Source organism: Hymenobacter cavernae, from assembly GCF_014641455.1.
Classification (GTDB): domain Bacteria; phylum Bacteroidota; class Bacteroidia; order Cytophagales; family Hymenobacteraceae; genus Hymenobacter; species Hymenobacter cavernae.
This window is the reverse complement of the sequence record NZ_BMHT01000002.1, coordinates 798,303-855,973: the sequence shown is the minus strand read 5'-3', so window position 1 is coordinate 855,973 and position 57,671 is coordinate 798,303. Positions and strand designations below refer to the sequence as shown.

The window sequence follows — 57,671 nt, the reverse complement described above, 5'->3', positions numbered from 1 at the left end:
TGTTATCGCCGTAACCAGCTACCAGCACACGACCATCTGGTAGTAAGGCGGCATCTTGTGCAGCGACATTATTACCTGGGTTATTATTGGCATCAAATCCATTATCGAGTGAGCCATCCGCATTCAGACGCACCACAATTCTATTTCTTACGCTACCAAATCCCAACTGCCGCCCTACTACCAAAATTTTGCCATCGGGTTGCACAAGTAGCTTACTGATACTTACATCTGGCACAGCGTTAGGCTGAAAAGAAGCATCACGGCTACCATTGGGCAGCAATCGCAGCAGTCCGATATTGCTTCCTGAGTTAGGACCTCCTACCAGGATGCGACCATCAGGCTGCACCGCCGCTGCGGTAGCCGAAAAGAAATTGGGAAGCGAAGTAATTAGAAAACCAGTGTAGCGGGTACCATCTAGGTTTAACTGCAACAACGTAGAGCCAAGTGAGGATTCTCCCGCTAGTTGCGCACCAACCAGCAAAATTCGCCCTGACGGCAGCATTTGCAGATTTGCAACACGTCTTAGCCCAGTCGCATTAGCTGCAAACGTCTGGTCGAGCGTACCATCTGTATTCAGGCGAGCAAGAGCCTGTACATCAGTTCCTCCATTAACACGCGTGAAGCTACCTGCCACTAACCACTTTCCATCCGGCTGCTGTAATGCGTCATTAATTACGGCAGTTTGGTAATAAGAACTAAGCTGAAAAGATGGGTCTAGCTGTTGTGCCTGCAACCTTGAAAATACCAGCAGTAAGGCTGATGTGAGATAGAATACATGAACCCTTAGTAAGCTTGTCATACTTCTACTGGAAATTGTTAGAGATGAAACCATAAAAAAATAGTAGAGCCCATAAATATTCCTATCTCAGGGTTCTATATGGCAGATTGCCCAACTAACCATAGGGTTGCTTTGCCTCGTATTATTTTCTCTGCGCTCTTTTACCACACCATAGCCTATGCGTGCTGCGCGCTCATCTTCCGTACCTTCGTTCCCCTATGACCGATACTGCCCAACCCGCCAAAAAGCTCTTCCTCCTCGACGCCTTTGCCCTGATTTACCGCGCCCACTTTGCCTTCAGCAAGAACCCGCGCATCAACTCAAAGGGCATGAACACGGGCGCTGTGATGGGCTTCACCAACACGCTCGTGGAGGTGCTCCAGAAAGAAAAGCCCACCCACCTAGGTGTCGCTTTCGATGCCCAAAAAAAGACCTTCCGTCACGAATCCTTCGCCGAATACAAGGCCCAGCGCCAGGCCATGCCCGAGGATATCGGCACGGCTATACCTTATATTAAGCGCATTATTGAAGCGTTTCATATCCCGATTTTGCTCGTGGATGGCTTCGAGGCCGACGACGTGATTGGCACCCTGGCCCAGCGCGCCGAAGCCGAGGGCTTCGACGTGTTCATGATGACGCCCGACAAGGACTACTGTCAGCTCGTCACGGACAAGATCAAGATCTACCGGCCGGCTTTTATGGGCAACGCGGCTGAAGTACTTGATAAAGAGCACGTATTGCAGCGCTTTGAGATTGAGCGCGTGGAGCAGGTCATCGATATCCTAGGTCTGCAAGGCGACGCGGTGGATAACATTCCCGGCATTCCCGGCATCGGCGAGAAGACGGCTAAGACGCTGATTCAGAAGTACGGCTCGGTTGAAAACCTCATTGCCAACGTGGACGAGCTGAAAGGCAAGCAGCAGGAAAACGTGCGCAACTTCGCCGAGCAAGGCTTGCTGAGCAAGGAGCTGGCAACCATCCACGTCAACGTGCCCATCGAGTTTCACGAGGAAAATCTCACCGTGAGCAAGCCCGACGAGGAAACGCTGCGCAGCTTGTTCGACGAGCTGGAATTCCGGCAGCTCGCCGCCCGCGTGCTCAGCGGCGGTGCTCCTGCCGCACCCGCCACACCAGTTGGGCGCGGTGCCCGGCGCCCGAACGTACCCGCGCAAGGCTCCTTGTTCGACGCGCCCGATGCGGTGGCTATTGCTTCCGAGAATGGCGAAGAGCTAGGTCACGAAGGTGCGCCGGCCGGACCGCGCCGCACGCTGGCCGATGTGCCGCATCACTATCATTTGATCGATACGCCGGCACTGCGTAAGTCGTTGCTACAGCATTTGTTACAGCAAAAGGAAGTCAGCTTCGATACGGAAACGACCGGCCTAGACACCATGACCGCGCGACTAGTCGGCCTGAGTTTCTGCTGGCTGCCCGGCGAGGCCTACTACGTGCCCGTGCCGCACGACGACCCAGAAGCGGCGCAGGCGCTGGTAGATGAGTTCCGTCCTTTCCTGGAGAAGGAAGGCATCACGAAAGTCGGCCAGAACATCAAATACGACCTCACCATCCTAAAGCACTACAACGTGCGCGTGGCCGGGCCGCTGTTTGATACCATGCTCGCCCACTATCTCATCGAGCCCGACATGCGCCACAACATGGACGTGCTGGCCGAAACCTACCTGCACTACACGCCCGTTTCCATTCTGGAGCTGATTGGTCCGAAAGGCAAGAACCAGAAGACGATGGCCGACATTCCGCCGGCGGAAGTGTCGGACTATGCCTGCGAGGATGCCGACGTGACCTTGCAGCTCAAGCACGTTTTCGAACCTAGGTTGCAGGAGCTAGGTTTGCTGAAGCTGCTGAACGAAGTGGAAAACCCGCTGGTGCCGGTGCTGGCTGACGTGGAATACGAAGGTGTGCGCATCGACAGCACGGCCATGGGCGAGTACTCGGCGGAGCTGCAAGGCTACATCACGGAGCTGGAGCAGCAGATTTTCACGGCCGCCGGGCAGGAGTTCAACATTGGCTCGCCCAAGCAGCTCGGCGAGGTGCTGTTCGATAAGATGGGCCTAGGGGGCGGCAAAATCAAGAAAACCAAAACCGGCCAATACGCTACCGGTGAAGAAGTCCTGAGCGTGCTGGCCGCTGATAACCCGATTGCCGGGCTCATCCTGGAACACCGCCAGCTTACGAAGTTGCGCAGCACCTACGTGGAGGCCCTGCCCCAGCTGGTGTGCGTCGCCGATGGTCGGGTGCACACGTCGTTCAACCAGGCCGTGACGGCCACGGGCCGCCTGAGCAGCACTAACCCCAACCTCCAGAACATCCCGATCCGGACCGAGAAAGGCCGCGAGATCCGCAAAGCCTTCGTGCCGCGCGACGCCGACCACCTGCTCATCGCCGCCGACTACTCCCAGATTGAGCTGCGCATCATGGCCGACTTCTCCAAGGATGCCACGATGATCGAAGCCTTCCGCCAAGGCATCGACATTCACAGCAGCACCGCCAGCAAGGTCTTCCATGTACCTTTAGACCAAGTAGATAGCGAGATGCGCCGCAAAGCCAAAACCGTAAACTTCGGTATCATCTACGGTATTTCGGCGTTCGGACTGGCCCAGCGCCTGGGCATTTCGCGCAAAGAGGCGACTGACGTTATTGACGCTTATTTCCAGGAATTCTCGGCGGTGAAGAAGTTCATGGACGAGAGCATCAACAAAGCCCGCGAACTGGAATACGCCGAAACGCTGCTAGGTCGGCGCCGCTACCTGCGCGACATCAACTCGCGCAACGCCACGTTGCGCGGCTTCACGGAGCGCAACGCCATCAACGCGCCCATCCAGGGCACGGCCGCCGACATCATCAAGATTGCCATGATCCGCATCCATGATTGGCTGGAGCAGGAAAAGCTAGGTACCAAGATGATCCTGCAAGTGCACGACGAATTGGTGTTTGACGCGCCCAAAGAAGAAGTCGAGTACGTCATTCCGCGCATTCGCGAGCTGATGATCAACGCCTTACCGCTGAGCGTACCGATGGAAGTGGAAGCCGGCACCGGCACCAACTGGCTACAGGCGCACTAAGTGGCAGCTGGAGTGTAGCGCAAAAACCCGTTCTGCAACGCACAATGCTAGTTCCAACGTTTGGATACTCGCATTGTGCGTTGCAGAACGGGTTTTTGCGCTATTGCTTCAGGCATCCTCCCCACGCAAGGCTCGTATAGCATGGCTTAACCTACCTTCCAAAGGCCATGCTTCCTGAAAACCCGACCACGCCGTTACAAAATGCAGCCCGCGGGCTGCTGAGCACCTTTATGATTGTGGCCGGCGTCGGGCATCTTACGTTTGCCCGTCAGGAGTTTCAGGCGCAGGTGCCCGATTGGGTGCCGCTGGATAAGGATATGGTCGTGCTGCAATCGGGAGTGGTTGAAGTGGGTTTGGGACTAGCTTTGCTCCTGTGGAAGTCGCGCCGCGCTGAGATGGGCCTAGGTTTGGCCGCCTTCTACGCGCTGGTATTTCCCGGCAACCTCCACCAATACACCCACCACATTTCCGCATTTGGCCTCGACACCGATGCCAAACGGCTCGGCCGACTGTTCTTTCAGCCTGCGCTGATGGGCTGGGCACTGTGGTCGACGGGGGCGCTACAACGCCTCAAGCAAAATCAGGTGTGAATAGGAGCGCCCATTGATGGCGTAATCCGATTGCAGCTTTAGCTCGGTGTCGGTGAGCTTCAGAATCTCGTATGGCACCAAGCCAGGGGCTATGTACGGGTTCGTCACTAGCAGACGGTGCCGGTCGTCGCTGAAATACCATTTGCCCGTTTCTAGTTCTGCCTCAGTAGTTTGGCACTTCATAATACCCCGGTTCACAGCGAACTGGTCGGCGTCGAGGAACATCCAGTAGTCATCCTGCTGGCATTCCTGGTACTGCACAAAGTTGTCGGTAATGGTGTGGTTGCCGTCAGGCTGCGTTTCCATCAACTGGTCGGCTACTACGTGCCAGCGGCCGGAGGTCAGCAGGCGCGTGTACTCGGGCATCGGCTCAGAAACAGGATCTTTGTAGCAGGCGCTGAGCAGCGTGGTAAGGAGCAAAGCAAAACCTAGGTGTAAAGGTCGAAAGTTCATCCGTTCTTAGTTATTGATCTGGCAGTAGTTAGCCGTCACAAACATAGAATTGAGGAACCCTTCGGCGAATCACATGTAGATGTGAGCCCGCGCAAAAAGCCGCTTCCGAACCGGAAATGGCTTTGGAAGAAACAGCCTGGTGGTTACTAGGCTCCGAAGTAGCTATTTCCACAAACTTGTTGGAAGTTTCCGCAGTTAAGAGGGTAGTTCCTGTAAATGCTTTGCTGTCGTAATGAATCCTGATTCTTTTGATGTTGTTGTGGTCGGCGCCGGACCAGTTGGGCTGGCCTGCGCCCTAGAAGTGCAGCGGCGGGGCCTCACGGCCGTAGTCGTGGACAAAGGCGCACTGGTGAATTCTATCCTAGGCTATCCGACTAATATGGAGTTCTTCTCCACGCCGGAGCTGCTCGAAATCGGCGACCATCCGTTCCCGACGGCGCACTACAAGCCCCTGCGCGAAGACGGCATCGACTACTATCACCGCGTCGCCCGCGCCGAAAAGCTAAACCTGCGCCTTTACGAGCGGGTAACGGGCTTGGAGGGTGACCTAGGTCATTACGAAGTGATAACCGAGAAGGCGCGGATTGCCTGTCGCTACGTTGTTGTGGCTACGGGTTTTTACGACGTACCCAACTACCTGCACGTGCCCGGCGAGGAGCTACCCCACGTAAGTCATTACTACAAAGAGCCGTACGCCCACTCCCACCAGGATGTGGTGGTGGTCGGCGCCAAGAATTCCTCGGCCAAAGCGGCGTTGCAGCTCCTGCGTACCGGAGCCAGGGTCACGATGATCATTCGTGGGGAAGAAATCAGCCAGTCGGTGAAGTACTGGATTCGGCCCGACCTGCTCAACCGCATCAAGGAAGGCCGCATCAAAGCGTACTTTCACACTACTATTCAGCGCATTACGCCCGAAGCGGTGGAAGTCACGACACCGGAAGGGCCGCTTTCCATTCCGGCTTCCTACGTCTACGCTCTCACCGGCTACCATCCTGATTTTCAGTTCCTGGCCGACCTAGGTATCACCTGCCAGACGGACCTGGCCCAAACGCCCACCCACGACGCCAAAACCCTGGAAACCAACCGCGCCGGCGTGTATTTGGCCGGCACCGTATGCGGCGGCCTGAACACCAGCCGCTGGTTCATCGAAAATGGGCGTTACCACGCCCAGGTTATTGCCGCGCACCTGGCCGGTCAGCCCGCGCCGGAGCTGCCGGAAGTGTTGCAGCCCGTGCAGCTGACGGTAGAAACGCCCGCCGCGCACTCCTAACTAGTTGATTGATTAACGCAAAAAGCCCCCGCTGAACCTCAGCGGGGGCTTTTTTCATGAATGAAACCTAGGTCTGCTACGGGAACAGCACCGCCTGGTACTCGTCCGGATTCGCGAACGGAATCGACGACTTGTAGTTCTCGTTGATCACCCGGATGTACTCGTTGGCAATCACGGCGTAGCCGCGCGAGGTGAGATGTATCCCATCCAGCGAGAACAGGTTGCCGGAAATAAAGCTCGTGCTGTTTGCCGTGGCGTTGATGGCAATACCGTTCTTGGAAATGGTGGTGAAGAACGTATTCACATCAAACAGCGGCACGTTGTACTGGCGAGCCGTTTTGGCAATGATCTTATTCAGCTCCGTGGTACGGGTACGTACGGCAGCTAGCTCGTCGGCGTCGAGCACGTACTGGCTCGGCAGTGGGTTCGACTGCGTGGCAGAATAGCCCACGCCCACCGGTAGCGGCACCCCCGTGGTAGTGGTGCCAATAACGGAAGAGGCGGTCAGCGTCAGCAGGTCGTTGGACGTTGCCTCGCGCACCGTACCAGCACCCGTGCGAATGTAGAGGCTAGCCTGCGCCGCGTTAGGCAGCGCCGTATTGCCCTTGATGCCGGCAATAGCCGTCGCGACGGGCACGGCCGTGAAATACGGCACATCCGCCACGTTCGGGATGTTGGCAATAACGCCTTTCACGGTACCGTTTTTCGTGATGGTACGCACGATGGCGCGGTAGCCTTGGCCAAAGCGTGTAGTATCGGTGAGGCCGCTGAACGGATTGGTGGGCGACGCCACGCCTCCGGCAGTAGCGTACGTCAGTACGTCGTTGCTGCCCAGCCAGCACGTGAAAAAGCTAGGTGTGGCCCGCCCGATGTAGGTGAGGTAGTCGACGGTGGGTCGTTCGGCGGTGGTCAGTAAGCGGTTCAGGTAAGGATTCAGCAAGCCGTAAGGAGCCAGGCCACCCGTCAGCGCCGACACGCTCGACAGCACCGAAATACCCGGAATACCTAGGTTGTTTGGCTGCGCGCCGGTGTAGGCCACCAGCTGCCTTTCGCCGCTCAACAGGGATTGTCCGGTGTAAGCCAGCTGATACGTGCGAGTGTTGCCCGCCTGCCCCGGCGACAGCAAAATGGGCGAGCCGGTAGCCGTGAAGCCCTGAAAATTCAGGTAGCCCGAACCATCCTTCTGATTGTCAGCAAACAGCGGCTGCGCGAAAGTACCGCCACCAGCTTTTGCAAATTGCTTGGCCAGAATGCTGGGATACGAGTTCTGGATTCCTTCGTTGAAAAGGCCACCACTCTGATAACCAGCGGTAAGGGAGTTGCCAATGGCAACATAGTTGGAAAAATCCGCTGTGCCTTTGTCGGCCTGCGGGGCATCAAGATCGGGTTGGCAGCCGGTTAGTGCAAGCCCGAGCAGTCCGAGCGCCGCCGAGCTTCTTTTGAGTAACGTATTCATGAGGTGGGAAGAAGGCGGGTGGTTAGAAATTGTAGTTCAGGCCGATACCAGGAATAACAATCTTGGTTTTGAAGGTACCCGCGATGCGGTCGGTGGTGCCATTGGCGATCAACTCGTCCTGGGTCTGGCTGCGCTTTTGCAGGTCTTGGTACTGGGCCGAAATATCGACGCCGAAATGTTCCCCAAACTTATAGGAAGCACCTAGGGTCAGGCCGAGGCGGTTGGCGTCAGGCGTTTCGGGCGTCACAAAGCCATCTTTCACCGGCGAGAAGTCGTACGCACCGCCGGCGCGCACCGTCAGGCCGCTGGTGAGCTGGTACTGGCCGCCCAGGCGCAGCGTCACGGCATCTTTGTACTCACGGCGCGAGTTGCTCGTGGTAGCGCCACCTACCTGTCCGTCGAAGGTAAAGTTCAGCGCCTTGTATTTGCTCCAGAACACGTAGTTGGCATCCAACCCGATGGTTAGCTTCTCGGTGGGCATCACGCCGATACCTAGGCTTGCCGTGGCCGGCAGCGGCAGGGTGACATCGAAATGCTTGGCCGTGAAGCGCGTGCTGAGCGAAGCCGGAATATTGGAGAACGATACATCACCGTTGCTGCTCTTCACGTGCGCATCGATCTGCGAGCGGTAGCTGGCCCCGATGCTGAGCTTATCGGAAGGCTTGTAGTAGATGCCCGCGTTGTAGCCGATCTTGTTATCGGCCTTGCCATCCAACTCCACGTGACCCGTGTTACCCTGCTGATCCTGCACCGGCACGTCGCGCTGCAAGTTCACCGCGCCGTACGCCAGAATCACCAGCCCCGCCCCAATGCTGAGCTTATCCGTAATGGCGTAGCTGGCCGTGGGCTGGATGAAGATGGACTCCAACGTAATATCCGTCAGCGAGTAGCGCCCCTCCCAGCCATCCGCGTATTGCAGCTTGCTGCCGAAGGGCGTGTACACCGCAATGCCAGCCCGGAACTTGCCTTCCGCCGGCCCGAAGCCAGCGTAGAGGTTGAACGGCGTGACGGTGCTGTTGCGCAGTTCGCGCTGGGTGCCACCATATTCGGCGCGGAAGGCGGAGCGCGCCATCGTTGCATTGATGCCCACCTGCACGCCCCGCTCGCGCACCATTGCCAGGGCGCCAGGGTTGTAGAACATGGCTGCTTGGTCGAGGGAGAGACCAACACCCACGCCGCCCATACCATTGTTTTTCTGGCCGGCAAGCGTTACCTGGAAGCCACCCGCGGAAGCCGCCGTGCCCGTGAGCAGCGCGCTACCCGCCAGGAGTAGATATTTTAGATTCATAAAAAGAGTGAAAAGGGTGGATTTTTTCGCTGAGGTCTGTGAGCGAAATGTAAGAATAAAACCCAACTAATAGTAGGCGTGCCTACTACTTTTACACGATTATAAGGCACTGATAATGAAGACACTTCCTTTTAAAAAGCGCCTTTCTTCAACGTACTCGCATTTTTATTCTTTGTTCCGCACCTGGCGGCTGCGCAAATCCAGGTGCTGCCCGCTCACCAGCAAGTGTACGCGCAGGTCCTGCCCCGACACCGGCTCACCCCGGCCAATGCGACCTAGGTTGCTGTCTTTCAGATAACTGGCATCAACCACCATCACTACGCCGTCGCCGAACACTTCAGCCTCGTGCCCGTGCCGGATGATGATGCCCGTTTCCTGCCCCAAACCTAGCCCTAGTCGGGCCGGATGCTGCAACACGGCGTGCGCCAGGCGCCCAAAACGGCCGCGCTCGGCAAAGTGCTGATCGATATATAGATCCGAAATCAAACCCAGGCCGCTGGTGGTGCGCAGCCCGCCTTTGGTGAGCGAACGAGCACCGTGGCCTTCCACAATCATGCAGCCGGGCATCACGGCGGCCCCGGCACTGGTACCCGCTACAATAAAGTGCTCGTCCTGGCGGTAACGGTCGAGCAGAATGGCTTGGGCTTCGGTTTTATCCCAGAACTCGGTGATGCGCTCCTGGTCGCCGCCCGTAAAGAACACGAGCCCAGCACGTTTCAATCGTTCCAGGTGCGCCGGCGTGTCGGCAGGGTGGCGCTCATCGATGCGCAGGTGATGCACCTGCTCGCAACCTAGCTCTCCGAACGCATTGACGTAGGCCTTGCCCGACCTCCCTGGCTCAGGGGCGGCCGTCGTCACGATTTCGATGCGGGTGGTGGCTTGGTCGGGCACCATATCGGCCAGCAGGGCCAGCAATTCTTCATCATCGCCACCCCCAAGGGCAACAAGCGTTCCGCGCGCAGGAGTAGACGAGTGTGGCATAAGGAGCTAGTAGGGCTAGGTCAAAAGTACGGGGCGGCCTTTTGAATGATGCGTTTGGGAGAAGGAATTCCGGCTTATGAAGTCAACAGGCCGGTGCTCAGCACCTGTTTGGCTAACCAAACATCCGCTGAGCCAGGCACTTACCGCAGAACCGAGCTGCCGTTAAAAATGGCGCCAGCCCATATTCCTGGCCGGTTTTTGGCAAGAAGGCAACTAGATTTTCCGGTTGAGCTGTGCGCCGCCGAGTTTATTCAGAATTAATACTTCGGAATACCTGTTTCCCCACAGGGATGCCCTACTTTTGCGGGCCTTTTGTCCACTAATCTTCCTGCCTAGCGAGAAAAAATCTTTGCTTTTTCATGAATCAGCAACCGACTACCGAACACATTACGTCCCTGATTCAGGAGGGCGAGTTTTTTAAGCTCAAAGAGGTTCTGAAGGAGTTTGAACCTGCCGAGCTGGTAGCGCTGATCGAGGAAGAAGCTGAGCGTGAACAGCTCATTATTTTTCGCTTATTGCCGCTGCGGCTAGCTACTGAAGTATTTGAATACCTGAACCTGGATATTCAGAAACACTTCATTGCCAACCTTTCACAGGATAAAATCACCGACATCCTGAACGAGATGTCGCCCGACGACCGCACGGCACTGCTGGAGTTCCTGCCCGAGGACTTCGTAAAAGAAATTATTCAGACGCTCTCCGAACCGGAGCGCAAAGTAACGCTGGAGCTGCTGGGCTACCCCGAGTACAGCGTGGGCCGCCTGATGACGCCCGACTACATTGCCATTCGCGAAAACTGGACGGTGCAGCAGGTACTCGACTACATTCGGCGGCACGGCGGGCAGTCGGAAACGCTCAACGTGCTGTACGTGACCGATATGCGTGGCGTGCTGGTTGACGACCTAGGTATCCGCGACATTCTGCTGGCCGACCCGCAGACGCGCGTGAGTGAGCTGATGGACCGCCGCTATGTGTACCTGCAAACCATGCAGGACCAGGAAGAAGCCATTGAGGTATTCCGGCGCAACAACCGCGTGGCCCTGCCCGTGGTGGGCAGCGAAGGCGTACTTTTCGGCATCGTCACGATTGATGACATCCTGGATATTCGGGAAGAGGAAGACACCGAGGACATCCAAAAGCTAGGTGGCTCGGAAGCGCTGGACGAGCCTTACCTGACGATTTCCCTGCCCAAGATGATTCAGAAGCGGGCCGGCTGGCTCGTCGTTCTGTTTCTGGGCGAGATGCTGACGGCCACGGCCATGGGCTTTTTTGAGGGCGAAATCGAGAAGGCCGTGGTGCTGGCGTTGTTTGTGCCGCTTATTATTTCCAGCGGCGGTAATGCCGGCTCACAAGCTACCTCACTCATTATCAGAGCCATGTCGTTGGGCGAGTTGACGGTGGCCGAATGGTGGAAAGTGATGCGCCGTGAGCTGCTTTCGGGCCTGTCGTTGGGTGGCATCCTAGGTCTGGTCGGTTTTCTGCGCATTCTGGCTTGGCAACAAACCGGCTTTTACGACTACGGGCCGCACTGGCTGCTGGTGGGTTTCACAGTTGGTTTTTCGCTGGTCGGCATCGTGCTGTGGGGCTCCCTATCGGGCTCAATGCTGCCGCTATTTCTGAAAAAGCTAGGTTTCGACCCGGCTACTTCCTCCGCGCCGTTCGTAGCCACCCTGGTTGACGTGACCGGGTTGATTATCTACTTCTCGGTTGCTACTCTCTTCCTGAAAGGCACGCTGTTGTAGTAATATGTCATTCCGAGCAGCGCGAGGAATCTGAGGAATGCACCTAGGTAGATAAACTTAGATTCCTCGCGTTGCTCGGAATGACAAACGTAAGGGCACAAAAAAGCCGCTACCTCCCTGGGAAGTAGCGGCTTTTTTGTGCCCTTACACAATGGCAATTAGCTACCTAACATGCTGGATAGCTGTTGGGTAATTGCCAGGTGCTCTTTGATGCTGGTTGAGGCTAGCATTGCAATATGGCGGCCGTGTTTTTCCATCATGTTGCTGGCGCTGGGTGCTGCACTCGCCAGGTAGCCCGTAGTTAAAGCGTTGAGCTGCTGATGGGTTTGTACCTGTGCGGCAATGTAGGCTTTGTCGAAAGCGGCGCCTTTGGCAGCCTTGAGCTGGTCCATCATGGCTTGCGCCTTGGCATCCGGGGCGGGCGGCGTGGTACCTAGGTCCTTCAGAATACCCATCATGGCCGTTGTCTCGGCCAGCTCGAAGCCGGCAAACTGCTTGGCGTACTTATTCGTGGCCTGCGTGGTAGCCAGTTGGCTGCTCGTCATCGACATTTGGGCCAGCGGTGCAATAGCCGCCCGAAACTGTGCTTCGGTGGTGATGCTGCCTGCTCCCTGCACGAGCAAACCGTTCTCCTCCTCTTTGAAGGTAAACGACTGGAGCAGCGAGGCAAGCGCCGACATTCCGACGCCGAGCGCCAAGGTCCCTTTCACAGAGTTTGTCAGGAAATTCCGACGCGGAGTAGATTCATTCAAGTGATTCATATGCATGTTTTTTACAAAGGTTAGCTTCCGCCGCTTTCCGGCGAAAGTGGAATATTTCTAAACGATATGCTTATAACGACAACATTATGAGAAGGTTGATCAACAAATGTGTAATGTATTGTCCTAACTCAACAGTAAACCTAGGTTCCGGAGCAGTGATTTATAATGCGTTTGTCCACCAAATCAGCAGGTGAACAGTACTTTGGTGCTTTCAACGAATTGTATGCGTATCAGCCTCTGGGTAAATAGAATAGCGCTCTTGCTGGGCAGCAGTTGGGGACTCACGAGTTGCGCGGTGCTGGGCAATGTCACGCAGCTGAACGACGGCTGGTACGAGGTGATGCACCTAGGTGGCAACGACACGCTGGCCACTCGCCTGGAAAATCAGCGCGTGTACGTGCAGCAGCAAGCCGATTCGCTTGTGTTCACGCCTTATTCGACGCAGCCGAAGCCCGACCTGATTCGCTACGCGCTGCAACCCAACCACCATGTGCTGCTGCTCGACCATCGCCTCGACCTCGACGTGTTTACGATTCCGGTGAAGGTGCGCGCGGCGCGGGCCGGCGTGCCGGTGCAGCTCAACAGCAACTTCAACGCGGCGCTGTACCTGGGTCGGCGCCTCAACTTCTATTACCTGAGCCGGCAAAGCATCACGCCCTGGCAGCAAGCCCCGCGCATTCGGGCGACGGGCCTGGGCTACGGCGCTTTCTTCGGGCTAGGCTCCACGACCATCACTGGGGACGTAACTCGGCAACAGCCTGGCCCTGAGTACGAAGGTCTGGTACTGCACGCCGGCGTTGCCACGCTCTACGATGCGCGCATCTTCAACGTGGGTCTGGCCGCCGGCCTCGACCATCTCATCGGCCCCGACCGCCCCTACTGGATTTATCAGCACCGGCCGTGGCTAGGCCTGCTGTTCAGCCTGGATCTGAACTAGTGTAGCTGTAGCGCGAAGCCTGCGTTTTGCGTCTCGTTGAACGACTGGCACCTAGGTTGTCGTGCGAGCTTCATCGTTCTGTAATACGCGAGGCGCAGGCTTCGCGCTACACCCTAGAAATCCAGTCGCCGATTGGCTTTCTTCTCACTATGCTTTTTCTTGGCTTGCAGCCGCTCGCGCACGGCGCCGGCGCTGGGGCGGGTAGCCCGGCGGGCTTTGGGTTTGTGCAACGCCCGCTTTAGCAAGTCGTGCAGCTTGCGAATGGCCGTTTCCTTGTTGCGTAGTTGGCTACGGTCTTCCTGTGCCGTTACAATTAGATAGCCATCGGTGGTGAGCTGCTTACCTAGCTTACTCAGAATGAGGCCTTTCTGCTCATCCGTCAGCAGCTGAGACGACGCGACGTGAAACCGCACCTCCACCTTGGACTCAACCTTATTTACGTTCTGCCCGCCCGGCCCGCTGCTGCGCGCCGTCTGAAACTGAAGCTCAGGCGTAAGATCGTTTATCATTTAACAATTAACAATTAACAGTTACCAACTGCAATACTTGCTTATTTCACCTAGGTTGGTATTACCAAGGTAAATGTTACGGCATCGGTCGAAGCGTTGGGTAGTAGAAACGCGCCACGGCGCGTTCTCGTCCCAGCGACGTGCCCACAGGAGGTACTAAGCGGATCGAGCGTCAACGGTCACACGACGAACGCGCCGTAGCGCGTTCCTACCCCGCTTCGACCGCCGCCAATGATAACTGTTAACTAATAACTGACAACAGCAGGAGCATGCGTGCGGTCCAGGCTAGGGTGCGAAACCAGTTGGTACGGGTCAGGCCGTCGATGGTGATGTAGTTGAAGCCACTCGCTTTCAAGCGGTTGTGAAAAGGCACCGAGATAAAGAACGTGACGGCCCAGATGAGCACTACCAACGCTAGGCTCCACCATACCACGCTGCCCAGCGTGCGCCCCACCAACACCAACGCCCCGGCCAGCAGAAGCTCCGCCACCATGGGCACCATCACGACCCAGCCCATGCGCGCCATGTGTGCTTTGTGATACGCATCAAAGGCTTGCGGTGGCACCAAGGCAAAAGCAGGGTAGTGCACCAGTTGCACCGTCCAGATGACGCCCGTGAGATATGTAGCAAAGGCAAAATTCAGGAGGAGCAGTAGTTGAAGCGACATAAAGCACACTAATCTTTCATCTGACTACGATTAAAGCAGCTAAATGATAATTGTTAGCTGATAAATGACAACCCAGGCAACGGTTGCAACCTAGGCTGCATCTTAGGGGCAATGTCGTACATCTAACTGTTTACTTCCTGATTATGAAAACACTAAGACTTCTCCTTTTAGCCGTATTGCCAGCCCTGCTGATCCTGCCCTCTTTCCGGTCTGCTCGGTTGGCTTCGCGCGAAGTTCGGCAGGTAGCCACTTTCACCCAGGTTAATCTGGCGGGTTCCCCTAAGGTAGTGTTGCGTCAAGGAAGCCCGCAGAAAGTGGAGCTAGAAGGCGAGCCGGCCGACCTAGTCCGCCTTGAAACCACCGTGAGCAATGGTAAGCTGCGTATTGGCATCAAAAACAACTCGGGCAAGAGCAGCAGTGACTACGATGGCGGTTTGCTCGACAAAATGATGGGCAGCACCAACGTCCATCTGGGCTCAATAACCGTTTACGTCACCGTGCCGGAAATTAACGCTCTCAGTGTGAGCGGCTCGGGCAGTATCAGAGCGGCCGAAGCTATTAAGACCGGCAACCTCGACCTAGCAGTGAGCGGCTCGGGGCACCTCGATCTGTCGCAGCTACACGGCGCTGCCGTGACTTCGGCCGTATCTGGGTCAGGCTCTATTGCGGTGGTCGGTACCGCGGCGCGGCATGACATCAGGATTAGTGGCTCCGGCCGCGTACAGTCGGCCAATCTGCGCGTGGAAGCCAGCAAAGTCACGATCAGCGGCTCGGGCAATTGCCGCGTGAATGCCAGCAAAACGCTTGAGGCGCGTATTGCTGGCTCGGGCAACATCTACGTTACCGGTAATCCGCAGATCACCAGCTCCATTGCTGGCAGCGGCCACGTACATCGGAGCTAGGTTTCTGCTCTTACAAATTCACTTATCGGCGCCTCACTTAGTTATTTTAAGTGAGGCGTTGTTGCATCTAGAAGTCGAATAGCCCGCGGCGCGTAGAGTTCTTCTCTTTCTCTTTGCGCTTATTTTTCTTCTTGTTGTCATCATCGCCGAAAACCCGGTCGAACAGGCCGGTATTTTTCTCTTTGATGAAGACGTAGCGCAGGGAAAAGGCCGTGGGCACGCGAAACCAATCTTCATGATTGCTGATTTCCACGCTCGGCTTCACATCCAGGGCCAGCACGATGGGGAAAAATGCGACTTTGTATTCCAGACCTAGGATGCCGTCGATGCCGCCGAAACCGCCGTGGTTTTTCTGCGTGCCTAGGTGGCCGCCGCCGCCTGCGTAGTAGTTGAGGCTGCGCCCCAATAGCCCGAAATGGTGCTCGGCCAGCAACGTGGCGCTCACCTCCCGGTTGCGAATAATGCCGATACCTTCCAGGGTTCCTTTCGGCCTGATGCGCTGCTGCACCGTGATGCCGAAGTTTTCTTTGCCTAGCCGAAGTCCGGCCGCCGTGATGTACTTCTGGGCCGTTGCAACGTGAGAACCTAAGCTCAGCCCACCCACCAGGGTTACTTGTACTACAAACCGAAAAGAAGCAAACTGAAACATCATAATCTTGTTGCCAGCGAAACGAACTCAGCCATACGGGCTGCGTTTCAACGTAAAATGCCCGTGCAAAGTACGGCCTGTACTACGATATTGCGGCTTTTGCGGTAGCAACGATGTACCTTGCAGCCGCTTTTTTTCGCTGATTCATTTTTTCCTCTCTGTGTATATCCACCAAGTGGCGGCTTATTTGCCCTCCGCCGTCGTTACCAACGAACATTTTACCCGGCTCAACGGCCTCTCCCACGAGTGGATTATTGAGCGCACTGGTATTCGGGAACGCCGCAAGGCAGCCGTTGGAGAAAACACGAACACCATGGCCATTGAGGCCACCAACCGGGTGCTGGCGGCTTCCCCGGAAATCCCGGCTTCCAGCATCGACCTGATTGTGGGTGGCACCTACACGCCCCACGACACTATTTTCACGATGGCCCACGCCGTGCAGCACGCCATTGGCGTCACCGATATTCCGGTGGTGAGCATCTCGTCGGCGTGCTCGTCGCTGCTCAATGCCATTGAGATTGTGGAAGGCTACTTTGCCCTGGGCAAAGCCAGCCGGGCGCTGGTGGTAGTGTCGGAGCACAACACGGCCTACAACAACGAGGACGATACCGTGGCCGGTCACCTGTGGGGCGATGGTGCCGCCGCGCTGATTATCACCAAAGAGCGCCTCGCTCCCACCGATTTGCGCATGCGCGACCTGATTACGGGCGGCGCAGCACCGGTAGGCAAAGCGAGCATAGCCGTCACGCTGAAGCCCGTGGAGCGCGGCATCGTGATGCCATTCGGCAAAGACGTATTCATTCATGCCTGCCAGTACATGGCCCGCGTGACCAGGGATATTCTGGAGCGCAATCAACTGGAGGTGTCTGATGTGAGCTACCTCATTCCGCACCAGGCGAACCTGCGCATCACCAAGAACGTGCTTCAGCAGCTAGGCTTGCCGGAAGAGCGGGCCGTGTCCAACATCGACTTTCTGGGCAATACGGGTTGCGCGGGAGCCGCTATCGGCCTGGCCGATACCTGGAACCAGCTTCAGGCCGGCGACCATGTCGTGATTACAGTGTTTGGCGGCGGCTACTCCTACGGGGCCATGCTGCTGGATCGGGAATAAGCTTCTTCTACACGAACCCTAGGTTTTAAAGCAAAAGCGACGCGTCCTCCGCGTCGCTTTTGCTTTGTCGCAGATTTGTATTCCAAGTGCATGTATCGTGGGTTTTATAACCCAGCCGAGCCGGGCCCCAGCGGGGCGCAACATAGGAAGAAGATAGGCGGTAAAAACGACCGGGCGTTGGAACCCAGGTACTGCCCCGCTGGGGCTCAGGTATATTTCACGGTCGTGGTTTTTACCAACCTATCGCCTCACTGGAGCTAGGTTCGTCTACTTCGGATCTTGAACTGAGTTACCAAATATGCGCTCTAAGTGCAGGTGAACTCACTTTACTCTTTGTTTACTGGTTCAGCTTCAACACGCGGGAGGTGCCGCTGCGGCCACTTGCATCGCGCCAACGCACCAGATACAGCCCCGCGCGCAGATTCTCGATTTGGAGCGCGAGCTGGTTCAGTCCAACGCCGTACTTGACGCCGTACCCAGCGTAATAACGGCCCAGCACATCATAAAAGAACAGCGAAAGACTACCCGACGCCGTGCCCGTGTAGAGCAGGCGCAGCGTGCCATCTACCACGGGGTTGGGAAAAAGCTGTAGATCGGTAGCGGCCAGAATATCGTCCGTCACGCCGACGGGGGGTGCGTTGTCGAGGCTGCCATCGGGGCGGCGCAGGCGCAGGCGGTAGTAGCTCACGCCCGTCAGCGGTTGTGCATCAACGTAGCTATAGGCGTTGCTGGTAGCGCCTGCCGGCAGCGTAGCGAGGGTTTGCCAAGCGGTAGTATCAGCAGCGCGTTGGACCTCAAAGGCCTGACTGGTATTCAGGAAGCATTCGTCGCGGGTAGTCCACGTCACCTGTACGCCGGTCGCGCCGAGCGTTCTGGCAGCCACGGTAGTGAGCGGCGCTGGCAACATCGGCACCGGATTGCAGACAGGCGCCACGAAGCTGCGCGTGCGCAGCACCAAACGCCCGCCGGCCACGTCGCTGGTGGCGTTGATTGTGCGGCTGTTTGCGCCATTGCTAATGGCGTAGTGCATCACCGCGGAAGGCAGAATGAGGTGTGCGAGCTGCTGGGCATGACCTAACTCGTGCACGGCCACCGACTCAAAATCGTATTGGGCCAGTGTAGCCCGCGCCGGACCGAACTGCCAGCTGCGCGCATCATCAAACTGCGTATCAATCTCGTCTACCCAAAACACGACCGCACCATTGGCAGAGCGGCAGCCGGTGTAGTAGCTGGTGGTGCGGCCCAGCACCTTGGCTGGCAGCTCGGCCCCATTGTCGAAGCCAACCGAGTTTTCGTCGTCGTTGGCAATGCCGGTTTTGGTGCGCGTGGCGCCTACCTGCCAGTTCACGCCCGTCTGGCAGCGCCAGGTGGCGAGGGCGCGCTGCCAGGCGCTGTTAGCGGCGGTGTTGGCGGCAAAGCTGGCATCAAACCGGAACGTGTAGCCGCCCGCTTCGTTTTGGTTGATGTGGCCTGGCCGGTACAGCAGCTTATCCTGGTCGGCCTGCACGTTGGTGAGGGCATACACAATCGTGATGGCCGTGGCACTCGTCGTCTGAGTGGCGTCACTGGTAGTGACACGCACCACACCCGTGCCCGCCGGGCTGCCCGTGGTACCATACGACGGCGCCACCACCCGGATTTGGGTATCCGTCCAGCTCACGTAATCGGTATCCAGGGGCCGGATGTAAGTATCCCCGCCGTCATCGGCATTCTTAAATTCTACGTAGCCCGTGCCGCGGGTATTTCCGAAGCCCGAGCCGCTGATCGTCAGCACAGCGCCGGTACCGGCCGTGAGGCTACGCGGGCTGAGGCTGCTGATAGCGGGTGACGCGGTGCCGCGGTTAGCCATGACTTCGGAACGGCGGGCCAGCGCCGCACCTAGGTTGGCATTGGGCTGTACTTCCCGCAGCGCCTGCCCGGTAACGGCGCTTTGCCCGGCGTAGAAGTCAGGTCCGATAAGCGGATACTGGCGAAACGGCTCGGCGGCCGTGCCCGTCGTCAGGTCGTAGCGGATGAAGCCCTGCTCACTGGCATACGCTGTCCAGGCGGTTCCCACGGCTTCGGTGCCCGCAAAAGGTGCCGCATACAGAAACAGAATGCCCTGGTCGCCGGGCGTTAGGCGGAGCGTATTGGTGCTCTGCTCCCGGTCGAAATCCACGGTGCCGCCTTCGGTGAGAACGGTCAACTCGGCGGGCGCTTCACCTTTGAACGATTTGTAGACCCGCACCCGATGGGCGGTGTAGATGCGCTGGTGCCCACTATCCCAGAAGCCGCGCGCATCGAGCACTTCGGCTTCCACGACCAGGCTGGCTTGCTGGGCCCGCTCGGTGGGGTCGAGCGGAAGCATTCCGCACCGAAGTTCCACGGGGCCGACGGGCGCCTGACCTAGGCTGACATGACTGATAATGAGCGCTAAAGAAAGACCTAAGCTCAGCCGGAGAGCAGTAAAAATCTTCATACAAAGGTGGCGGGCGAAAGAAGAGGTAACAAGGTACGACGTTTGAGAAGGAGAGGACTGGCTTGCTGCTTACGTTTTCCAGCGTATCGCAGCGGTTATTCACCAGCCTTATTTAGCTCGATTTCTCTTCTAACTATAACTTCTTATATGAAATTGTATTTATCGGGCGCGGCGCTGCTCGCGGTGCTTACCCGAGCGCTGCCCAGTCAGGCGCAAACGGCACCAGCCGAAGTTGCCGCTGCCCCGATTATGGACCCGCCAACTTCGCACCGGGCGCTGGTCAAGCTAGGTTTGGGGCTGGATCGGGGCCTCGCGTACAACGGCTATTCCGGCCTGATTGTGCCGGTAACCCTAGGTGTTGAGCGGCCCCTGACCAGCGCATTTTCGTTCTACGGTAATTTTACCGCCGCTTTCCGGCTTGTCCGAACGATACGGTACTGCTATCCGCAACCAGCCCCGCTTATTCGCCGAAGCATTATCGCCGTGGGTGGCCGCTACTACTACAACCAAGCCAGCCGAATAAGGCATGGTCACGGAACAGGCTCTTTTAGTGGCAATTACCTGACCCTACAAGCCAGCACCGACGTCAACCCAATCTTCCGCTACGCCTCGCTCGAACGCTACATCTACTACGACTTCTCGGCTCTTTCCGCGCTCTGGGGAATGCAGCGCCCGTTAGGCAGCTTGTTTGTTTATGACCTTAACGCAGGCGTGGGGCTGGCCAATAATGGACGGTTCCTTACGTATGATACGCGTACCAGCTCCTATTATCTCGACCGGCGGCTGGCGTTACTACCGGAGCTAAGCCTGCGCCTGAGCGTCATACGATAAACCTAGGTTGCTCAAAACAAGCTACCCTGCACCGGCTGCGGAATGATGCGCGGCGGGGTGATACCTAGGCCAGTCAGAGCGTTGAGCTTGGCTAGAAAGTACTGCGTCCAGACGGGCGAGTGCATGATATCTTTCTGGTGCACAAAGAAATAAGCCGTTTGCAGGCCGGCACCTAGCCACACGGCGAGGCGCTCGGCCCAGGCATCGGCGCGGGCGTAGTCGCTCGGGATAAGGCCGTGGCCGTTGAAGCGAATAAAGGCCACGGGCGTGGTCAGGCGCATGTGCAGCACGTCGCGGCGGCCGGCGACATCTGTGATTACCAATGTTTTACCCAGCGCTTCCAGCATCGCCGACACCGATTCGCGCAGACCCGCGTCTGCAAACCACGCCGGGTGGCGCAGCTCGACAGCCAGCGGCACGTAGTCGGGGAAGTCGAGCAGGTAGCGCTCCAAGCGGGGCAGATTTTCGGGGCCGAACATAGGCGGCAGCTGCAGAAACGCCCAGCCGAGCCGGTCGTCCAAACCGCTGATAGACCGGCAGAACGTGGTGGTTAGGTCGTCGGCATTGTACAGCTCCCGCTCGTGGCTGATACTTTGCGGCAGCTTGGGGCAAAACTGAAAGCCAGCGGGCACCGCATCGCGCCACTTGCGCACGGTGGGCGCGTCGGGGATGCGGTAGTGCGTCGTGTTCAGTTCGATGCTGTTGAACTGCCGGGCGTAGTGGTGCAGGTAATCGGCATCCTTGATACCGGCCGGAAAATAAGAGCCGAGCCACGCCTTGTTCGTCCAGATCGGGCACCCCACGAACACCCTAGGTTGGGGCGTTGCGGCGTGGGCACGGGCCAGTACGGCGGCCGTTTCGGGGTGGTCGGTGGGGAGGCGAAAGTCAACGTAACGCAGGTCGGAGAGGCGGCCAAAATCCATAAAGCAAAGTACGGCAAAAAGCATCTGGCACATTGCTATTACTCCATAGCAAATTTCCGGGACTTTTGCAACCCGGTTTTGGACTATAGTCTGGGAACAATGCCAAAATTTTTTCAGCGACGGATAGTGTCATTTAAATTAGTTCCCGCTACCTCCTTCCATAGTGCAAAATCGTGCTTAACTAAACACAATCGGCTATTTTACTTGGATTGAGCAAATAACTTAAATGCAAATTTTCTTTAAAAAGGATAATTGGCATGGTTTGGGCGCGGGCCCAGAAGCGGCGCTGGGAGGATGGGTTTGAGAAGCACACCTAGTTTTGTCGTGTTCACCAATTGATTACAGAATGACGTTGCGTATTCGACTGCACTCTTTCGGCTTGTTACTGGCTTTTTCTTTTTTCCTGCTCATTCTTGGTTTGCAAGTAGCTTCGGCTGCGGCGGGGGAAGATGAAACAACCGGCACTGCCAAGGCAGCCGTTATCCGTGGTCGTGCCTCGTGGTACGGCCGCGAACACCAAGGCCAGGCTACTAGTAGTGGCGAGCGGTTTAACCGATTTAAATACACCTGTGCCCACCGCAGCCTGCCCTTCGGCACCCGCTTGCGCGTGACAAACCCTGATAATGGCAAATCCGTGGTGGTGCGCGTCACCGACCGTGGCCCCTTCCGTCACCAGCGCGTGCTCGACCTCTCGGAGGTAGCAGCCCGCCCGCTTTCTATCGTACAGCACGGCGCCGTTGACGTCATCGCCGAAATAGTTTCGAACGAGACGCCCCTAGGTCCGACGGACGCTCCCGCTGATCTGGCCGACCTGCTCTCGGCCGACACGACCACTACACTTGCGGCCGCTCCGGTGGTCGTGGCGGTACCCGCTGCCGCGGCTACGGTGGCTACCAAGCTAGCTTTCGTGGTGCAGGCCGGCACGTTTTCCAGCGTGAACAATGCGCAGGCGCAGCTAGCCAAGATCCAGAAGATGGACGCGCTGCTGCCTGCCACCGTCGAGGTGGAAACCGCCAGCGGCAAAGAGCTGAACCGCGTGCTGATAGGGCAGTTTGACTCCTGGAGCAGCGCCGAGAAGGTCCGTCGCCAGCTCAAGCAGCGCGGCATCAACGGGCTGGTACGGCGCGTAGCGCCGGCTTCGGGCGGCTCGCCCGAGCAGGTAGCAGTTAAGTAGCTATCAGCAGCTTACCTTGTGCGGCGCCCCGACCTTGCGGTCGGGGCGCCGTTGTTTTTACCACCCATTACCAGCCTTCGGCCGTAAAATTCGTTTGTCATTCCGAGCTTCGCGAAGAATAGGGAAGCGCTGCACCGAACACGATATGCTTAGAGGTTTTGCGGGGTCTGGTATGGCAGGCAGGTTTTGCTGGATGGCTAAACGCTTCGGAAAGCTAGCTTTTCTGCTGCTTGCGCTGGGGTTAGCGCTACCGGCTCACGCGCAGCTGCAGGCGGCGCGCTGGTACTTCGGCGACCGGGCCGGACTGGATTTTCGCGGCGGCGCGCCCGTGGCGGTGAATGACGGCGCGCTGTACGCGCAGATTGGCTGTAGCAGTCAGGCCGACTCCTTGGGCAACCTGCTGTTCTACACCAACGGCGAAACCATCTGGAACCGCCAGCACCAACCGATGGTGAACGGCACCGGCTTGCCCGGCAACAGGTTGAATACGATTCAGCTAACCGTTCGGCAGCCCGGCAGCCAGACGTTGTTCTATGTTTTTACCACCACCGGACAAGACGCGACGCTTGGCCTCTACTACTCGGTGGTGGACCTGGGTAAGCACGGCGGCCTGGGCGCGGTGGTGCAGAGCGAAGCGCTACGCTCGTCGGGCGCGGCGGTGCAGCTCGTGGCGGTGCCGCACCGCAACCAGCGCGACGCCTGGCTTATCGTCCGTGACCAGAACGCGGACCAGTTCTTCGCTTACCTGCTCACTTCCGCCGGGCTTAACGCAACGCCGGTCATCAGTCCTGATGGTTTTCGCCACAATACGGCTTTCGCGGAAGGCTTCGGGCAGCTAAAAGCCTCGCCCGATGGCCGACACCTGGCTTCGGCGGCTTTCAACGCAGTTGGTTATTCGGGGGGCTTGCTGGAGCTGCTGGATTTTGATGCCGCTACTGGCCGCATCGTCAACCCCGTGGTTCTGCCTTCGCTGAGCAACAGTGCCCGCTTGGGCGTGGAGTTTTCGCCCGACGGCACGAAGGTGTATACTGCCGAGCCGGCTTCGGGCGCCATCTACCAATACGACCTAGGGGCGCCGAATGTAGCCGCCTCGGTTACGGCCTTGCCCACGCCGCCCGGCACCGGCGCCACCCGGCGCGGCGCGGCATTGCAGCTAGGTCCGGATGGGCGGATTTATGTGACGCTGGAAGGCGAGGCACGCCTGGGAGTTATTCCGGAACCCAACCAAAAAGCCCCTGCCTGCGGCTACTCCGACGAGGGCGTGGCGCTCACGGGCCGCAGCACCGCCGCCCTACCGACGTTTCTGCAACGCGACCTGTGGCGCTTCGGCGTGCGCGGCACCTGCCAGGGCGAGGCGCTGGCGTTTGATTTCCCGACTAGCTACGGCGTCGATTCCGTGCGCTGGGATTTTGGCGACCTAGGTAGCGGCCCCGGTAACCACTCCACCCAACTGTCGCCAACGCACACCTACGCCGCTCCCGGCCAGTATGCCGTGACACTCACGCTGTTGTTTGGCAAAAACCACCGGCAGGTGCTGCGCCAAACCGTGGACGTGCGCCCACGCCCCACAGCGAACCTAGGTCGCGACACGACGCTGTGTGCTGGCACTGCCCTCCGCCTGAATATCGCGCAGCCTGGCGCTACGTACCGCTGGCAGAACGGCAGCACCGCGCCGAGTTTCACAGTCACGACAGCGGGCACGTATTGGGTGGACATGACCAACAGCGGCGGCTGCATCACCCGCGACTCGCTGCGCGTCAGCGTGGCCGCGCTGCCGCAGGTAAAGCTAGGTCCGGATACGGTGCTGTGCGCCGGGGAGCGTCTGGTGCTTCGCTCGCGGCTCGTAGTGCCGGGCAGCCGCTACCGTTGGTCGGATGGCTCGATACAGGAAACGCTGACGGTGACACAGCCGGGCACGTATTGGCTGGAAGCCATTAGCACCGCCGGCTGCGGCAGCCAGCGCGATTCGATCAACGTTGCGTACCTGACGCCATCAGCGCTCAACCTAGGTCCGGATACAGCGGTTTGTCAGCAAACGCCGTTGGTGCTGAACGCCACGCTGCCCGGCGACGTGCGCTACCGCTGGTCGGATGGCTCGACCGCGCCCACACTCACCCCGACGCGCTCCGGCACGTACGCCGTGACGGTTTATACGCCCCGGTGCAGCGTTTCTGATACCATTCGGGTGCGCCTCTACGATTGCCGCGAGCAGTTGTTTGTGCCCAACATCATCACCCCAAACGGCGACGGCCTGAATGATCGGCTGGAAATTGTGGGACTGGGTGCGGCCTCGGAGCTGACCGTTTATAACCGTTGGGGCCGGCAAGTGTACCACGCGCAGCCGTATCACCAGGATTGGGATGCGGCGGGGCTGGCGGCGGGCGTTTACTACTACCAGTTAGTAGAACCCGGTGGCCGGCGTATGCGCGGCTACGTGCAGGTGGTGCGGTAACCTATTGCGCCGCAAGCCTGGCCTCACACCGCCTTCTTGTTTATTAACTTCCAGGTTGTTACTTGCCGACTATGATACGTTGGCTTAAAGCGTTGCTCGCCCTGCTCGTCACTGTTGCGCTGACCTGGGCCCTGAATACCCGTCTCGGTGCGGTGCCGCCGTTCGGCAAATTTCTAAGTCCGTTTCGGGGTTTCTGGCGCAACGGCGAAACTGCTAACGACTTTCCGGCACAGCAAAACCTAGCTTTGCCTGGCCTGCAACAACCTGTACAGGTACGCTTCGACGACCAGCGGGTGCCGCACATTTTTGCCCAGAACGACCATGACCTCTACTACACTCAGGGCTACCTCACGGCCCGCGACCGGCTCTGGCAGATGGACTTCATCACGCACGTCGCGGCGGGTCGGCTGGCGGAGATTATAGGGAAAGAGCGGCTGGAAACGGACCGTTTCTTCCGGCGCATGGGCCTGACGTATGGCGCCCGCAAGTCGCTGGATAAGGCAATGGCTGACCCGACTGTGCGCACGGTGCTGACTTCGTATTCTGATGGCATCAATGCCTACATCAACTCGCTCACGCCCAGCACTTACCCGTTCGAGTACAAGCTGCTCGACTACGCGCCGGAGCCGTGGGAACCTTTGAAATGCGCGCTGATTCTGAAGTACATGGCCTTCGACCTCACCGGCCGCTCCGACGACTTGCGCCTGAGCAACGCCCTGGGCAAATACGGCCCTGAGGTGGTGCGCGACCTGTTCCCCGATTATCCGATGCGCGAAGATCCAGTGATTCCGGAAGGCACGCCGCTCGACTTCAAGCCGGTGCCGGTGCCCGCCGCGCCAGCCGGCTTTGAGGCGGATTACTCGCCCTTGGTGCCGCAAAATCAACCTGACCCCGAGCTAGGTTCCAACAACTTTGCTGTGAGCGGGACCAAATCGGCGACGGGCTACCCGCTGCTTGCCAACGACCCGCACTTGCAGCTTAACCTGCCGAGCATCTGGTACCAGACGCAGCTTGCCGCGCCGGGCGTGAACGTGTGCGGGGTGGCAATTCCTGGAGCGCCGTTCATCATTATTGGCTTCAATGAGCAGGTAGCCTGGGGCGTGACCAATACCTACGCCGACGTGCTCGACTGGTACCAGTTGAAGTTCAAGGACAACACGCGCCGCGAGTACTGGCACGACGGCCGCTGGAAACCCGTGCGTCGCGTGGTGGAGCGCATCAAAGTGCGCGGGCTGCCCGACCGCCTCGATACGGTCCTCTACACGCACCACGGCCCCATCGTGTACGACCACAACGAGAAGCCCTTTCTGCCGCAGACGCCCATCCTGCACGCCATGCGCTGGACGAACCACGACGCCGCCAACGAGTATCTGACCTTCTACCGCCTCAACCGCGCCCGCAACTACCAGGACTATACCGCAGCCCTGGCTACCTACGGCGCGCCGGCCCAGAACTTCATCTTTGCTGATAGTCAGAAGGATATTGCCATCTGGCCTAATGGCTTACTGCCGTTAAAATGGAAAGAGCAGGGCAAGTTTATTCTGGACGGCACCAATCCGGCGTACGACTGGCAAGGCTGGATTCCGGCGGCGCAAAATCCGCATGTAAAGAACCCGCCGCGGGGCTTTGTGTCGTCCGCGAATCAGTTTTCCGCGAATCCTAAGGACTATCCCTATTACCTCAACTGGAACTACGGCGACTACGAGCGCGGCCACCGCATCAATGAGCGCCTGGCTCGCATGAACCACGCCACGCCCGACAGCCTGCGCGTGCTGCAAAACGACAACCTAGGTTTGAATGCCCGCCTGATACTCCCTAGGTTGCTCGGTTTGGTGCAGCCTACGCAGCTTTCGGCGGCCCAGCAACAGGCGTATAACACCTTGCAAAGCTGGAACTTCTACTACGATGCGCACGCCACTGGCCCGACCATCTTCGAGCTTTGGTACAACAACTTAGCAAAGCGCATTTGGGATGATGATTTCGGCAAAGCCACCGGCCTGGAAATGCGCTACCCCACCCGCGACCGGACGAACACGCTCCTGCTGCAAGAACCCAACTCCCAGTGGATCGACGACTCGCGTACGCCCGCCAAAGAAACCCTGGCCGACCTAGCGCGTCAGTCGTTTCTGTTTGCCACCGATTCGCTCACGCGTAAGTTTGGTCCATTCGGCCCGAAGTGGGCGTGGGCCAACCAGAAAAGCACTGATATTCTGCACTTGGCGCAGCTGCCCGGCTTCGGCCACATGGACCTGGATGTGGGCGGCGGCGCGGGTATCGTGAATGCTACTTCCGAGCGCAATGGCCCTTCGTGGCGCATGGTGGTGGCCCTGGGTCCGCAGGTGCAGGCGTACGGCGTGTTCCCCGGCGGCGAATCCGGCAACCCCGGCTCACCTTTCTACGACGACATGATTGAGACGTGGCGTACGGGCCAGCTGCATCCGCTGGTGTTCCTGCGCACCGCCGACGAAAAGAACCCACGGGTAAAAGCGGCGTGGGTACTAACCCATTAACTGCTATTTGTGCCGTCACTATGAAATACGCAGTAGCACTTTGTCTGACACTGATAACAAGAGCCGTTTGGGCGCAGAGTGCTCAACCTGACCTAGGTTCGGCTGCTTCGACAAAGGCTCCAAGCTCTAGGAGTAGCGTGTATTTCTGTGTAGAGCACATGCCGGAGTATCCGAATGGTGGGTTCAGCGGTGTACTCCGTTACTTTGCGCAAAACGTACGACTGCCTGAAGAAGTGAAATCGGGCCGAGTGCAAGGACGGGTATTTGTAAGCTTTGTGATTGATGCACAAGGAAGAGTTCAAGATGCTACTATTATGCGCGGCCTCTTACCGGCTGCCGATCTGGAGGCTCTGCGCGTAGTTCGGAGCATGTCTCAGTGGCTACCAGGTAGTCAGAATGGTGTTAATGTGGCCGTGTCCCTGACGCTGCCCATTATGTTCAGCCTGAAACCAGCCCCAATTCCATACAAAATAGGAGGTATATCCTGTGACGGTGACGAGTGATCTTTCATTCAATTTCTAAGCTATGCTTCTCTTCCTACTCATTTTAATCGTTGCCGCAATAGCCCAATCCTTCCTTCCGTGGTGGATTGTAGCACCTATTTCCTTACTGCTGGCGGCCGGGCTAGGTCGCACGGGCGGGCGCAGCTTCCTGGCGGGCTTTGCGGGGGTAGGGCTAGGTTGGGCAGCCGTTGCGACCTGGCTGAACGTGCAGAACGATGGCCTACTTGCGCACCGCGTAGCGCAGCTCTTGCCGCTGGGCGGCAGTAGTTGGGCACTGGTGCTCGTCACGGCTACCGTCGGCGGGTTGGTTGGCGGCATGGCAGCGCTGGCGGGCTGTTGGCTGCGGCACGCGGCGCTGGGCAACCGTAATCGTGTTGGAGAAAGCGCTACTGTTTAGCTTCTGCTACTCAGGCTCTTAGTTCAACCTAGGTACTTCAGAAAGAAGCCCATGATCTTTTTCGTTGTCGGCGCAACAGCCGCTGCCAAACGGCGTACCTTTTCCTAGGTTGCCGTGGCAACGCAAGCCGCTACGCGACCTGGCTTCTTCTCACCACCCTAACTTTTGCGATTATGTCGAAGCAATCTGGAAAACGCAGCCAACACGACCCCAAAGCTGGCCCAAATGCCAATAGCGAAATCAGCAACCAGTCGTCGGAAAAAGCCCAGCACGCGGGTTCCACCGACCACGACCGCTCAGTCCGTAGTGGCCTGTCGGGCCAGGCCAGCCAACCGCACATTGCCACCGACGAAAACCTCCAGGATCGGGTTGCCGGCGACATGGAAAGCGGAACCGGCATGACCGCTCCCACCGAAAAAGGCCAAGCCAGCAAAAACGGCGACCGGCACGGCTGAGCCGTATTATTACGAGCTTAAATACATAGAATTGCCTAACAGAAAAGGCCAGCTCTGCGCAGAGCTGGCCTTTTCTGCTAGGCAATTCTATTGCTAATCAACTACTTCAGCTCCGTGTTATACTGCGAGATGAAAGCGTAAACGGCCAGCGTGTACGTAGCAACCGAGGTGAAGTGGTTGCCGCCCTGAATCGGGCGCAACTCTACCTGCTTGGCGCCGCGGGCCTGCATGGCGTTGTAGGCATCCTGCGAGTTGAAGAACGGCACGTAATCATCAGCGGTGCCGTGGAAGAGCGCGAGGGGCGCAGTCGGCTTCCAGTCGTAGATGTCGTTGTCGCGGAAGGCGGCTAGCATCTTGGCATCCGTCTTTTGCAGAACGCCGCTGCGGAACGAGTCGGTGAAGAGCTGGCTCGGATAATCGGGCACGTCGCTGAACATATTGGCTTGCAGCTGCGTGGCATACGGCGCCTTGAAGTAGTACGACAGCAGCCGGTTGATGCCGTACACCCGGTTGTAGGTATCGAGCACCCACACGTAGGTACTGAGGAAGTTCAGCGGCTTGTCAGAATTGAGGATATACTCCGCAAAAGCCGACTTGTGGTAAGCGCCGGCCCCTGGCGCACAGGCGGTTACAGCAAACTCATTGGCGTATTTTTCCTCAATCAGCTTGTGCAAAGCTAGGGTGGCGAAGCCGCCTTCCGAGTAACCTAGCAGGAAGTTCTTCTGGTTTAGCTGCACCTTCTGCTGCTCGCAGAAATGCCGGGCAGCCCGCATCATATCCAGCGAAGCCGAGGCCAATGACGCAGCGTGCTCATACGGGTGCGGATAGGCTTTGGAAGCGCCGTAGCCAATGTAGTCAGGCGCCGACACGATGTAGCCCGTTGAGGCCAGCACCGACACCGCCGACCAGATGTCGCTGCCCTGCCGGTAAGCGGAAGGGCCATTGTCGCCGCTGGAAGAAGGTTGAATGGTGCCGTGCTGGTAACTAAGCAGCGCGAGCGGCTGTTGCACTACCGGCACCAACAAAGCGCCGGAAGCCGTGATGACCTTTCCATCCGTGTTCAATGTGTTGTAGGTCAGCTTGTAGGCCTTGATGGGATATTTGATCAAGGCTCCGGCCAAGGGCACTTCCGCGATGCGGCCGGCTAGGTCGCTGGTCGAGTATTCGCCGATGAGGGTGCTGCTGAGGAGCTGGCCGGTCTGGGGAGCCGACGGCGTAGTAGCGGTGGGCTCGGGCTGGGTTACGTCCTTTTTGCAGCTCGGCGCAGGCGCTACGAGCAACGTCAACCCCAGAAACCAGGCTAGGCTGCGGAGCTGAAAACGAGATTTATTAAAGATCAAGTGGAGTTAGCTTATGGGGTTCGTATCTGGGTTTATAACACCCAGGTCAACACAAAAAATTCGCTAAACCGGCTTTAGCAGCTGATTAGAAGGAGAATACAGCTTTTCCTAAGATGAATGATAGAGCCCCGGCTACATCTACTGAAAACCACCTAGGTCATATAGAAAGCCACCGTTTTGTAGCGCGAAAATCTGTTTCGCGCTACAACCCACGCTCTTTCATAAAGGCTACTGCCTAACCATACCTAGGTTTCTGCAGTAAACCCAAGTATCTTCCTAATCAGTTAACGTTAAGCAGTATAGTTACTTACCTCTCAATCTAGCGCATACCGCCATGCTACGCCACTCGCTTGCTCCCCGGCCCTGGACCCAATCAGTTGTTGCTTCTGTTGGCATTGTGATTCTGCTGACTTTGGCTTGTGAGAAAGCCGTTGAGCTAGCAGGAGCGTCTACCGCGCCCACCAAACACAAAAGATGGCTGGTAGCGCCTATGCCCCCAGCCGAGAAGCTTCTCCCGTGGGGATTACGCAGTAAGCAGGAAGGTCCTCACGCCTATGTCGAGCAGATGCCGGAGTACCCCGGCGGTTCGGCGAAGCTTATGCGCGACCTCAGGACAAACCTACATTATCCGAAGGCGGCGTTGGCGGCAGGACTTACCGGAGCTGTGTTTGTCGAGTTTGTGGTGGAAAAAGATGGCACTATCTCAAATCCGCAGATAGCAAGAGGCATTCTGGTACCGGCCAGCCAAGCCGCGGCCGCGCGGGCCATGCATGAAGAGGCCTTGCGGGCGGTACGGTCATTGCACGAATACTGGCAGCCAGGCCGCTGGCAAGGACAAGCCGTGCGGGTGGCGTATACCGTCCCGGTTAGCTTCGACCGTCTGACTTACCTTTCTGCTATTCAACGTGCTACTGATCATTAAAAAGTAAAAAGGCGAGCGTTTCTGTAGTCTACCTTGTTAGGGAGGTCGTATCTTAGAACCACCTTTGCCCTAGAACCAACTAACTTCTGGTGTTTCCATTTAACTTCAGCTTCTTCTTAAATCTGCTGCTTCTCAGTCTGGTTGGCGCCGTGGCAGTGCCACCAGGCTGCACCGAGCAGGAAGTTCGCAGCGCCGCCCTCACGCCTGCCCAGCTAGCCCAGATCAAGCAGCAGCTCGTACGCCAGGATTCGCTTCGCGCTGATTCTGTGGTTCGCGCGGGTGGGCTGCTGCCGGGTACGCTGCTCCCCACCACCCGCATTGTGGCTTACTACGGCAACCCGGTACACGCCAAAATGGGTGTGCTAGGTCAGTACCCCAAAACGGAAATGCTACGCCGCCTCGGCAAGCAGGTGCAGGAGTGGGAGAAAGCCGACCCGAAAACACCCGTGCAGCCGGCCTTGCACGCCATTGCCGTCATTGCCCAGCACGACGCCGGCGCCGACGGCAAATACCGCATGGCCTTGCCCGATTCCGTGATTGAGCGCGTGGTAAACTGGGGCCGGGAGCAGCACGCGCTGGTATTCCTGGATGTGCAGGTGGGCCTGAGCACGCTGCCCGAGGAGCTGCCGCGCCTGGAGAAATACCTGCGGCTGCCGTTCGTACACCTAGGTATCGACCCGGAGTTTTCGATGAAATCGGGGGCGCGGCCGGGCACGGAAGTCGGCGAGTTTGATGCCGCGGATGTCAACTACGCCCGTCGGTTCCTGGCGCGCATCGTGAGCGAAAACCAGCTGCCGCCGAAGGTGCTGGTGGTGCACCGTTTCCGGCAGGATATGCTTACCAACTATCAGGCTATCAGGCTCGACCCTAGGGTACAGATCGTGATGCACATGGATGGCTGGGGCACGCCCAGCATCAAGCGCAGCTCCTACCGCAAGTTTATCCAGCGCGAGCCGGTGCAGTACGCGGGTTTCAAGATCTTCTACAAAAACGACCGGCGCAACGAGTCGCGCCTCATGACGCCGCAGGAAGTAGCCGCCCTCAAGCCCGACCCGCTGTACATTCAGTACCAGTAACTTCCGTGGAGCGACTGAGTAAAAATGCGCTGTCCTGACAACGTTTGTCATCCTGAGGAACGAAGGACCTCCCTCTGCTAAGCACAAAGCCCTTGATGAACCACTTAGGTTGATCAGGAGCTTTGAGGCTTTTAGGAAGGTGGTCGTATATCGGAGGGAGGTCCTTCGTTCCTCAGGATGACAATGACTTCACTCAGCCACTCCGTGCGAAGCCACTCAGTCACCCGGCACGGCATAACACAGGATTGCTGGGCAAAATACAAGAGCTCGGCCCGCGCTAGGCCGGAAAACTCGTAACTTGAGCCGGCTCTTTCATTTTACTACTTTTTTTCAGTGTCTTATTTCCGATCCTTTACCTCTCTCCTACCTTCTTTAGGTCTCGTTATTTCGCTGGCAAGCCTGCCAAGCTGCGGAAGTCGCTCCGAGAGCGACAAGCCTGACACCAAGCAAACGGCCGAAGTGCCCACCACTCCTGCCCCTGTCGACAGTCTCAAGCTGAAGCTGGCCATTATGCGCCGCGATTCGCTTCGGGCCGACTCGATTGCCAAAAAAAATGGTCAGCTGCCTGGCGCCATTTTACCCGGTCACCGCATCGTGGCGTTTTATGGTAATATCCGAGCCAAAGGCATGGGCATCCTAGGTCGGGAGCCAAAGGAAAAGATGTTCCGCAAGTTTGAGGGCGTGTTGAAGGAATGGCAAGCCGCTGACTCTAGCTTACCCGTTCAGCCGGCCCTGCACAGCGTGACTATCACCGCCCAAGGCGCCGCCGGCAAAGACGGCAAATACCGTCTGATGAACTCCAAAGCGACAATTGAGGAAACCATCAGCTGGGCCAAAGAACACAACTGCATTCTATTCCTGGATGTGCAGGTAGGTTTGAGCGACCTGGAGCACGAGCTGCACAAGCTGGAGCCGTATCTGAAAGATCCAATCGTGCACATGGGCATCGACCCAGAGTTTGCGATGAAGACCAAAGGCGTGCGGCCTGGCAAAAAAATCGGGACCTACGACGCCAAGGACGTGAACTACGCCATCAACTTTCTGGCGCGCATCGTGAGCGAAAACAACCTACCGCCTAAAGTACTGACCGTACATCGCTTCACGCAGGGCATGATTACGAACTATAAAAACATCAAGCTCGACCCTAGGGTGCAGGTGGTGATGCACATGGATGGCTGGGGCAACCCGACCCTCAAAAAAGATTCGTACCACGACTACATCCAGACCCAGCCTGTGCAGTACACCGGCTTCAAGCTCTTCTACGAGTACGACCCCCGGCCCGCCCCGCACCACATGATGACGGCCAAAGAAGTGCTGGCCGAACTCACCCCCAAGCCGCTCTACGTGCAATATCAGTAGGGGAAATAGTGAGATGGTGAAATGGTGAGTTTGACGTTCGAACGGCTCTTGAAGCTTACCTCCAATGCAGATGGCCCCGGCAACTAGTTGCCGGGGCCATCTGCATTGGAGCGTTCAAGTAGTTAGGGGGAACTAGTTCGAACATCAGACTCACCATTTCACCATCTCACTATTTCACTCTTTAGTGTGCGGCGTTCAGGTCTACTTTCTCACCAGGGTTGGCGCGCTTGATAAGCAGCACTAGCGGCAGGCAAAGCAGGAAGAACCCACCGATCATCAGGAAGATCTGCGCGTAGGTAATGATGGCAACTTGCTTCATCAGCGTGCCTTCCAGGGCAGCATATGCTTGTTTCTGAGCAGTAACCAGATCAGCGCCTTTCGACATGAAGTTGGCAATAAAGCCTTGCAGACGCTGCTGCGTTTCGTTGCTGTAGAGCGAAATATTCGGTAGCAGCGCTACGCGGTTGTGCATGGTAGCACGCTCCAGGTACGTACCTACGAGTGCCACCCCGAACGAACCACCTAGCTGGCGGATCATACCGGTAAGACCAGCGGCCTGACCAGCATCTTTACCCCGAATACCCGACAACGACATCGTGGTGATAGGCAAGAACAGCAAGCTCAAACCTAGGCCGCGAAGCATAAGCGGCCAAAAGAAGTCACTTTGACCAGCCATCGGCGTGATCTGGGTGCTCATCCAGTACGAGAAGATAAAGAAGATAAAGAAGCCCACCGGAAGCATAAATTTCTGCGATACGCCCGCCTGAATCATCTTACCCACAATCGGCATCATGAAGCCCGAAAGCAAGGCGCCTGGCAGCAGCAAGTAACCCGTTTGCTCCGCCGAGAAACCTAAGATGCGCTGGCAGAAGATCGGGAACACAAACACCGACGCAAACAGGCCGAAACCTAGGATGAATGACAGAAAGGCTCCAATAGCAAGGTTGCGGCTTTTGCCCAACACCCGCAGGTCGACAATCGGCTGCTTGGCCGTTAGCTCGCGCCAGATAAAGCCGACCATACCGATAATGGTCAGGATGGTAAACCACACAATGTAAGGCTCCTCGAACCAGTCTTCCCGCTCGCCTTGCTCCAGCACCAGCTGCAACGAGCCAACACCTAGGATCAGCAGGAACACACCCGCCCAGTCGATTTCGAGGAACGGTCTGGGAATGGCATTCTTGATGCGCTCGGGGTCGCGGATGAAGAGGGCCGTGAAGATGGCGGCGAGAATACCCACTGGCACGTTCACGTAGAAGATCCAGGGCCAGTCGTAGTTGTCTACGATGTAGCCACCTAGAGTTGGGCCAATCGTGGGGCCGATAATCACACCCATGCCAAACAGCGCCTGCCCGAGGGCCAGCTGGTTGGGCGGGAAGGTATCAATGAGAATGGCTTGCGAAGTAGCCATCAGCGCGCCGCCACCCACGCCTTGAATAAAGCGGAAGGCGACCAGCTCCCAGATATCGGTGCTCTGCCCGCACGCCATAGAGGCCAGCGTAAACAGAATAACCGAACCTAGGTAGTAGTTTTTACGACCAAACTGCTCGCCCAGGAAGCCCGTCATCGGAATGACGATAACGTTGGCAATGGCGTAGGAGGCCACCACCCAGCTTACTTCCTGCTGCGTAGCCGAAAGGTTACCCATCATCTGGGTGAGGGCCACGTTCACGATGCTGGTATCAATCAGCTCGAGTAGGCAGCACATCACCACCGTGATGACGATAATCCATTTGGTGAATCCAGTTTCCATGCGGAGAAATGGTGAAGTAGTGAAGTGGTGAGTTTGGTGTTGTACTTGCTGTAAACTCGCCTTATCTATTCACCTTATTACTTAATGAGAGAGGAAGCTATAGTTACTTTATCGTTCAATGAAACGTATCGCGCCCGGACCAAAGAAGCTTCCTTGCGGGTGATCCGTTTAGCACAGCAACTGCCTAACACAGCTGAAGCCAGCGTTATCAGCAAACAGCTTCTACGATCTGCTACTTCAGTTGCAGCCAACTTTCGTGCTGCCTGCCGAGGCCGCTCGACAGCCGAATGGTATGCCAAGCTCTGTATTTGCGTAGAAGAGGCAGAGGAAACATTATTCTGGCTCGAATTACTAGGTGACGCAGGTATTATCTCCAAAGCTCGACTAAAAAGCCTGGAGCAGGAATACCTAGAAATTTTGTCAGTGCTAGCTGTTGCTCGCAAGAAGGCGAGGTAGCAAAATGATGAGGTGATGAAATTGCGGGATAGCAAGATCAGTACTCCGCTTATGCATGTGGCTATACTTTGCATAAGTGGTGTTTTTTGTACGACAACTTACCAGCACACCATTCACCACTCACCACCTCACCATTTCACTATTTCACCTTCACCGTTGCCGTCACGCTCATACCGGCGCGCAGCGGGTGCTCGGGGTCTACTTTATCGAGCACGATCTTTACAGGTACGCGCTGGGTTACTTTCACGAAGTTGCCGGTCGAGTTGTCGGGAGGCAGCAGGGCAAAACGGGCGCCCGTAGCCGGCGACAACGACTCGATGTGGCCCTGGAACTCCTCATTCGGATAGGCGTCTACCTCAATGCTCACGAGCTGGCCTACTTTCATGTTTTCCAGCTGGGTTTCTTTGAAGTTGGCAATTACCCAGGTACGCTCGCTGGCCACAATGCCGAACAACTGCTGACCGGGGGCTACTACCTGACCAGGCTGCACGCCTTTTTTGCTCACGATACCATTAACCGGCGCCATGATGGTGGTGTAGCTGAGTTGCAGCTTGGCATTGTTCAGGTCCGTCTGGCGCTGTTTTACCACGGCTTGTGCCACGGCTACTTGCTGCTGCGCTGAGGCTACTTGCTGGCTAGCTACGCGTACTTGCTGCTGCGCCGTGGCAGCTTGAGCAGTTGTCGATTGCAGGTTAGCCTGCACCGCATCGTAGTCGCTCTGCGGGATGATGTCTTCTTTGCGCAGGAAGGTGCTGCGCTGCAAATCTTTCTGCAAGCGGGCGCGGTTGGCGGCACTCACACCAATAGTGGCACGAGCAGCGCTTACGTTAGCCTGGGCCGTACCGATAGCAGTGCGAGCTGCGGTCACATTGGCCTCGGCGGCAGCTAGAGCTGCTTCAGCAGCATCCACGCGCTGCTGGTAGTCGGCGGGGTCGATGGTAATCAGTACGTCGCCTTTCTTCACGACCTGGTTATCATCTACTTTCACTTCCAGCACTGGGCCACCTACACGAGGGATGATCGGATATACGTCGCCTTCTACCTGGGCATCGTCTGTGTCTTCGTGCGTCTGGCCGAACTGGTAGCGCTGCCACCCGAAGTAGCCGCCCACCAGCAGAATCAGGGCTAGGATAACAAGAATAATGGGGCGCTTAGAACGACCTTCTGGTTGCTCGTCCAGGGGCTGAGCAGCGGTTTGATTTGGCGCTACGGCCGGATCGTGTTGAACAGAGGTTGCCATATGAAAAGCTTAGAGAATAAGATTCAGGGAAAAGAGAATGAGAATGAAATGCGTTTCGAAAGCTAGGTTCCAAGGAAGGCAGCTAGCCTGCGTACGCCTATTCTGAGTGAACTACGCTGACTGACGATACTGAGTATCAGCCGCACAAGGTTTTACGAGTAAAGTGGCGCAAGGTGCGGCCCGGACAACGGCTTCGGCGGTGCTTCCCATCAAAAAGCGGGTAAGCCCCGTTTGGCCGTGTGCTCCGATAACTACCAAATCGGCCGGATGGCGCTTGGCTTCGGCCACGATTTCGGTGGCGGCCTCGCCTTGCAGCAGCACGGTGCTCACCCGAGCGCCGGCTTCTTCGGCGCTTGCCCGGTAGGTAGCGAGCTGCCGGGCCACTTCCAGGTCGTGCGAAGCGGAAGGCGTCAGCACTTTTGGCTGGGGCTCCAGCACATGGATCAGCCGCAGCTCAGCACCCGCGGCTACAGCCAGGGCCGTAGCGTACCGCATGAGCGGCGCCGAAGCAGCCGAAAAGTCAAGCGGACAAAGAACAGTGGTGAGATTCATGAAAAAGTGACTGAGTAACTAAGTAGCTGAGTAACTGATTTCTGTAGCCTGCTATTACTCAGCTACTCAGTTACTCAGACTACTCCTTACCAGATCTGCTCGCCGGTGGCGCGCTTGAGCTGGTACTGACCGATAGTGTAGTTGTAGATAGATTGCAGGCGCGACAGGCGCGCTTGGGCCAGTTGTGTTTCAGCGTCCAGCACGTCGAGGTTGGTACCTACGCCGTAGCGGTAGCGCGACTTGGCCCGGTTCAGGGCGTCAGTGGCCTGGTTCACTTGCACGGTCGAGTTGTCGTAGCGGGCGCTGCTCGACTGCATGTTATTCACGGCTTGCTGCACGTCGGAGCGCACGCGGTTCTGCGTGTCCTGAATGCGAGCCTGCGCCGCCCGGATATTGGCCGAAGCTTCTACCCGTTGGTTCTTGTTGCGATTACCGTCGTAGATCGGCACTGCTAGCTGTACGCCAATCAGCGAGTTAGCCCGGAATCTGTTCAACTCAGGCACATACCCGTTCTTACCCCCCGCCTGGGCTTGCGCACCTAGGCTAGGCAAGTTGCTCTTCTCGATGAGGCGTAGCTGTGCCGTAGCAGCAGCTTCGGCGTCGCGGGCGGCTTTCACCTCCGGCCGATTTTCAGCGGCTTGCGCGAACATAGCATTCACATCTACCTGCTGCGGGTTGTAGTTGAAGGCGCCACGTACCGGCACTTCCGCGTACTCGGGGCGGTGCAGCAACCGCGCTAGCTCCGCCTGCTGATTATGCAGCTGGTTTTGCAGATCAATGCGAGCGTCTTGTGCCTGGGCAATGCGCACCAGGGTACTCGTCACGTCGAATTGCGTGCTCACGCCTCCCTGCACGCGCTTTTCCATTTCGCGCTGGTGCTGCTGAAGCGAGGCAATCTGCGCCTCCTGCACCCGGATGCCCTGGCGCAAGAACAGAATAGAATAATATACCTGTACGGCCTCGTAAGCTAGGTCGCGCTGGCCGGTAATCACGTTATCAGCTACGGTTGTAGCAGCTGCCGTTGCGGCGTTCACCGTGGCAGCATTTTTCCCAAAATCCAGCAGCATATACTGCGCCGTGATGTGGGTGTCGTAGTTGTTGTTAGGAGCTAGCTGGAAAACGGTCGTACCGCCATCAGCACTCGGGAAAGGCAGCTTTACTACCGGATCGACGCGAGTATACGTGGCCGTACCCGTTACGTAAGGCAGGTAGCCGGTACGGCTTTGCGCCACGCGCCCTTGAGCCGCATTTACCTGCTCTTGTAAACTTAGAAGGTTAGGATTCGCTTCCAGTACCGCGTGGATGGTAGCATCCAGCGTCAGGGAGTCAGCCGGAACGGCTGTTTGAGCTTGTGCTGCACCCGCTGTTAGAAGCCCAAAGGCCAGCAGAGATGTCGCAAGTTGAGGTCGAAAATGCATACGTGTGTACGACTTGTTGGTACCGACCTATTACCTAACCTTGTGCCAGCCCCTATTAAAAGGACTTTAATCGTTGTAAATACTTGATAATGAGAATAAAAAAACATTAAAATAATTTTAATGTTGTGTTAAAAAGTATAATAAGCAGCCTTTATTTTCCTATTATTTAAGGAATTACTGACTACATTTCCTCAAATAATAGGAATAATAGTAATCTTGGCAGTACTTTTACAGGAGCATTTATCCTTCTTTTTAGACCTTTATTCGTTCGCTATATGTCTGAAAAATCATCGGCAGCTACCTCGACCTCCAACCAGGATGAGTCGCTTTTGCTGTACCTGAACGAAGCTATTGCTACTACACGCGACAAAGAGTCGTTGTTTAAGATCGTAACCGAGAAACTGCGGCTGATTTTCCCCTTCGACACCATCGTCATTGTCACTCTTGACCCGGAGGGTCGCTACCGACGGCTTTTTTTTCGTGATTATTTAACCGTCAGTGGTTTAACTCCAAAGCACAGCAGCAATAAACCTACCTTAGTGGCTGGCACGGCCACCGAGTACTTTCTGCGCAACCCGGAAGTACACACAATAGCTATCCAGGATGTGCTGAATCGGTACCCGGACTCGCCCTTCTCTTTGATGGTAGACCAGGGCATTCACTACATCACTATTGCGCCGATGCGCACGGGTGGCACGCAGGTAGGCCTGCTGTGCCTAGCTTCGCGCAAGCATCCACATTTCGGTGAGGCTGATGTGACGCTGCTGGAAAAGATCAGCAGCCTGGTGGCCGTAGCGGTCAGCAATACCATTGCCTTCGAGGAAATTGCCCGGCGCGAGCGGGAAAAAACCATTCAGCTAGCCGTTAATAACGCGCTACTGACCATTAAGGAGCGAGAGCAGCTTTTTCAGCGGGTGGCTAGTGAAATCAACCGCGTAGTACCCTACGATTACTTTGGCGTGCGAATTCAGCGGCGCGGTGGGACCCGCGAGGCCTTTGTAGAGCTACGTAAACAGCCTGGAAGCACTACCTTCGAACCGCTCGACCCAAACCGCTGGAATGACGTGCCGGATTATCACCAGATGGAAGCGGAAGCGTTTGAGCTGTTCCTGAAGCCAGCTTTGTATGCGGGCGAGCAGTTCGCTGATCTAGCTCAGCACTACCGCTTGTTCGACCAGATCCGGCGAAATTATGGTACTTACTCCATCTTAACCGCGCCGCTTTGGGTACGCGACGATCAGGCAGCCGTGCTCATCCTGTCAAGCCAGCAGGATAGCAACTTCACTGAGGAAGACCTAGAACTGATCATGGGATTGGTGCCGCAGATTACGTTGGCGCTGAAGAACTTATTTGCTTTCGAGCAAATCGAGAGCCTGCGGGCGCAACTGGAGCGGGAGCGTACCTACCTCATCGACGAAATTAACACCACCGCCAACTTTGGCGAGTTTGTCGGCAACAGCCCGGCCCTGCAGCCGGCGCTTACGCGTCTGACGCAGGTGGCGCCCACCGACACGACGGTGCTGATTACGGGCGAAACAGGCACGGGCAAAGAGCTAGCTGCCAGAGCCTTGCACAATCTTTCGCCACGCAAGGAGCGTGCCCTTATCAAGCTTAATTGCGCGGCTTTGCCGGCTCAGCTGATCGAAAGTGAGCTGTTTGGGCACGAGAAAGGCGCTTTCACGGGTGCCGTGGACCGGCGCATCGGCAAATTTGAGCTAGCCGACGGCGGCACTATCTTTCTGGATGAAGTGGGAGAATTGCCGCTAGATTTGCAGGCCAAGCTGCTGCGCGTGTTACAAGAAAAGGAGTTTGAGCGCATCGGCGGACGGCGCGTCATCAAGACCGATGCGCGCGTGATTGCCGCCACCAACCGCGTGCTGGAAGATGAGGTTGCCGCCGGCCGTTTCCGCGCCGATCTGTACTACCGCCTCAACGTTTTTCCGATCAGGCTGCCCGCTTTGCGCGAGCGGCCGGAAGATATTGAACCGCTTATTCGCTTTTTCCTGGAGCGCCTGACCAAGAAGCTAGCTAAGCCCGTGCGTGGCCTGCGCGAACGGGACTTGCGCGCCATGCAGCAGTATAGCTGGCCCGGCAACATCCGGGAGCTGGAGCATGTGCTGGAACAAGCTGTTATTGTCTCGACGGGCCCCTTTCTGGAGTTTGCAGGCTTTTCGGCCGCGGCCGCGCAAGCTTCACCGCCCGTTCCGCTCCCAGATAATACCCCCATCAAAACGTTGCGTGACCAGGAGCGCGACCATATTCTGGCGGCGCTGAAGCGCACAGGCGGCCGGGTCAGTGGCCCCAACGGCGCGGCCGTACTGCTCGATATCAACGCTAAAACGCTGGAAGCCCGCATGAAAAAGCTAGGTATTCGGCGTACGGTGGGCGTAGAGTAGCTGTGGAGTAACAACCACCCAAGGCTAGAGCTAGATCAGCCCTCTCCCGGATAGCGCAAGCCAATTTGCGCCCGAATCTGATCCAGTAACTGCATCAGCTCCAAGCTAAAACCGAGCGGCAGCAGCGGGCTTTCCAACAAGTCTTGCTCTAGGCATTCCTGCACATGGTGGGCTTCATACGCGTAACCGTACCCTAGCTTTTCGCAGTTAATTACCCTAGGCTCTTCGCCCTCGCGGTACACAGTCAGACCCTCGGGGGCGTGAAAACGGCCATTGAGCCGCAGGCTGGCTTCGGTGCCATAGATGTGGCAGGTGGTATCCGTTTGGGCCGCAATGGTGGAGAATAAGCTTGCCGTAGCGCCACTGGTGTAAGCGAAGGAAATAGCGCAGTTCGCATCCACCCCGCTTGGGGCGAAAGTTGCCACGGCTTTTACTTCCGTCGGATTTCCTAGCAGGAGCTTACTGATAAACAGCGGGTAAACACCAATATCGAGTAAGCTGCCACCTGCCAGCGCTGGGTTATACAAGCGGCCTTCCGGGTTGTAAGGCGCCTTGAAGCCAAAGTCAGCCACGATGTGCTTTATTTCTCCCAGCTCTCCTGATTGCACGATCTTCAGTGCCTCTTTGACGGCCGGGAAAAAGCGTGTCCAGAAGGCTTCCATCAGGAATACCTTCTGCTCGCGGGCGGTGGCAATCATTTCGGCGGCTTGCCGGGCATTGAGGGCAAAGGCTTTTTCGCACAATACCGGCACCCCGGCCCGCAGGCACAGCAGCGTGTTGGCATGGTGCTCGGAGTGCGGCGTGGCAATGTACACGGCATCCAGGTCGGGCAATTGCAGCAGCTCCTCGTAGCTCCCGCAGGCGTGCGCAGCGCCGAACTGGGTGGCAAACTCGTCGGCTTTCGCCTGCGTGCGCGAGGCCACGCCGTAGAGTCGAGCGTTGGGTAGCAAAGCTAGGTTTTCGGCAAACTTGTGGGCGATTCTGCCTAGCCCGATGATGCCCCAGTTGAAGGTGCGCATAGCGAAAGCACGTATAATGAAGGGGCAAGAAAGCTAAAGTTTGATGTCATTCCGAGCATTCTGCGTATCAAGCAGAGACGAAGAATCTGAGTTGCCCCAGCAGCGTTACCAGATTCCCCGCTTAGCTCGGAATGACAGTTCTTGTGGAATTTCCAATTTTACGAATCTGAACGGGAGCCTTCCCGACGGTCTGCATGTTTTAGCCTGTACCTTTAGCTCTACATGCCCGATACGCTCGCCCCTTCCGACCTCACCCGCGACCATGTGCTGCGCGCCATCCGCCACATCGAGCGCGAAGGTATCCAACTGAGGCCCAGCACAGTGTACGATCTGGTGTACAAAGGGCGGCGCTACCCGCCGCGGCCGGTGGTGCAGCTAGCCTACCGTTTGGCCACCGATCAGCCCGACGCCACTTGGCCTTTGCCGGCAGGCGCACCCACCAACGGACTGCTCGAACAGCTGGACTTCACGGTAGCCGCCAAGCGCCCCACGCTCGCCAACTCGCCCCTCGATGGCGACGTAGCGGCCCAGGAAGCTATGCGCGATTTGTACACGGGCCCCGCTGCTGATGCGACTGCCAACGTCTCGAAGCTAGCTTCTCCGCCTGCCGTGCAGGTAGAGGAGCCGGCACCTAGCTATGGCACTCCGGAGCCGGCCACGCCGTATGATCGTGCGGCGGCTCTGGCGGAGTTGTTTATCGGTGAAGAAAAGCTGGATAATGCGCTTGCAGCCTTGCACCGTAGGCGCAACCTGATACTGCAAGGCCCGCCCGGCACCGGCAAAACGTTCTTAGCCAGAAGGCTGGCTTGGCTGGAGCTAGGTGCCACCGATGCCAGCCGCATCGAGCTGGTGCAGTTTCACCCGAGCTACAGCTACGAAGACTTCGTGCAAGGCTTCCGACCCGACGCGAAAGGCACGTTTCGCCTCACACCCGGCGTGCTGCTCGATTTCTGTCGGAAAGCCGCCGCTGATGCCGAACAGCCTTATTTTCTGCTAATTGATGAAATCAACCGCGGCAACCTGAGCCGGATTTTTGGCGAGCTGCTGCTGTTGCTGGAAGCCGATAAGCGTGGCCCCGCCCACGCCGTGCGCTTGCCGTATGCAGCAGCCAATGAACCTAGGTTTTTTGTGCCGGAGAACGTGTTTGTGATTGGCACGATGAATACTGCTGACCGCTCGCTTGCGCCGCTCGACTACGCCTTGCGCCGACGCTTCGCCTTCGTGCCGCTACAGCCTGAGTTTGGTGGTCGTTTGCAGGAAGCTTTAGTCGAAAGAGCTGTTCCTGAAGCAGTGATCCAACGCCTGATAACGCGCCTTACAGAGCTGAATCAAGCCATTGCCGACGACCCCGAGCTAGGTCCAGATTTCCAGATTGGTCATAGCTACTTCTGCCAGCCACCTGCTGAACCAAGCGCCGCTGACGCGTGGCTTACGTTGATTCTGGAGCAGGAAGTTGCGCCGCTGCTGGATGATTATTGGCTTGATCAGCCAGCTAAAGCTGCCGCACACAAGAAGCGGTTGCTGGCTGGTTCGTAATGCAGCTCCCGCTTCGCGTATCGTTGAACGACAATCGTTGAAAAGCCACCGGTATTAGTCGTTCAACGACACGCGAAGCAGGAGCTTCGCGCTACATTCCTCCTATGATTCCCATCCAAAATCTATACTACCTGCTCTGCTACGCCTGGAACCGCCTGCCGGAGCGCGACGAGCTGGTAACTACCTCACCTACTGAGTTTCACCGACCGCTGGAGCTGCTGGCGCAGGTGCTGCTCACCGGCACGCGCCGACTGCTGCGGCAAAGTTTGAAGAACGTCTATACGGAGCGCGAGGAGGAAGTACAGGCTTTGCGCGGCCGCCTGCTGCTCACCCCCACCCTGCACCGCGACCTGCTGCGCCAAGGCCGCGCTGTGTGCGCCTACGATGAGCTAGGTCCTGACTCAGCATTCAACCGCTTGTTGCTCGGCACAACTGAGCAACTGACACGCAGCCGTTTACTTCCAAGCGCGCAACGCCACGAGCTACGGCTTTTACGCAGTCGTTTTCCGGCTAAGCTAGCTCCTGCGCCGTTCACGCAACACACGCTGCGCCAAGTACGCCGCCAGCGCCTGAGTGGCCCAGAAAGCTTCCTGCTCAACGTCTGTGAGCTGATCTACCATAGCGCCTTACCCGAGCCCGACGCCACTGGTCGCACCCGCTTCCGCGACTTCCGTCGCGACGAGCGCCTGATGGCACAGCTCTTCGAAGCGTTCGTACGCAACTTCTACCGCCACGAGCAGCGGCAGTTTCGGGTGCTGTCGGAAACCATTGCTTGGCAAGCCGACGCCGAGCAACCCGCCGACATGCACCTGCTGCCCGCCATGATTACGGACACAACGCTCGAATCAGCGGCGCGCAAGATCATCCTGGACACCAAGTACTACGCCACCGCCCTGCGCCAGCGCTACGACCGGCAGCGCCTTATCGCGCCGCACCTGTATCAGCTCTACGCTTACCTCCAGAATCAGCCCTTAGAGGCTGGTCAGCAGCTCGAAGGCATCTTGCTGTACCCGGCAGCCACGCAGAAAGTTGACCTACGCTATACCCTAGGTGGTCACCCGGTGCGGGTTGTTACGATCGATCTGAATCAACCGTGGCCGGGTATTGCGCGTGATTTGTTGGCGCTGATAGCGATGTAGCGCGAAGCTCCCGTTTCGCGCATCGTTGAACGGCAATCGTTGGTATATATCCAACCAAGTCGTTCAACGATACGCGAAGCGGGAGCTTCGCGCTACAACGTTCTGCCACTCGCGGACTACAAAGTCCGCGCTACATACCTAGCTAAACACCCCGAGCGAAATCACATGGTCCTTGCTGCCATCCGTCACCCAGGAGTCGAGTTGGGCGGGGTCTTTCATCTGCTGGCCGCGCTGGCGGGGCACCACGATGTAGCCGCACTTCACATCCGGCAGGGCCGACATGTCGCTCCACAGCTTCTCGATTTGGGCTACGGGGTAGATGTCTTCCTGGCCGTGGCCCCAGCGGTACTTCACGTCTTTAATCGTGACGTAGGTCGGGATGCGGTGGGCGACGCTGCGCACGGCTTTGGCGAGTTGAGCGTCATCGCCGGTTTGCAGGTCTTCGCGGGTCAGGCCGAACAGCGCCAGCAGCGGATCGATCTGAATCCAGGTCGTCATCGAGTTGTAGTAGCTCAGGGCTAGCTCATCGTCTTCGCGGGGCTGGGCCAGGCCTTCCAATAGACGTACCCGGTCGTTTACGCGGGCAAGCCCGCCGCCGCGGTCCTCGATGCGGCGCGCTATTACTTCGAAGGTCAGCACGTTGGCCGAGGCTAGGTGGTAGCCAAGCGCGGCGGCGTGCACATCGGCACCTAGGGTGTCGATGTTGTGCAGCATGATGGTTTGTACCTGCGGCTGCTCGCGGAGCAGGCGGGCGAGCGTGCCGTTGCGCAGCAGGTTCGACACCTCGTACCAATGACCCAGGGGCGAGAAGCGCTGCGCGGCAATGTTATCCACGTAGTCGGAGCCTTCGCCTTTGCCTTTGGCCCAGGCAATCATGCTTTGGCGGCCGGCTTCGCGCACTTTCTGCTTGTTCTCGTCGAGGGTTTCCTGGGGCATTTCCTCCCACAGGAAACGCAGGTCGCGCTCCATAGGCACGTAGCGCTGCCCAATCGAGCGGCCTTCCGACAGCAGTACCGGGCCGGTGTAGCCGTAGTTCTGGTTCGAAGCTAGCTTCTTCTGAATAGGCGCGTGCGTGAGGTAGCTCGTGGCCACAATGTGCGGAATCACAGCATTATACTGCGCCGCTACTTTGCGCGTCTTGGCCAGGTGAATTTCCAGGAAGCTGCGGTGCCGGCCATCGATTTCCACGAATGGATTCAAGGCCTTAATCACGCCCGCACCCTTGGTCCAGCGGCTACCTACGCCGGCGGCCAGGCTCATCACGGCTACTTTTCCGGCCCGAATGGCTTCTTCGCCACGTTGCGTTACCTCTTGCAACTCTTCAAATTGCACCACATCGCCGGGCTTCACGTCTTCAATCGTGGTTTCGGCCGAGAGGCGGTTGCGCGACAAACCAATGCGGCCTTTTTGCAGCTCTTCCCGCAGGTCTTCGTGCTGCACGTAGTCGAAGCCGTTTTCCTTCTTGATGCGGTCGGCTTTCTCGTTTTCGGCGCTACGGTTGCCCTGCGTGCTCGGGTCCGACACCTTGAACAGGTTGCTCACGATAGTGCGCAGCAGCGGATAAGCTAGGTTGTTTTGCTCGCAGTGCGTGGTGAAGAAGTCGATTTCGGCGCGGCGCACGTAGGAAATCGTGGCCGGGTCTTTCTTCACCAAGTCCGACACCTGAATGGCGTAGTACTGCTCCGGCATCAGCGCGTCGATGCCGGTGTGCAAGGTGCTCCAGGTGCCTTTCGGGTTGATGTTCCAGTTGTACACCACCGGCTCCACGGCAAACGGCAGCGAATCAGAGAGTTCCTTCTTCGTCTCACGCAACAGCTCCAGCACGCGCACTTTGTAGTCTTCGTAGTGCGCCGGGTTCACGAACATGCCCATGCCGCCGCCCGACATACCACCGAGCATCAGGAAGCCGTAGTAATCATCACCGAAGCGCTTCTTCGCCCTGCGAATCAACTCCTCGGTGAAGAAGGTCGACGCCCACGGAATGATGGTCTTGATCGGGCCTTCAAAATTGCGGGCCGTGTTGGCACCTAGCTTTTGAATATCGCCCTCGCGAATGGCACCTAGGATGTTGTCGAAAATCTCGTTGGTCTGCTGGCGGGCCAGGGTTTCGCGGGTGCCGCGGAGCAGGTACTTTTCCGTCACCATCTCCAGGATCGGGCCCACGTTGGACGCCATGCCGCCGTGCATGAGCACCAGCGAGTTCATGATGCGCTCCTCCATTTCCGGATGCACTTCCTCGCCCTGCAACACGCGGTGGCGCGGCAGCAGCGTACCCCGGCTGATATCAAACTCCGGGTCGCCGGGCTGCGCGAAAGTGCCCTGAATGGCCTTGATACCCGGCCACACGCCGCCCGAATCCTGCCAACCGCCGCCCGAGCCGCCAATCCATTCACCTAAGATGGCGCGCGAAGCTACCAAGCGACGCTCGGGTTCGTCGAGGCCACCTTCCAGGTTCTTGGTCTGCCCCGAAGCACGCATCAGCAAGCTGATAATGGAGCCCAGCAGGTTGGTCGAAACCGCAAAGCGCGAGCCTTTCGGAATGTCATTCACCTTGGTTACCAGCTCGATACCCATACCCGGCGCCACGATGCGCGCCAGAATTTCGGGTAAGGATTGATTGGTACCTTCAAACGACGGCGGAATCAGACCGGAGGCGATGATGCCGGCTTTCACCAGGCTCAGGTAGTCGTTGCCGAAGTTGAACAGGTCGGCTAGGTCCGTGATGTCCTTGCTCGTGTTCAGGTCGATGCTGGTAACGCGCAGCACCGGCTCGGGGATGACGCGCACGTAGGCATTCAGCGGCGGCCGAATGTCTTTGTCGCGGCCGAACACACCTAGGTCTATCGAGAGGTTGATGACGCGGGCGCCTTCCGGGTAGTCCATACCCAGGAAGAAGATATCCGACCAGCCGCTGTGCGTCAGGTCCATGCGCACGGAGGTTTGCTCCTGCAACACGGGGTAGAACAATGAGCCATCAGGCCGCTCCAACAGCCGCGGGTGAATGCGAATCGGGTGCTCGGCTTGGTGCCCCACCCGGAACATCCACTGGTTGCCCTTGCTCGACCGCACGCTCTTGCGCACCTGGTCGGCCAGAATCTGGAACGAGAGGTGGTGGTAGCTATCGGCCAGGGCGCTGAATAGCGTCGCGCTCGGACCGTTCACATCCAGCTCGTGCAGGAACGTACTGATAGCGTGCTCGAAACGACGACCTAGCAAATCCTCAAAGCCGGCGTATGAGATGCGCCCAACCGCTGGCACATCCTTCGACTCTTGCAGGAAAAACCGGAAGCCCGCGTACAGGAAAAGAATGGCGCGGACCTTATCGTACAAGCTAGGTGTCGTCTTGCGGAACTCGTCCAGCTCCCGCAGGTTCGCCAGCAACTCCTTTACTGTTAGCTGCTTACTGATATCGTAAAACGACCGGTCCCGCTTGGCAGAATCGGTAGAAACGATGGTTTCTATAAAGATATTCATGAGTAACGGGGGTGTAGAGACGCAATATTTTGCGTCTCATCGTTGAACGACCGGCGCCGGGTTATCCAGCGAAACAACATCAGCAACGGGGAGACGCAAAATATTGCGTCTCTACATTGTTCTACCGGATCAGCCTATTTCGACTTGCGGTTGTTTGCCTCGGCTAGCAGCTCCACCATCGTAGTCAGCGTCTCGTCGTGGGCTTTGCCAGCTAGCCCCAGCGCTACCTGGGCGCTCAGCAGGCCTTGGCGGCGACTCAGGTCGTAGCGGTTGCCTTTCACTTCGAGGGCCAGGTACTTTTCGGTGGCCGCCAGCTCCTGCAAAGCGGGCGTCAGCAGAATATTGGTACCGCCCTGCTCGATTTGCTTTTGCAGAATCTCGAACACCGTGGGCGCGAGGACGTGCATGCCGAAGAAGCAGAGGTAGTACCCGGCTCGCAGACCCGGCGTCTGCAACTCCAGCTCGGCGGTGCTCAGCGAGGGTTTCTCGATGATTTTTTCAATCTGATAAACGCCTACTTCGCCGGGCAAGTGCTTGCCCGTGAGCGTACCATAGCGGCCGATCTGGTGCTCAATCGTGGGGTTTACCGCCGATACCGAGCACTCCGCCTGCGAGGCTAGCTCCAGCAGCTGCGCGGCGCAGCGCTTGCCCGCCACATCCGACACGTAGAGGTAATCACCAAGCAGCAGCAGAAACGGCTCGTTGCCCACAAACTCGCGGGCGCAGTAGATGGCGTGGCCGTAGCCCAGCGGCTCCGACTGCTCCGCGAACTGAATGCGGCTGAGCAGGTTATCGATCTTCTCGGCTTCTTCCCGCGCCCAGTCAGTGCCTTTGTACGACTTCACCAGGTTGTCGCGCAGAGAGGCGAAGGCACCTAGGTACCGCTCACCGTCGCCGGGCGCGCAGATGATGCAGATTTCCTCAATACCGCTGGAAAGCGCTTCTTCGGCAATGATCTGAATGACAGGCTTGTGCAAACCGTCCACGTCAATCACCGGCAGCATGGCCTTCTGGATGGTATCGGCTACCGGGTACAACCGCTCGCCACGGGCCGCTGCGGTAATCACTGCTTTTCTAACTTTCATGCTACGTATTATAACTAAGCTTTTAAGCAGACAAACATCATCTGAGTCTGCTGCTGCTGTTTTGTCGTTGATGAGCTGTACAACTCAGGCTGATGGCTAGCTTTCCTAACGCCGGCCACTACCCGAGCTTATGACAAAGAAACGGCAAAAACTTAGCTCTTCTAGGCTTCTACGGGAATATGACGACGCCATAATAACGAAGCGCGCCTGTATTGATTGAAAAGCATCTTTTGCGCGGCCGGCTATTCGGTACGACGTACAAGGCCAGGTGAAAGTCAGGCCGGATTTGCAATCCGGTCTTCAGAGCAGCGGATTTGCAATCCGCCGAAGCCGCGCCGTTTGGAGTTGTTCTAATCTAGCTGCCCGCTTCACGGGAGGGGATTACCAATCTCCCAACTTCCGACAACCGGATTATAAATCCGGCTGAGCGGTAGAGCAGCATGGCCGACATCTGGCGAAGTGGTCCATTCCCTAAACCTAGGATTCATCAGGCAGTATCATTCTGCGCTTTGCTCTAACTCGCTTTGATCAACGACTTCAGCCAAGGTTTCCTGCACGGCCAAGGGTAGCGTGAACAAGAACATACTCCCACGCTCGGGGGCACTTTCCACCCACAGCTGGCCGCCTTGCGCCGTGATGAACTCACGCGACAGACTCAGACCTAGGCCCGAGCCGCCGCGCTGTCCGCCGGGATTTGGCACTTGGGCGAAGCGTTGAAAAATGCGTTTGTGATATTGGCTCGAAATGCCCGGCCCGCGGTCCTGCACGCTCAGCCGCACCATGTCGCCCCATTGCACCGCCTTGATAACCAGTGCTTCGCGGTGCGGCGAATAGCGAATGGCATTGGATAGCAGATTGATCAGGACCCACGTTGTTTTCTCCAGGTCGGCGTGCACGGTGGGTAGGCTAGGCGAAATCTGAATTTCCAGACCTAGCTCTTTGTCTTCGAGCTGGGGGCGTACCGTTTCGGTGGCGTAGCGCACTACGTCGGCGAGGGCCACGGTTTGCACGTTGAGCTTGATACCGGCGCCGGCATCCAATCGGGCTACGTCGAGGAGCTGACTAACCATGCCGAGGAGGCGCTGGGTTTCGTCGCGGATGCCGCTAGCAATGCGCTGACGCTCAGCTACGTCGGTGCGCTCGTCTTGCAGCAGCATCAGACTCAGGTTGATGCTCGCCAGCGGCGTTTTCAGCTCGTGCGACACGGTGGCGAGGAAATTCGACTTCACTTGGTCGAGCTTCTTGAACTCCGAGATGTTGCGCAACGACAGAATGTGCCCTACAAACTCGGTTTTCTCCACCGCCTCGTTGAAGGAAACGATGGGGTGCACGGTGAGGCGGTAGTACGCTTCTTCGCCGTTGTAGAACAAGGTAAATACCGGCGACAACTTCGCTGGGTCGGCTTGCGGGGGCAAGTCCAGGGGCGCCAATACGCGACCTAGCAGCTCATTTTCTTTCGCCACTTCTTCCGCCGAGTGTCCCACCAGCTGCTCCGCCGATTGGCTCAGCAGCTCGCAAGCAACCTTGTTAGCCAGCCGGATATTGCGATTTTGGTCCACTAGCAGCAGGCCTTCGTCTAGGCTCTGCACGATGCTTTCCATGCGGTTGCGCTCGGTTATCAGCTCGGCGCGGGTGGCGCGGCGGTCATCCTGTGCCTGCACCAGCACGCGGTTTACGGCCTCCGCCATGCTGCCTACTTCGTCGTGCTGACTGACGGCTACGCGTGTCGCGGGACCGGGGCCGGCCACATCCTCCACCTGCGCCGTGAGGCGGCGCAACGGCCGCACCAAGATGCGCGGCAGCCGCACGACCAACGTTGTCCCGAGCAAGGCGCTCAGCCCCAGGAACACCAGCACCGAGCGCCGCGCCTGCGCCGCCGAGATAGTGGCCCGCTGCGTTTCAGCGTTAAAAGACTTGGTGTTTAGGCTAACTACCCGGTGCGTTTTTGCGCGGAGCTGGTGCAGCATCGACAAGCGCTGGGCAAGCGGCGCCCGATCATCGAGCAGGCGTTGGTAGTCGGCTAGGGTTTGGGTGAGCGAATCGACCAGTTCTAGCTCGCCGGGCTCGGTGATGTTGGTGGCCTCGCGGGTCAGGGCTCGCCGGAATTGCTCCAAGGGTGCCGTTATGGTAGGCTGCGTCTCCATTTGCTCCAGCGCCAGCAGCATCTGTTGCCCGTATTCGACGGAGAAGAAGTTGCGCTGCTGCATGGCGCGCGCACCACCTTCTAGCCGCTGAATGGTGAAAAACGCGTAGCCACCTAGCCCCAGCAACAACCCTAGCATGGTGAGAATGCTCAGCCGGATTTTGGTTTTTAAAGACATGATGGACAATTCATCTTAGTCGGTTGTAGAGGCGCAATATTTTGCGTCTCCTCGTTGCTGACGTTGTTTGTGTTCCGTCGTTCCAGACCGGTCGTTCAACGAGGAGACGCAAAATATTGCGTCTCTACATCGTTCAGTATTAGCAACGAAGCGGTAGAGATGCTTCGCGGGGCTCAGCATGACGTTCTGTGGAATAAACTACTATCTAGCTCTCAATGCCGTACTCTTGCAACTTTCGGTAGAGCGTGGTTAGGCCGATACCTAGCTTTTTGGCGACTTCCGGTTTGTTGCCTTGCAGATCGAGCATGATGCGGCTGATGTGGCGGGCTTCCACGGCGCGCAGGCTGTCGTCGTCGCCATCGAGGCGGACGGGGCGGGCGCGGGCGTGAAACTCGTCGGGGAGCAGGTCGGCGGTGAGGAGTTCATTGGGGAGGGCGAGGATGGCGGCGCGTTCGAGCACGTTCTTCAGCTCGCGTACGTTGCCGGGCCACTCGTATTGCTGGAGTAGGCGCAGGCATTCGGGCTCGAAGCCGGGCAGGCGCTTGGCTAGCTTGGCGGCGAAGTAGTTCAGGAAGAAAGCGGCCAGCAGCGGCACGTCGGATGGCCTGGCTTTGAGCGGCGGCACGTCGATGGTGAACACCGAGAGGCGGTAATACAGATCAGGGCGGAACCGGCCCTCGGCGGCTTCCTGCTTGAGGTTGCGGTTGGTGGCCGCCACGAGGCGCACGTTCACGGAGCTAGGCTTGGTGTCGCCGAGCTTGGTGAACTGTTGCAACTCTAGCACCCGGAGAAACTTCGCCTGCACGTTCAACTCCAGCTCACCGATTTCGTCCAGAAACAGCGTGCCGCCGTTGGCTTCTTCCAGCAAGCCTTTCTTGTCGGTGAGGGCGCCAGTGAACGCGCCTTTCTTGTAGCCAAATAGCTCTGATTCGAGCAGATCCTTCGGGAAGGCGCTACAGTTCACGGCCACAAACGACTTCAGGCGCCGCTCGCTGGCTTGGTGAATGGCTTGCGCAAACAGCTCCTTTCCCGAACCGGTGGGGCCTTCCAGCAGCACTGTCGAGTCGGTGGGCGCTACTTGCTCACCTAGGTTCTGGGCCTTACGTAGCGCCGCCGATTCGCCGATCATGGAGGAAAAGCTGTGGCGCTGGCCGACTTTCTTTTCCAGCTCGGTCACGCGGCGGCGCAACCTAGCTTTTTCGGCGGCCCGCTCCACCACCACCACGAGCTGCTGCTCGAAGTCACCTTTGGTCAGGTAGTCGAAGGCGCCTTGCTTCATGGCCCGCACGCCGTCGGGGATGGTGCCGAAGGCGGTCAGCAGCACCACTTCCGCGTCGGGGGCTTTGGCCTTAAACTTGGGCAGCAGATCGACGCCGTTGGCATCGGGTAGTTTCACGTCGGAGATGACAACCAGCACCTCCTCGGCGTGCTGTTGGAGCAGTTCGAGGCCGCGGTAGGCGTCGGGCGCTTGCACGACCGTGTAGCCTTCCAGCTCTAGCACCCTAGCTAGCAGCTGGCGCAAGCGGGCTTCGTCGTCGATGAGGAGGAGTGTGCCGGTGGGCATTTTTGTGTGAAATATGAACTACCTAAGATTATATGAGTGCTTGTTATCTATCAGCAAATTATAGCATATTCTTGAAATGAGGATTCAGATTAGAATTTATATCTCCAGTCAATAATTGATTATATACTATAGCAAGTGCGACTAGCGAAAGACCTTTATCCCTAGTTACCGGCTTTCCAGAATCATGCGATAATTCATTTGCAAGAACTACGATTTGGTTTAGAAGCGACTTGATAGAGTCCTCTCTAAATTCCTTGACTTCTTTTACTAGATCACCTAACATTAAATCAGAATAATCCTTCTTAACATTGATTTGTCTATATCGATAACAGCATTCAACCTTTAAAATTGATTCAAAAACTCTCCTAACGCTATTTGATTTTTCACATATAACATCCTTATCTGTTAATTTTTCATCTTCAAGGGCGATTTTAACCTTGTTTAACCTCAGTCCTGCGTCAATCAGATTTACCCTGTAAAGTATCTTTTTAGAATCACTTGAAGACAACCCTATTCGTTTAGGAATGATAACAGATGAAAAGATAGGTGTATTTATACAGTAATAAACTTCTATAGCATCTTGCGTTCTAGCGACTGCTGTTTTTGAGAAATTGGTATTATCGTCAAAGAAATTAAATTCTTGCGCGTTATTAGAAATCAATTTCTTAATCTCCTTATCTTTCATTGCATAACCTCTCAATAATATTATAGGAGCACGTTCTGTATTAATTATACGAAGTTCATTAAAATGCAACACAGAAGCGTATAAGTCAGCAGGAAAGACAAAGCTCCTCATCTCCTTATCTATCACGTTTTCTATCTTACCTCTGTAATCATGCCACTTCATGACTAAGCAATTATCCTTTATTTCAATACCTTCTATTGAATCCCAGCTGCCTGCGTCAAGAAAGTCCATGATAACTAATCCTCTTGTTTCATTTATCAGTTTATCAAGCAAGCTCTTGGCTTCTACAATATCATTAGTCTCTGTCCATGAATATTGACTTAATACATGTCTAAAAATTTCTATGCCGTTTATAAGTGGATCCATCTATTTATTCTTTTATGCCATAAATATAGCATTAAACACTGTTTCTAATTGTAGATAATTTGAGCAAAAAAGTTGATGAAGCATTGAATTAGCTCCGCCGAATCTCTTCTTTAATCTCCTCCACAAACTGCGCGAACTCCGGTTCGGCTTCCACGTTTGGGTGCCAGGCTAGGCCCATCTCGGCGAGGTTGTATTGGTGCTGCTGGTTGATGGTGGCGCCGGGCAGCAGGTTGCCGGCGGCGTCGCGTTCGTAGCCTAGCAGCCAGAGGCGGTCAGCGAGGGCGGTGGTGGTGACGATGTCGTGGGAGACGATGATGACGGTGTTGAGCTCGTCCATGGTGGTCACTTCCACGATGATCTTTTTCACCTCATCGATCATGGCGATGTCGAGGCCAGAGAAGGGCTCGTCGAGCAGGATAAGGTGGTCGGAGCAGAGGAGCTGCTGGGCAATGGCGGCCCGTTGGCGTTGTCCGCCGGAGAGGTGAGCCGGGTACTTTTTGCGGTGCGGCGTAAGGCAGAAGCGCTCCAGGTAGCTTTCCACCTGCTGACGGGCTTCCTCGGGGTTGTACTTGCGCTCGGCGGCCACCAGCAGGTTATCGACCAGCGTGCGGTGATTGAACAGCGGGTAGCGCTGCTGCACGAAGCCCACCGCACCCGGCTTCACGGGCTCTTGCTCCACGCCTACTTGCACGGTGCCCTTCGTGGGGGCCACGAGGCCGGCCATAATGCGGCACAGCACCGACTTGCCAATACCCGAGCGGCCGTAGAAGCCGACTACCTGCCCTTGCTTCATGTTGGGCCGCACCACGTCGAGCACCTGGGCGCTGATGTCGCGCAGCACCAGCTCGCCCCCGAAGGACATGGAGACGTTGTCGAGCGTGAGAACGGGTTCTTTATAGAAATAGGGAGTCATGGTTTTTTGAGGGAGTGTTGTTCAACGATTGGGCCTCACCCCTAGCCCCTCTCCGAAAAGTAGAGGGGAACTAGCGTCTAGTTTTTGGGGCTAGCTTTTAAGTCAGAAGTCTAGTGTTAGAGCTAGTCCCCCTCTCCTCTTCGGAGAGGGGGCTAGGGGGTGAGGCGCCACGCACCACGCTACTTGGCCGCACCCAGCCACGAGTAAGGAAAAAACACGCGGCGCAAGAGCACGAACACATAGTCTTGCAAAGCCCCTGTGGCTAGAATAACTAGCTGAATGGCCACCACGCCATCCAAATGCAGGTAGCGGTTTTGCTTGTAGAGCAGCAGGCCGATGCCGCCTTCCGACTGGTACAGCGTTTCGACCAGCGTAATCATGGTCCAGATGATGGCGAAGTTTTGGCGCACGACTTCCAGCATTTCGTCGAGCTTACCGAGCACGACCACTTCGTAGAAGGCGCGCCACTCGCTCATACCTAGGGTGCGGGCATGGTCCATTTCCTCCTGCGTGGTGGTCAGGATGACGCTGGTCATGCCGGTGACGAGGTAGACCGTCGCGCCGAAGATGAGCACTGAGAGCTTCACTTCGTGGCCCGAGCTGACCATCAGGGCCATGAAGAACGTGAGGCCGGTGAGCGTCAGGTAGCGCATCTTGGTAGCCGCGTAGGCGATGGGCCGGAAGAAAGGCAGCGCCGTGAGATAGGAAATTAGTAGGGCCAGCACCGTGGCAATGGCAATGGATTGTAGGGCCGTCGTCATGCTCGCCCACAGCTCCTGGATAAGGCCTTGATCGGCAATCAGGCTACCCAGGGAGCGGAACACTTCCCCTAGGCTCGGGAAAAGTTGCAGCGGGTAGAACATCCAGAGCAGCAGCAGCACGAATGCCTGCGTGGCCACCATCGACATAAATACCAGTCGCTGCGGGTTGGCATTAGGGGAAAATAGCTCTTTCATGGGAGAGGTATAATTAACAAACCTGAACGTCATGCTGAACTTGTCGAACCGGAGGAAGGCGTAAGTCAAGCATCTCTACCGCTTCGCTAGAACGTCATTCCGAGCCCTGCGAGGAATCTCGCGTGCGGTCGTTGTAGTGGTAACTTCCTGACGATTGAGATTACCATTGCACGCGAGATTTCTCCCGCTGGTCGAAATGACGTTCTGGTTGTTTACACTATTAGTTGCCTAGCACCACCTCCACGCGGCGGTTTTGGGCGCGGCCTTCGGGGGAGGCGTTGCTGGCGACGGGCTCGGTGGCGCCGTGGGCGTACACTTGAACGCGGCCGTCGGGGAAGGCGCTGGAGCTTTTTTGTTCCAGCCAGTGCTCCACGGCCAGGGCGCGGTCTTCGGAAAGTTGCTGGTTGCGCTGCGGGTCGCCGACGTTGTCGGTGTGGCCGTGCACGGCTACTTTCAGGCGGCCAGCTACCACTAGGTCGTCAAAGAGCTGGTTGAGCTGACGTTGCGTTTCGGGCGTGAAGGTACTCTTGCCGGTTTCGAACTCAATGTTCCAGGCCCGCTTGCTCACGCTCTGGCGGATTTCGTCGTCGGCGGCAAACTTCTGCGTTTCGGCCGGGGCAATGGCTTTACCTTTGTATTGCTCTTGCAGTTTGCGTAGCAAATCTAGGTCGAGCATTTCATCGAGCGGCACGTAGTTCGGCAACTCCTTTGGGTACAGCCGCTTCTGCACGTCGCCGAAGGTTTTGTAGACGGAGGCGTAGATATTGGTGCCACCGTTGTCGAGGCCGAATAAGGTCAGGTTGTCAGCGAAGTTAAAGGCCTTGCTACCACCTAGCTCCACCACTTCGCCGTTGCGGTCGGTTTCGCTCACGCCTTTGTAGTACTTGAGCCAGTAGGCGCCGGGCTTGTCTTGGTCGGCGTACACGGCGGCGGAGATGTCGGCGGCGCGTTGCAGGGCTTCGGGGTGCGACTTTACTTGGTCGCCGGCCACGGCCATGGCGGTCATGATGCCGCTAACTTCTTTCTGATGAGCGTCATACCAGCGCTTGGTCGTCACCATAATGTTGGGCATCTGGTTCGAGTAGTCCTTGGTCGAGACGATGTTCACGAGGCCACCTTTCTGCTTGGCAATGTTCACGTCGCCGGGGGTCCAGGTGGCGACGCCGTCGGCTACCACGTCTATTTTCACGCCGGTATTCTTGCCGTTTACCACTTTCGTGCGCG

General features: G+C 57.3%; 46 protein-coding genes (2 of these 46 cut by a window edge). 21 read left to right on the top strand and 25 right to left on the bottom strand.

Features of this window, described 5'->3' with window-relative positions:
- Window positions 1-832, bottom strand: the 5' end (the start) of a protein-coding gene (locus IEX74_RS07925) for a T9SS type A sorting domain-containing protein (RefSeq protein WP_188812849.1). The gene continues 1,727 nt to the left of window position 1, outside the view; 832 of the gene's 2,559 nt are visible here — the first part of the coding sequence; the start codon lies at window positions 830-832; its stop codon lies beyond the left edge, outside the window.
- Between the two features lie 164 nt (window positions 833-996).
- Here IEX74_RS07925 and polA point away from each other — a divergent pair, with 164 nt between their 5' ends.
- Together polA and IEX74_RS07915 are read left to right on the top strand one after the other, a co-directional pair.
- Window positions 997-3,858: a DNA polymerase I gene (gene polA / locus IEX74_RS07920; RefSeq protein WP_188812847.1), complete on the top strand. Its 2,862-nt coding sequence runs from the start codon at window positions 997-999 to the stop codon at window positions 3,856-3,858.
- Window positions 3,859-4,025: 167 nt separating this feature from the next.
- Window positions 4,026-4,448 carry a DoxX family protein gene (locus IEX74_RS07915; RefSeq protein ID WP_188812845.1) on the top strand — a complete coding sequence of 141 codons (423 nt, stop codon included), beginning with the start codon at window positions 4,026-4,028 and terminating at the stop codon, window positions 4,446-4,448.
- On the opposite strand, the gene IEX74_RS07910 is transcribed toward IEX74_RS07915, so the two are convergent.
- A complete protein-coding gene (locus IEX74_RS07910; RefSeq protein ID WP_188812843.1) occupies window positions 4,419-4,901 on the bottom strand; it encodes a hypothetical protein in 483 nt (160 codons plus the stop codon). The genes IEX74_RS07915 and IEX74_RS07910 overlap by 30 nt on opposite strands.
- Window positions 4,902-5,133: 232 nt before the next feature.
- Here IEX74_RS07910 and IEX74_RS07905 point away from each other — a divergent pair, with 232 nt between their 5' ends.
- Entirely contained in the window at window positions 5,134-6,171 is a 1,038-nt protein-coding gene (locus tag IEX74_RS07905; protein WP_188812841.1) for a YpdA family putative bacillithiol disulfide reductase, read from the top strand.
- A gap of 76 nt (window positions 6,172-6,247) precedes the next feature.
- On the opposite strand, the gene IEX74_RS07900 is transcribed toward IEX74_RS07905, so the two are convergent.
- The 3 genes from IEX74_RS07900 to IEX74_RS07890 form a co-directional block, all read right to left on the bottom strand.
- Window positions 6,248-7,627, bottom strand: coding sequence for an SGNH/GDSL hydrolase family protein (locus IEX74_RS07900; RefSeq protein ID WP_188812839.1), 1,380 nt, complete (start codon window positions 7,625-7,627; stop codon window positions 6,248-6,250).
- A gap of 22 nt (window positions 7,628-7,649) precedes the next feature.
- Window positions 7,650-8,915: an OmpP1/FadL family transporter gene (locus IEX74_RS07895; RefSeq protein ID WP_188812837.1), complete on the bottom strand. Its 1,266-nt coding sequence runs from the start codon at window positions 8,913-8,915 to the stop codon at window positions 7,650-7,652.
- Between the two features lie 165 nt (window positions 8,916-9,080).
- Window positions 9,081-9,896, bottom strand: a complete 816-nt coding sequence (locus tag IEX74_RS07890) for a cyanophycinase (protein WP_188812835.1) — start codon at window positions 9,894-9,896, stop codon at window positions 9,081-9,083.
- Between the two features lie 359 nt (window positions 9,897-10,255).
- Here IEX74_RS07890 and mgtE point away from each other — a divergent pair, with 359 nt between their 5' ends.
- Window positions 10,256-11,638: a magnesium transporter gene (gene mgtE, locus IEX74_RS07885; RefSeq protein WP_188812833.1), complete on the top strand. Its 1,383-nt coding sequence runs from the start codon at window positions 10,256-10,258 to the stop codon at window positions 11,636-11,638.
- A 158-nt stretch (window positions 11,639-11,796) separates the two neighbouring features.
- Here the strand turns inward: mgtE and IEX74_RS07880 are convergent, their stop codons facing one another.
- The gene (locus IEX74_RS07880; RefSeq protein WP_188812831.1) at window positions 11,797-12,348 is read right to left on the bottom strand and encodes a DUF4142 domain-containing protein; all 552 of its coding nucleotides are present in this window, start codon (window positions 12,346-12,348) and stop codon (window positions 11,797-11,799) included.
- 274 nt (window positions 12,349-12,622) lie between these two features.
- On the opposite strand from IEX74_RS07880, the gene IEX74_RS07875 reads away from it, so the two are divergent.
- Window positions 12,623-13,336 carry a hypothetical protein gene (locus IEX74_RS07875; RefSeq protein ID WP_188812829.1) on the top strand — a complete coding sequence of 238 codons (714 nt, stop codon included), beginning with the start codon at window positions 12,623-12,625 and terminating at the stop codon, window positions 13,334-13,336.
- Between the two features lie 113 nt (window positions 13,337-13,449).
- On the opposite strand, the gene arfB is transcribed toward IEX74_RS07875, so the two are convergent.
- Window positions 13,450-13,845 carry an alternative ribosome rescue aminoacyl-tRNA hydrolase ArfB gene (gene arfB / locus IEX74_RS07870; protein ID WP_188812827.1) on the bottom strand — a complete coding sequence of 132 codons (396 nt, stop codon included), beginning with the start codon at window positions 13,843-13,845 and terminating at the stop codon, window positions 13,450-13,452.
- A 241-nt stretch (window positions 13,846-14,086) separates the two neighbouring features.
- Window positions 14,087-14,512 carry a hypothetical protein gene (locus IEX74_RS07865; RefSeq protein WP_188812825.1) on the bottom strand — a complete coding sequence of 142 codons (426 nt, stop codon included), beginning with the start codon at window positions 14,510-14,512 and terminating at the stop codon, window positions 14,087-14,089.
- Between the two features lie 143 nt (window positions 14,513-14,655).
- On the opposite strand from IEX74_RS07865, the gene IEX74_RS07860 reads away from it, so the two are divergent.
- Complete coding sequence (locus tag IEX74_RS07860) at window positions 14,656-15,414, top strand: head GIN domain-containing protein (RefSeq protein WP_188812823.1); 759 nt, start codon at window positions 14,656-14,658, stop codon at window positions 15,412-15,414.
- A gap of 67 nt (window positions 15,415-15,481) precedes the next feature.
- Here the strand turns inward: IEX74_RS07860 and IEX74_RS07855 are convergent, their stop codons facing one another.
- Window positions 15,482-16,066, bottom strand: a complete 585-nt coding sequence (locus tag IEX74_RS07855) for a hypothetical protein (protein WP_188812821.1) — start codon at window positions 16,064-16,066, stop codon at window positions 15,482-15,484.
- A 157-nt stretch (window positions 16,067-16,223) separates the two neighbouring features.
- Here IEX74_RS07855 and IEX74_RS07850 point away from each other — a divergent pair, with 157 nt between their 5' ends.
- Entirely contained in the window at window positions 16,224-17,174 is a 951-nt protein-coding gene (locus IEX74_RS07850) for a 3-oxoacyl-ACP synthase III family protein (RefSeq protein ID WP_188812819.1), read from the top strand.
- 337 nt (window positions 17,175-17,511) lie between these two features.
- Here the strand turns inward: IEX74_RS07850 and IEX74_RS07845 are convergent, their stop codons facing one another.
- A complete protein-coding gene (locus IEX74_RS07845) occupies window positions 17,512-19,632 on the bottom strand; it encodes a matrixin family metalloprotease (protein WP_188812817.1) in 2,121 nt (706 codons plus the stop codon).
- Window positions 19,633-19,779: 147 nt separating this feature from the next.
- Between IEX74_RS07845 and IEX74_RS07840 the strand changes: the two genes are divergently transcribed.
- On the top strand, window positions 19,780-20,463 hold the full coding sequence (locus tag IEX74_RS07840) for a hypothetical protein (RefSeq protein ID WP_188812815.1): 684 nt from the start codon (window positions 19,780-19,782) through the stop codon (window positions 20,461-20,463).
- Between the two features lie 11 nt (window positions 20,464-20,474).
- On the opposite strand, the gene IEX74_RS07835 is transcribed toward IEX74_RS07840, so the two are convergent.
- Window positions 20,475-21,386, bottom strand: a complete 912-nt coding sequence (locus IEX74_RS07835) for a DUF72 domain-containing protein (RefSeq protein ID WP_188812813.1) — start codon at window positions 21,384-21,386, stop codon at window positions 20,475-20,477.
- 346 nt (window positions 21,387-21,732) lie between these two features.
- On the opposite strand from IEX74_RS07835, the gene IEX74_RS07830 reads away from it, so the two are divergent.
- From IEX74_RS07830 to IEX74_RS07805, 6 genes are all read left to right on the top strand, one after another.
- Window positions 21,733-22,560 carry a septal ring lytic transglycosylase RlpA family protein gene (locus tag IEX74_RS07830; RefSeq protein ID WP_188812811.1) on the top strand — a complete coding sequence of 276 codons (828 nt, stop codon included), beginning with the start codon at window positions 21,733-21,735 and terminating at the stop codon, window positions 22,558-22,560.
- 193 nt (window positions 22,561-22,753) lie between these two features.
- Window positions 22,754-25,012, top strand: a complete 2,259-nt coding sequence (locus tag IEX74_RS07825) for a T9SS type B sorting domain-containing protein (RefSeq protein WP_188812809.1) — start codon at window positions 22,754-22,756, stop codon at window positions 25,010-25,012.
- 71 nt (window positions 25,013-25,083) lie between these two features.
- The gene (locus IEX74_RS07820; protein ID WP_188812807.1) at window positions 25,084-27,522 is read left to right on the top strand and encodes a penicillin acylase family protein; all 2,439 of its coding nucleotides are present in this window, start codon (window positions 25,084-25,086) and stop codon (window positions 27,520-27,522) included.
- Window positions 27,523-27,542: 20 nt separating this feature from the next.
- Window positions 27,543-28,025 (top strand): energy transducer TonB, encoded by a 483-nt coding sequence (locus IEX74_RS23475; protein ID WP_373285542.1) that lies wholly within the window; start codon window positions 27,543-27,545, stop codon window positions 28,023-28,025.
- 22 nt (window positions 28,026-28,047) lie between these two features.
- Complete coding sequence (locus tag IEX74_RS07810) at window positions 28,048-28,422, top strand: hypothetical protein (protein WP_188812803.1); 375 nt, start codon at window positions 28,048-28,050, stop codon at window positions 28,420-28,422.
- A 173-nt stretch (window positions 28,423-28,595) separates the two neighbouring features.
- Window positions 28,596-28,877 (top strand): hypothetical protein, encoded by a 282-nt coding sequence (locus tag IEX74_RS07805; RefSeq protein WP_188812801.1) that lies wholly within the window; start codon window positions 28,596-28,598, stop codon window positions 28,875-28,877.
- Window positions 28,878-28,978: 101 nt separating this feature from the next.
- On the opposite strand, the gene IEX74_RS07800 is transcribed toward IEX74_RS07805, so the two are convergent.
- Window positions 28,979-30,217: an alpha/beta hydrolase family protein gene (locus tag IEX74_RS07800; protein WP_188812799.1), complete on the bottom strand. Its 1,239-nt coding sequence runs from the start codon at window positions 30,215-30,217 to the stop codon at window positions 28,979-28,981.
- Window positions 30,218-30,551: 334 nt separating this feature from the next.
- Between IEX74_RS07800 and IEX74_RS07795 the strand changes: the two genes are divergently transcribed.
- From IEX74_RS07795 to IEX74_RS07785, 3 genes are all read left to right on the top strand, one after another.
- A complete protein-coding gene (locus IEX74_RS07795) occupies window positions 30,552-31,139 on the top strand; it encodes an energy transducer TonB (RefSeq protein ID WP_188812797.1) in 588 nt (195 codons plus the stop codon).
- Window positions 31,140-31,228: 89 nt separating this feature from the next.
- Entirely contained in the window at window positions 31,229-32,215 is a 987-nt protein-coding gene (locus IEX74_RS07790; protein ID WP_229755146.1) for a hypothetical protein, read from the top strand.
- A gap of 333 nt (window positions 32,216-32,548) precedes the next feature.
- Window positions 32,549-33,574: a hypothetical protein gene (locus IEX74_RS07785; RefSeq protein WP_188812794.1), complete on the top strand. Its 1,026-nt coding sequence runs from the start codon at window positions 32,549-32,551 to the stop codon at window positions 33,572-33,574.
- Window positions 33,575-33,755: 181 nt separating this feature from the next.
- Here IEX74_RS07785 and IEX74_RS07780 read toward each other — a convergent pair whose 3' ends face one another.
- Window positions 33,756-35,327: a DHA2 family efflux MFS transporter permease subunit gene (locus IEX74_RS07780; protein WP_188812792.1), complete on the bottom strand. Its 1,572-nt coding sequence runs from the start codon at window positions 35,325-35,327 to the stop codon at window positions 33,756-33,758.
- A gap of 84 nt (window positions 35,328-35,411) precedes the next feature.
- On the opposite strand from IEX74_RS07780, the gene IEX74_RS07775 reads away from it, so the two are divergent.
- Window positions 35,412-35,783 carry a four helix bundle protein gene (locus IEX74_RS07775; protein WP_188812790.1) on the top strand — a complete coding sequence of 124 codons (372 nt, stop codon included), beginning with the start codon at window positions 35,412-35,414 and terminating at the stop codon, window positions 35,781-35,783.
- Between the two features lie 139 nt (window positions 35,784-35,922).
- Here the strand turns inward: IEX74_RS07775 and IEX74_RS07770 are convergent, their stop codons facing one another.
- From IEX74_RS07770 to IEX74_RS07760, 3 genes are all read right to left on the bottom strand, one after another.
- Window positions 35,923-37,023: an HlyD family secretion protein gene (locus tag IEX74_RS07770; protein ID WP_188812788.1), complete on the bottom strand. Its 1,101-nt coding sequence runs from the start codon at window positions 37,021-37,023 to the stop codon at window positions 35,923-35,925.
- Window positions 37,024-37,134: 111 nt separating this feature from the next.
- On the bottom strand, window positions 37,135-37,575 hold the full coding sequence (locus tag IEX74_RS07765; protein ID WP_188812786.1) for a universal stress protein: 441 nt from the start codon (window positions 37,573-37,575) through the stop codon (window positions 37,135-37,137).
- 86 nt (window positions 37,576-37,661) lie between these two features.
- Window positions 37,662-38,993, bottom strand: coding sequence for a TolC family protein (locus tag IEX74_RS07760; protein WP_188812784.1), 1,332 nt, complete (start codon window positions 38,991-38,993; stop codon window positions 37,662-37,664).
- A gap of 275 nt (window positions 38,994-39,268) precedes the next feature.
- Here IEX74_RS07760 and IEX74_RS07755 point away from each other — a divergent pair, with 275 nt between their 5' ends.
- Window positions 39,269-41,389, top strand: coding sequence for a sigma-54-dependent Fis family transcriptional regulator (locus IEX74_RS07755; RefSeq protein WP_188812781.1), 2,121 nt, complete (start codon window positions 39,269-39,271; stop codon window positions 41,387-41,389).
- A gap of 35 nt (window positions 41,390-41,424) precedes the next feature.
- Here IEX74_RS07755 and IEX74_RS07750 read toward each other — a convergent pair whose 3' ends face one another.
- The gene (locus tag IEX74_RS07750) at window positions 41,425-42,408 is read right to left on the bottom strand and encodes a Gfo/Idh/MocA family protein (protein WP_188812779.1); all 984 of its coding nucleotides are present in this window, start codon (window positions 42,406-42,408) and stop codon (window positions 41,425-41,427) included.
- 222 nt (window positions 42,409-42,630) lie between these two features.
- On the opposite strand from IEX74_RS07750, the gene IEX74_RS07745 reads away from it, so the two are divergent.
- Window positions 42,631-43,944 (top strand): AAA family ATPase, encoded by a 1,314-nt coding sequence (locus IEX74_RS07745; RefSeq protein WP_188812777.1) that lies wholly within the window; start codon window positions 42,631-42,633, stop codon window positions 43,942-43,944.
- Between the two features lie 104 nt (window positions 43,945-44,048).
- Complete coding sequence (locus IEX74_RS07740) at window positions 44,049-45,083, top strand: 5-methylcytosine restriction system specificity protein McrC (RefSeq protein ID WP_188812775.1); 1,035 nt, start codon at window positions 44,049-44,051, stop codon at window positions 45,081-45,083.
- A gap of 138 nt (window positions 45,084-45,221) precedes the next feature.
- On the opposite strand, the gene IEX74_RS07735 is transcribed toward IEX74_RS07740, so the two are convergent.
- The 8 genes from IEX74_RS07735 to IEX74_RS07700 all read right to left on the bottom strand — a co-directional run.
- Complete coding sequence (locus tag IEX74_RS07735) at window positions 45,222-48,557, bottom strand: UTP--glucose-1-phosphate uridylyltransferase (protein ID WP_188812773.1); 3,336 nt, start codon at window positions 48,555-48,557, stop codon at window positions 45,222-45,224.
- Window positions 48,558-48,691: 134 nt separating this feature from the next.
- On the bottom strand, window positions 48,692-49,642 hold the full coding sequence (locus IEX74_RS07730) for a UTP--glucose-1-phosphate uridylyltransferase (RefSeq protein WP_188812771.1): 951 nt from the start codon (window positions 49,640-49,642) through the stop codon (window positions 48,692-48,694).
- A gap of 497 nt (window positions 49,643-50,139) precedes the next feature.
- Entirely contained in the window at window positions 50,140-51,963 is a 1,824-nt protein-coding gene (locus tag IEX74_RS07725; protein ID WP_188812768.1) for a sensor histidine kinase, read from the bottom strand.
- Between the two features lie 205 nt (window positions 51,964-52,168).
- Window positions 52,169-53,527, bottom strand: coding sequence for a sigma-54-dependent transcriptional regulator (locus IEX74_RS07720; protein ID WP_188812766.1), 1,359 nt, complete (start codon window positions 53,525-53,527; stop codon window positions 52,169-52,171).
- 58 nt (window positions 53,528-53,585) lie between these two features.
- A complete protein-coding gene (locus IEX74_RS07715) occupies window positions 53,586-54,578 on the bottom strand; it encodes a hypothetical protein (RefSeq protein ID WP_188812763.1) in 993 nt (330 codons plus the stop codon).
- A gap of 88 nt (window positions 54,579-54,666) precedes the next feature.
- Window positions 54,667-55,491, bottom strand: coding sequence for an ATP-binding cassette domain-containing protein (locus tag IEX74_RS07710; protein WP_188812761.1), 825 nt, complete (start codon window positions 55,489-55,491; stop codon window positions 54,667-54,669).
- 179 nt (window positions 55,492-55,670) lie between these two features.
- Window positions 55,671-56,447: an ABC transporter permease gene (locus IEX74_RS07705; protein WP_188812759.1), complete on the bottom strand. Its 777-nt coding sequence runs from the start codon at window positions 56,445-56,447 to the stop codon at window positions 55,671-55,673.
- A gap of 220 nt (window positions 56,448-56,667) precedes the next feature.
- Window positions 56,668-57,671: the 3' portion of an OmpA family protein gene (locus tag IEX74_RS07700; RefSeq protein WP_188812758.1), read on the bottom strand. 733 nt of this gene lie beyond the right edge of the window; the window shows 1,004 of its 1,737 coding nt (coding positions 734-1,737); the start codon falls outside the window, past its right edge — the gene reads right to left on this strand; the stop codon is at window positions 56,668-56,670.

Bases quoted from the DNA above. Each gene is read 5' to 3' on its own strand.
- IEX74_RS07830 (WP_188812811.1), top strand. From the start codon at position 21,733: ATGACGTTGCGTATTCGACTGCACTCTTTCGGCTTGTTACTGGCTTTT.
- IEX74_RS07765 (WP_188812786.1), bottom strand. From the start codon at position 37,575: ATGAATCTCACCACTGTTCTTTGTCCGCTTGACTTTTCGGCTGCTTCG.
- IEX74_RS07745 (WP_188812777.1), top strand. From the start codon at position 42,631: ATGCCCGATACGCTCGCCCCTTCCGACCTCACCCGCGACCATGTGCTG.
- IEX74_RS07895 (WP_188812837.1), bottom strand. From the start codon at position 8,915: ATGAATCTAAAATATCTACTCCTGGCGGGTAGCGCGCTGCTCACGGGC.
- IEX74_RS07840 (WP_188812815.1), top strand. From the start codon at position 19,780: ATGAAATTGTATTTATCGGGCGCGGCGCTGCTCGCGGTGCTTACCCGA.
- mgtE (WP_188812833.1), top strand. From the start codon at position 10,256: ATGAATCAGCAACCGACTACCGAACACATTACGTCCCTGATTCAGGAG.
- IEX74_RS07770 (WP_188812788.1), bottom strand. From the start codon at position 37,023: ATGGCAACCTCTGTTCAACACGATCCGGCCGTAGCGCCAAATCAAACC.
- IEX74_RS07890 (WP_188812835.1), bottom strand. From the start codon at position 9,896: ATGCCACACTCGTCTACTCCTGCGCGCGGAACGCTTGTTGCCCTTGGG.
- IEX74_RS07855 (WP_188812821.1), bottom strand. From the start codon at position 16,066: ATGATGTTTCAGTTTGCTTCTTTTCGGTTTGTAGTACAAGTAACCCTG.
- IEX74_RS07725 (WP_188812768.1), bottom strand. From the start codon at position 51,963: ATGTCTTTAAAAACCAAAATCCGGCTGAGCATTCTCACCATGCTAGGG.
- IEX74_RS07755 (WP_188812781.1), top strand. From the start codon at position 39,269: ATGTCTGAAAAATCATCGGCAGCTACCTCGACCTCCAACCAGGATGAG.
- IEX74_RS07705 (WP_188812759.1), bottom strand. From the start codon at position 56,447: ATGAAAGAGCTATTTTCCCCTAATGCCAACCCGCAGCGACTGGTATTT.
- IEX74_RS07775 (WP_188812790.1), top strand. From the start codon at position 35,412: ATGAGAGAGGAAGCTATAGTTACTTTATCGTTCAATGAAACGTATCGC.
- IEX74_RS07805 (WP_188812801.1), top strand. From the start codon at position 28,596: ATGTCGAAGCAATCTGGAAAACGCAGCCAACACGACCCCAAAGCTGGC.
- IEX74_RS07915 (WP_188812845.1), top strand. From the start codon at position 4,026: ATGCTTCCTGAAAACCCGACCACGCCGTTACAAAATGCAGCCCGCGGG.
- IEX74_RS07845 (WP_188812817.1), bottom strand. From the start codon at position 19,632: ATGAAGATTTTTACTGCTCTCCGGCTGAGCTTAGGTCTTTCTTTAGCG.
- IEX74_RS07710 (WP_188812761.1), bottom strand. From the start codon at position 55,491: ATGACTCCCTATTTCTATAAAGAACCCGTTCTCACGCTCGACAACGTC.
- IEX74_RS07860 (WP_188812823.1), top strand. From the start codon at position 14,656: ATGAAAACACTAAGACTTCTCCTTTTAGCCGTATTGCCAGCCCTGCTG.
- IEX74_RS07735 (WP_188812773.1), bottom strand. From the start codon at position 48,557: ATGAATATCTTTATAGAAACCATCGTTTCTACCGATTCTGCCAAGCGG.
- IEX74_RS07715 (WP_188812763.1), bottom strand. From the start codon at position 54,578: ATGGATCCACTTATAAACGGCATAGAAATTTTTAGACATGTATTAAGT.
- IEX74_RS07730 (WP_188812771.1), bottom strand. From the start codon at position 49,642: ATGAAAGTTAGAAAAGCAGTGATTACCGCAGCGGCCCGTGGCGAGCGG.
- IEX74_RS07905 (WP_188812841.1), top strand. From the start codon at position 5,134: ATGAATCCTGATTCTTTTGATGTTGTTGTGGTCGGCGCCGGACCAGTT.
- IEX74_RS07820 (WP_188812807.1), top strand. From the start codon at position 25,084: ATGATACGTTGGCTTAAAGCGTTGCTCGCCCTGCTCGTCACTGTTGCG.
- IEX74_RS07740 (WP_188812775.1), top strand. From the start codon at position 44,049: ATGATTCCCATCCAAAATCTATACTACCTGCTCTGCTACGCCTGGAAC.
- IEX74_RS07865 (WP_188812825.1), bottom strand. From the start codon at position 14,512: ATGTCGCTTCAACTACTGCTCCTCCTGAATTTTGCCTTTGCTACATAT.
- IEX74_RS07720 (WP_188812766.1), bottom strand. From the start codon at position 53,527: ATGCCCACCGGCACACTCCTCCTCATCGACGACGAAGCCCGCTTGCGC.
- IEX74_RS07910 (WP_188812843.1), bottom strand. From the start codon at position 4,901: ATGAACTTTCGACCTTTACACCTAGGTTTTGCTTTGCTCCTTACCACG.
- IEX74_RS07825 (WP_188812809.1), top strand. From the start codon at position 22,754: ATGGCTAAACGCTTCGGAAAGCTAGCTTTTCTGCTGCTTGCGCTGGGG.
- arfB (WP_188812827.1), bottom strand. From the start codon at position 13,845: ATGATAAACGATCTTACGCCTGAGCTTCAGTTTCAGACGGCGCGCAGC.
- IEX74_RS07760 (WP_188812784.1), bottom strand. From the start codon at position 38,993: ATGCATTTTCGACCTCAACTTGCGACATCTCTGCTGGCCTTTGGGCTT.
- IEX74_RS07835 (WP_188812813.1), bottom strand. From the start codon at position 21,386: ATGGATTTTGGCCGCCTCTCCGACCTGCGTTACGTTGACTTTCGCCTC.
- IEX74_RS07810 (WP_188812803.1), top strand. From the start codon at position 28,048: ATGCTTCTCTTCCTACTCATTTTAATCGTTGCCGCAATAGCCCAATCC.
- IEX74_RS07795 (WP_188812797.1), top strand. From the start codon at position 30,552: ATGCTACGCCACTCGCTTGCTCCCCGGCCCTGGACCCAATCAGTTGTT.
- IEX74_RS07875 (WP_188812829.1), top strand. From the start codon at position 12,623: ATGCGTATCAGCCTCTGGGTAAATAGAATAGCGCTCTTGCTGGGCAGC.
- IEX74_RS07900 (WP_188812839.1), bottom strand. From the start codon at position 7,627: ATGAATACGTTACTCAAAAGAAGCTCGGCGGCGCTCGGACTGCTCGGG.
- IEX74_RS07780 (WP_188812792.1), bottom strand. From the start codon at position 35,327: ATGGAAACTGGATTCACCAAATGGATTATCGTCATCACGGTGGTGATG.
- polA (WP_188812847.1), top strand. From the start codon at position 997: ATGACCGATACTGCCCAACCCGCCAAAAAGCTCTTCCTCCTCGACGCC.
- IEX74_RS07750 (WP_188812779.1), bottom strand. From the start codon at position 42,408: ATGCGCACCTTCAACTGGGGCATCATCGGGCTAGGCAGAATCGCCCAC.
- IEX74_RS23475 (WP_373285542.1), top strand. From the start codon at position 27,543: ATGAAATACGCAGTAGCACTTTGTCTGACACTGATAACAAGAGCCGTT.